The sequence below is a fragment of the Promicromonospora iranensis genome (genome assembly GCF_028994805.1).
In the GTDB taxonomy this organism is placed as follows: domain Bacteria; phylum Actinomycetota; class Actinomycetes; order Actinomycetales; family Cellulomonadaceae; genus Promicromonospora; species Promicromonospora iranensis.
In genome coordinates, this window is sequence record NZ_JAJQQP010000003.1 from 203,884 (window position 1) to 259,334 (window position 55,451).

The window sequence follows — 55,451 nt, forward strand, 5'->3', positions numbered from 1 at the left end:
GTCGCCCGGCTGCGCCTCGGCGGCGGAGACCTGGCGCCCGATGGTCGAGATCGCGCTCGAGCTGTGCGGGACCGAGACCCCGAGCTGGCCGTAGACGTACTGGATGAGCCCGGAGCAGTCGAAGCCGCTGGGGGAGGCTCCGCCCCACACGTAGGGCACGCCGACGTACTCGAGGGCGAGGTTGACGGCCTGCTGGCCCAGACCGGAGGCGTCCCCGACGGTCTCGACGACGGCTGCCGCCTCGGTCTCCGTGGCGGCCGCGGCTTCGGCAGCAGCCTCAGCAGCGGCGGCTGCCTCGGCCTCGGCCTGCGCCTCGGCCTCTGCCTTGGCGCGAGCCTCGGCCTCCGCCTTGGCCTTGGCCTCGGCCTCGGCGATGCCCGCCTCGGTCTCGGCGTACGGAGTCACGGACACCCGTCCGCGCTCGGCCCAGAAGTCGGCGTCCTGCGTGACCTTGACCTTGGTCACCAGGTTCTCGGAGATGCTGGCGCGGGACGTCGTGTCGACGGTGTTGCTGACCGGGGTCGCGTTGGCGAGCGCGGTCTGCGTGTGCGGCTCGACGGGCGCCGTGTGGGCCGTCTGGGTGAAGACCGACGCCAGCATGCCGGACGTGACGACCGCGATGGCGCCGGTCCGGGCAGCATTCTCGGCAGCGGTCTGGGTCAGGGCGGTGAAGGGGGTGAGCGCAGGGCCGTCGGCGCGGTGCCTGCCCCGGTTGCTGGAGCGGTTTGCCTGGTCGTCCGCCCAGTCGTGGGTGCGGTCGGTGAGTACGGTCACCAGTGTTCTCCTCGGACGCCTACGAAGTGAGCTGTCGGGTTCGGATGGGGAGAGCGATCACCCGGCCTCACGAGGAGGCTTCACCCCTAGGACACTCGCGTGCCCGCTTACTTGGTTCCCCCGTCCCTGTCACGTTCTAGCTGCTCAGATCCGGTGACAGGGTTCGGCGTCCGGACCTGGACCTCCCCGTTGCTGGAGAGGCGAGACTGACCGTACCCGGCTCTCGCGCGAATGTCACGATTAGGTCACATACCGACTTGTGATGGAACCTCCCTGGCAATCTGTGCCCCATGCCACTATGGCGTTCATGACCGTTTCCATGCGTTCCCGGTACGACGTCGTCGTCGTGGGCGGTGGTCACAACGGCCTCACCGCAGCGGCCTACGCGGCGCGCGGCGGCCGGTCCGTCCTCCTCCTCGAACGTGCTGATCACGTGGGCGGCGCCGCCGTCTCGGCCCGTCCGTTCGCCGGGACGGACGCACGGCTGTCGCGCTACTCCTACCTCGTCTCGCTCCTGCCGCGACAGGTGATCGAGGAGCTCGGCCTCCCCATCACCCTGAAGCGCCGCCGCTGGTCCTCGTACACACCGGTGGGCGACGGTGGCCTCCTCGTCGACAGCCAGGACGACGCCGCCACGCGCGCCTCCTTCCACCGCCTCACCGGCTCCGACGCCGACTTCGAGGCATGGGCCCGCTTCTACGCCATGACCGCGGAGGTGGCCCGCCGGCTCGCGCCGACACTCACCGAGCCCCTGCTCCCGCGGTCGGCGGTCCGGGACCTCGTGGTCGACGGCGTGGGAGAGGAAGCCTGGCGGGCGCTCTTCGAGGAGCCCTTGGGCGAGGTGCTGCGCCGCACCTTCGCCGACGACGTCGTCCGCGGCATCGCGGCCACCGACGGCCTGATCGGCACGTTCGCCGACCTCGACGAGCCGTCCCTGCGGCAGAACCGCTGCTTCCTCTACCACGTCATCGGCAACGGGACCGGCGACTGGGACGTGCCCGTGGGCGGCATGGGCGCCGTCTCGGGCGCCCTGCGCGACGCCGCCCTCGCCGCCGGCGCGACGATCGTCACCTCGGCGACCGTCACCGCCGTCGATCCCGGCGGACCCGGCGCCTCCGGTGCGGAGGTCACCTGGACCGACGGCGACGGGCGCACCCGGGGCGTCACCGCCGGGCACGTGCTCGCCGGGTGCGCCCCGGCCGAGCTGGACCGGCTGCTGGGCGGCCACGCCCCGGCGTCGGCCGACCACCCGGAGGGCGCCCAGCTCAAGGTGAACATGCTGCTGACGCGCTTGCCCCGGCTGCGCGACGACGTCGATCCCGTCGCCGCGTTCAGCGGAACCCTGCACGTCCACGAGTCGCTGTCCCAGCTCCAAGCCGCGCACGCGCAGGCGGCCGCCGGGCACATACCGGACCTGCCGCCGAGCGAGATCTACTGCCACACGCTGACCGACCGGACGATCCTCGGGCCGGCGCTCGCCGGGACCGACGCGCAGACCATCACGCTGTTCGGGCTCCACATGCCCGCCCGGCTCTTCCGCGCCGACCCGGACGGCGCCCGCGACCAGGCGCTCCGGGCCACGCTCGCGTCGCTGGACTCCGTGCTGGCCGAGCCGATCGAGGACCTGCTCGCACTCGACGCCGACGGCGCCCCGTGCCTCGAGGTGCGGACACCGGTCGACCTGGAGGGCGACGTCGGGCTGCCGGGCGGGCACATCTTCCACCGCGACCTCGCCTGGCCGTTCGCCGAGTCCGGCGACGGCTCGGGCGGTGGTTCCGGCGACGGCGCAGGCGGCGCAGCTGCAGCGGGCAGCGAGGCCGTCCGCTGGGGCGTGGCGACCGACCACCCCCGAGTGCTGCTGGCCGGCGCCGGCGCACGCCGAGGCGGCGGCGTCAGCGGGATCCCGGGTCGCGCGGCGGCGATGGCCGCCCTGTCCGGTTGACCACAGCGGCTCCGGCCAGGACGGGTCGTCGCCCGGCGGCAACCGCCGTGGTCAGCTGCTCTGTTCCTGGGCGGCGGACCACGTGTACTCCGGGTCGTGCGCTCGCAGGTGCTCGTGGGCGCCACGGGCGGTGACGGTGGCCGGGGCGTCGGGCGCGGCGAGGGCGTCGTGCCCCAGGAGCAGGACCTCGTCGGCGGCCGCCAGCGGGGTGAGGCGGTGCGTCGCCAGCAGCACCGCCCGGCCGGTCTCGCGCGCGTGGTCGGCAAGGGCACGCACCAGCGCGTCGGCCGTGCGGCCGTCCAGGTGCTCGGCCGGCTCGTCCACGAGCAGGACCCGGGCGGGCGACAGGAGCGCACGAGCGACCAGGAGCCGACGGCGCTCGCCGCCCGAGACCGCCGCCGCGTCCGTGCCGACCACGGTGTCCAGCCCGTCGGGGAGCGCCGCGAGCCAGTCGCCCAGCCCCACGGCGTCGAGCGCGTCGCGAGCCTCGGCCGCCGTGACGTCCCCGCGCGCCACCCGCAGGTTCTCGACCACGGACGTGTCGAACACATGCCCGTCCTCGGCGACGAACAGCCGCGCCTCCGGCGCACCCTGAGCGGTCGGCAGAAGGTCAGCTGATCGGTCGCTCGGAATGCCGACCTCCTGACGTTCTGCCGACCATCCACTGACCTGTCCCGCCCGGGGTGGGATGAGGGCGGCCGCTGTCATCAGGAGTGTCGTCTTGCCGACGCCCGACGGGCCCGCCAGCGCGACGACCGAGCCCGGGCGCAGCGTGAGGGACACCCCCTCGACGACGGTCCGCGGCGGGCCCGCGCCCTCGGACCAGCCGGCGGCGATGTCGTCCAGTACCAGCAGCGCCTCGCCGTCCGCCTCGCCCTCCGCAGCGCCGTCCGCCTCTCTCTCCACCGAGGCGGCGGATGCCGGAGCCACGCGGGCGGGCGGTGCGCCCGGCACGGGGTCTGCGTCAGGGAGCAGCTCCACCAGCCGGTCCGCAGCCGCCCTCGACCGGTGCAGCTGGACCGCGGCGGCGGGGAGCCCGGCCGTCGCCTCGAACACGGCGAGCGGCGTCAGCACGATCACGGACAGCGCCTCCACGGACAGCGAGCCCGACAGCGTCGCCGGGATCCCCAGCGCTACCGACGCGAGCACCGCGAGCCCCTGGGCCAGCGCCCCCAGTGCGGCGGCCAGCCCGGAGGTGCGAGCGCCGTCGTCGGCGACGGCGGACAGGTGCGCATCGGCGGCGTCCAGGTCGGCCAGCCGCGCGCCGAACCGACCGGAGACGCGCAGCGGCGCCGATTCCTCCAGGATCTCCAGGGACAACGCCGTCACCTCCCCGCGAGCGGCGGCGCCCCGCGCCTCGGTCCGGGCAGCGGCCCGCGCCGCGAGCCACGGCGTCACCACCCCCGCGAGCACCAGGCACAGCGCCAGCGCCGCTCCCGCCGCCGGCAGCAGCACGCCCACCAGGATCACCGAGCCGAGCGAGGTCACGACCGCGACGCCCGCCGGCACGATCGAACGGACCACGACGTCGCCGACGTCGTCCACGTCCTGCCCGATCCGGGCCAGCAGCTCCCCACGCCGCACCGTGACCGGACGGTCGTCGGCGGCGAGCCGGTCGTACAGGTTGGCACGGAGGGCCGCCATGCCACGGAGGGCGACGTCGTGCGAGGCGAGGCGCTCGCAGTAGCGGAGCACGCCGCGCCCGATCCCGAAGGCCCGTACCGCGACCACCGCCACGGAGAGGGTGAGCACCGGGGGCATCTGCGCGGCCCGGGCGACGAGCCAGGCGGCGACCGCCGCGAGCCCGATCGCGCACCCCAGGGCCAGGACGCCGAGCCCGATCGCCGCCGCCACCTTGGCCGGCCGGACCTCCAGCAGGGGCAGCACACGGCGCAGCGGGTCGGGGCGGCCGTCCCTGGTCAGGTGCTGTGTCGGGGTGGTCATGATGCCTCCGGGTCTGCCGCGGAGCGGACGTCGATCACCTGGTCCGCGAGCCCGAGCAGCGACGCCCGGTGTGCGACGACGAGCACGGTCCGCCCGGCGTCGCGCCACGCACGTACGGTGTCGAGCACCGCCTGCTCGCCGCGTGCGTCGAGATGGGCCGTGGGCTCGTCGAGGATCACCAGCGGCCTGGTGGCGGCGTCGTCGAGGAGGGCGGACGTGAGCGCCACGCGCTGGCGCTGCCCCACGGACAGCCCCACGCCGCCGAGCCCGACGCGTGTGTCCCAGCCGTCGGGCAGCGCGCCGACGACGGCGTCGAGCCCGGTCAGGCGCGCCGCCTCGGCGAGCTCCGGGTCGCGCACGCGCGACGCGCCATCCAGCACGACGTCGCGCAGCCGCCCTGGTGCGAGCGACGGGCGCTGCGGAACCCAGGTGAGGCCCGCCCACCAGGCCTCCAGCTCGTCGGCCGACAGATCGGCGAGGTCACGGAGCACACCGCCGGGTGCGAGCAGCCCGACCCGTCCCGCATCCGGCGCCAGCAGCCCGAGAACCACCAGCACGGCCGTCGACTTGCCCGACCCGCTCGGTCCCCGGAGCGCGACGACCCGCCCGGCGCCGGCCGCGCCGGACCCGAGCGGGATCCGCGCCGACAGCCCGGCGGGAGCGACGACCCCTCGTCCGGGAGCCCGCACGGAGATCCCGTCCAGCACGAGCTCCCCGCCGGCCGTACCCAGCCCAGCCGTACCCAGCCCAGCCGTACCCAGCCCAGCCGTACCCAGCCCAGCCGTACCCAGCCCAGCCGCACCCTCCGACCGGGCGGCACCGGCCGGCCCGATGAGCGCGAGAGCCCGGGACGCAGCCGCGACCCCGTCGACGGACGCGTGGAACTCCGCCCCGACCCGCCGCAGCGGCAGGTACACCTCGGGGGCCAGCACGAGCACGGCGATCGCCGGCTGCAGCTCCATGGCGCCCTCGACGAGCCGCAGCCCCACGCCGACGGCGACGATCGCCACCGACAGCGTCGTGAGCAGCTCGAGCACCATCGAGGAGAGGAACGCGATCCGCAGCGTCCCCATGGTTGCCTTGCGGGAGGCGTCACCGAGCGCCCGCACACGTTCCCCGGGGCCGAACGACCGCCCGAAGGCACGGAGGGTCGGCAGGCCGGCGACGAGGTCGAGCACCTGGGTGCCGAGCCGCTCCACGGTGGCGAGCCGCCGCTCCGACGCCCCGGCCGTCAGCCGCCCGACCAGCACCATGAACACGGGTACGAGCGGCAGCGTGACGACCAGGATCACCGCCGTGACCCAGTCCAGGCCGAGCACCACGACCACCAGGGCGGGCGTGACCAGCGCCGTCAGCACCAGCTGCGGTACGTACCTCACGAGGTACGGCTCGAGCGCGTCGAGACCGCGCGTCGCGAGGGTCGCCACCTCGGCCTCCGGGCTGGCACCGTGTCCGGTGCCCGACGCCGGAGCACCGAGCCCGCCGTCCGCCGTCGTGCGGACGTCCGCCGTCGTGCCGCCGTCCGCGGCGGTGAGGCCGACCGGGGCGGGTGCGCTGGCCCGGGGCCCGCGCAGTGCCCACGACTCGACCACCGCGTGGCGGAGCTCGGCGATCGTCCGCGCGGCGGCGCGCAGGGCGTAACGCTCCTGCGCCCACGCGACACCGGCCCGCCCGGCGACCACGAGCGCCAGCCCGGCGAGGTACCACGTCGCGGCCGACCGGGGGAGGTCATCCCCGAGCACCACCGGCGCGAGCAGCGCCGCGATGAGCAGCGCCTGCGCGACGATCAGCCCGGCCGCGACCACGCCCAGCCCGACCGTCAGCGCCACGTACCAGCGCGCCGCGCTGACCTGCTGCAGCAGGCGGGGGTCGAGGGGTCTCATGCCCTGATGCCCCCGTGCCCGCTCAGATGCCCGCTCAGAACGCCGACTCCTTGATCTTCTTCCAGGTGAGCCCGCCGGGTGCGGGGATGTGGTCCACCGTCAGCCGGCGCCGGAAGACCCAGTACGTCCAGGCCTGGTACAGGATCACCAGCGGCGTGAGCACCACGGCGACCCAGGTCACGACAGTGAGGGTGTACGGGGTCGACGCCGCATCCGTGATGCTGAGCGAGGTGCCCCCGTCCAGGCCCGGCATGACGTCCGGGAACATGGACCCGAAGATCAGCACCACCGCGGCGACGATCGTCACCGCGGAGAGCGTGAAGGCGTAGCCCTCGCGTCCGGCGCGGTTCGTCAGCAGCACGCCGACCAGGGCGAGCGCGGCGACCGCCACCACCGCCCAGGTCCAGGCGGGGGAGTACGCGACCTGCGCCCAGACGGCCCACCCGCCGGCCACCACGAGGGCCTCGACCGACAGCACCCCGGCGAACCGACGGGCTCGGGCGCGGATCTCGCCGTCGGTCTTGAGCGCGACGAACACCGCGCCGTGCAGCAGGAACAGCACGAGCGTCGTCAGGCCGCCGAGCAGCGCGAACGGGTTCAGCAGGGCCCAGAAGCCCCCCACGTACTGAAAGTCTTCGTCGAGCCGGACGCCGCGGACCAGGTTCGCGAACGTCACACCCCACAGGATGGCGGGTACCCAGGAACCGACCTGGATGGCGATGTCGCAGCGCCGGGCCCAGACGGCGTCGGCGATCTTGCCGCGGTACTCGAAGGCGACACCACGCACGATGAGCGCGACCAGGATGGCGAGCAGGGGCAGGTAGAAGCCGGAGAACAGGGTGGCGTACCACTCGGGGAACACCGCGAAGGTGGCGGCGCCCGCCGTGATGAGCCACACCTCGTTGCCATCCCAGACCGGTCCGATGCTGTTGACCAGCACCCGCCGCTCCTTCTCCCGGTGCGCGGCGTCACCGCGGGGGAGCAGGGACATCAGCATCCCGACGCCGAAGTCGAAGCCCTCGAGCACGAGGTACGCGGTCCACAGAGCCGCGATGAGGAAGAACCACACGAGTGCGAGGTCCACGGTCACGTCCTTTGGTCAGTCTCGGAGGCGGGCGATCGGATGCGGTTGGTCAGTAGGCGAACGAGAGGGGCCGGTCGGTGTCGTCCTCGGCGGCCTCGGGCGACTCGTCACGCACCGCCGACGGCACACCCTCGACCGCGTACCGGTGGATGAGCCGGAACCAGACCACGGCGAGCACGCCATAGAGCAGGGTGAACACGATCATCGAGGTGAGGACCATGCCCGGGCTGACGACGGTCGAGACGCCGCGCATCGTCAGCAGCCGGATCTGGTCGATGCCCGTGGGGTTCGGGGCGACCACCCAGGGCTGGCGGCCCACCTCGGTGAAGATCCACCCGAACGACGAGGCGATGAACGGAGTGGGGATCGCGGCGATCCCGATCCGGGCGAGCCACGGGTTGTCGCTGATCCGCCCGCGCCGGGTGAACCAGAGGGCGGCCACGGCCAGCAGCGCGGACCCGGCCGCGAACCCGATCATCAGCCGGAAGCTCCAGTAGGTGACGGCGAGGTTCGGCGTGTACGAGATGGGGTTGCCCGCCTCGTCGGTCTCGCCGTAGCGCTCGGCGTACTCCTCCTGGACGTCGTGGACGCCGGGCAGGTAGCTGTCCTCGCCGGAGAACGTGCCGGTGCCCAGGTAGCTGGCGAGGCCGGGCACCTCCAGGATGTGCCGCACGCCCTCGCACGAGTTCGAGAGGTCGCCGATCGTGAGGATCGAGAAGTTGGCCCCTTCCTCGCCCTCGCACAGCGCCTCGGCCGACGCCATCTTGCCCGGCTGCTGCTCGAACATCAGCTTGCCCTGGGCGTCCCCCGTCAGTGCGACACCGGCGCCCGAGATCAGCATGACCACGGTGCCGAGGATCACGGCGGGCCGGTAGACGTTCCGGGCCAGCTCGACGGCGTCCTCCTGCTGGGTCCGCGCCAGGCGCACCATCCACCAGGCGGCGATGCCGGCCACGAACGTGCCCGCCGTGAGGAACGCCGCGGCCACCGCGTGCGGGTAGGCGGCCCACAGCGTGTTGTTCGTGAGGATCGCCCAGATCGACTCCATCTCGGCGCGCCCGGTCTCCGGGTTGTACCGGGCGCCCACCGGGTGCTGCATCCACGAGTTGGCCGCGAGGATGAACAGGGCCGACAGGTTCACGGCGATCGCCACGGCCCAGATGCAGGCCAGGTGCACACGCTTGTTCAGCCGGTCCCAGCCGAAGATCCACAGGCCGAGGAACGTCGACTCGACGAAGAACGCCGCGAGGGCCTCCATGGCGAGCGGGGCGCCGAACACGTCGCCGACGAACCGGGAGTACTCGCTCCAGTTCATCCCGAACTGGAACTCCTGCACGATGCCGGTGACGACGCCGAGCGCGAAGTTGATCAGGAAGAGCTTGCCGAAGAACTTCGTCAGCTTGAGCCAGCGCTCGTTCCCCGTGCGGACCCAGGCGGTCTGCATGATGGCCACGAGCGGGGCGAGGCCGATCGTGAGCGGCACGAAGATGAAGTGATAGACGGTGGTGATGCCGAACTGCCAGCGTGCCAGGTCGAGTGCTTCCACTCCGGGCTCCTGTGGTGTCTCCGAACGGCTCTGCCCGGGTGGACGCTAGGCCTGATCCAGCAGGTCGACGCGGTGCCGCGGGGTGAATCCGTCGCTTGTGAATGTCTTCACAAGGCAGAGTACACGCACTTGGACCCCCGCAGGGCGGGGTCGTTCTCCTGTGCGATACTTGACGAACCCGCGTAGGCCCACATCCCTGCGCGGCCTGCAGAGTCCAACACTGCCCGCGATCCGCACGCGGTGCCGCAGTCACGACAGAACGTGGCCGCAGGCGTCCGCGAAGATCGCAGGAACAGGGCCGCAGCCGAGACTTCCGCCCGGATGTGTCGCTTCGCCGCGATGCATTGCCGGACGACCGACCGCCTGGCGGTCCGCGTGGTGTGGGGCGGGCGCCGGCTACAGGAGTACCTCACGTGACGCCTTCCAGCACCACCGGTTCGACCAACGGGTCACAGGATGATCACGACGCATCTGAGGCGAACGCCCAGGTCACCACTGGTGGGGAGGCTCCGGCGGGCACGACGCCGGCCAAGCGTCCGCGTCGTCGTGTCACCCGGTCCGTCGTCTCGACGGCGAACGTCGAGCCCATCGTCGTCGGGTCGTCCGAGCCCGCCGAGACCCCTGCCGGGTCGCAGCCGGTAACCACCGGCGGCACCGCCGTCGTGGCGACCTCTGCGACCGTCGAGCCGGCCGCCAAGCGCCCGCGCCGCCGTGCCACACGGGGCGTCTCGTCCCCCACGGCGCCCGCACCGGCCGCCGCCGAGCCGACGGCGGCCGAGCCGGTCGCCGCGGAGCCCGTTGCCGTGAACGAGCCGGTCCCGACTGAGACGGATGTCACTGTCGAGGCCGTGCCGGCCGCCGAGCCCGAGACCGTCGAGGTGGCCGAGCCCGAGGCTCCCGTCGAGGAGCCGGCCGCGGCGCCCGCCGAGGAGGCGGCACCGGTCGACATCGTGCTGCCGGAGCCCGCGTCGACGCCCGTCGACGCCCCGGCACGCCAGGTCGCGAGCCTCGACGACATCGTCCTGCCCGGCGGTCCGGCCGCGGAGCTCGAGAAGACCGCTCCGAAGCGTCGTACCCGCAAGAAGGCGGAGCCGGTGGCGGAGACCCCGGCCGAGCCGGCCGCCGAGGCCGCCCCGAAGCGTGCGCGGTCGCGTCGCAAGCCCGTCGTCGCCGAGCCTGCGGCCGAGACCGTGGCCGAGGCCGCGCCGGTCGAGGAGACCCCCGAGGCGCCCGTCGCCGCAGCTCCGGCCGAGGAGAACCAGGCGGTCGAGGCGCCGACGGAGGCTCTGGCGTCCGCGGCCCCGGCCGACGAGGTCCCCGCCGAGCCGGCCCCGAGGACCCGCGGTCGCCGCAGCAGTCGTGCGGCTGCGGAGCCGACCGAGACCGCCGCCGCCGAGGCTCCCGCCGCTGAGCAGCCGGCCGCCGAGGCGCCCGCGCAGCCTGCGGTGTCACCCGCAGTGACGGCGTCGGGGACGCGCGCTCCGCGCCTCGCCACGACCGCGCTGCTCTTCCAGGCACCCGACGAGTCGGCCGGCCGCCGTTCGCGGCGTGCCCAGGCTCCCGCCGGGCCGCCCCGTGCGCAGGACCTGACGCCGCAGTTCGCCCGTCCGGTCGCGCGCCCCGTCGAGCCGGCTGCCGAGGCGCCCGTGCGGGCGGCGGAGCCTGCTGTGGAGCGCCCCGCCGAGGAGCGGACAGAGCAGGCGACCGAGGCCAGGACGGAGCCCCAGGCGAAGACCGAGGCGAAGACCGAGGCGAAGACCGAGGCCCCGGCCGAGCCCAGGGCGCGCCGGTCCGGTTCCCGCCGGGCGGTGCGTCGTACCGGTCCCAGCACCGAGCCGGCCACCCGGGCCGAGGCCCAGGACGCCGCGCCGGCCGAGGCCGTGGCGGAGCCCGTCGTCGACGTACCTGCGCAGGCCCCTGCCCGTGAGGCGAGCGCTCCCGCGACGCCGGAGTTCGTCGCGGCCCAGCTGAGCGAGGACGACGCCGCCGCCGTGGACGAGGTCGGCGCGATCGAGGAGGAGCTGGCCGCCGAGGGCGTCGAGATCGAGGAGCTCGCCCCGGCGGACTTCGAGGAGTACGACGACGAAGAGGTGCGCCCGTCGCGCCGCCGTCGGCGTCGGGGCGGACGGGGCCGCCGCGGCGGTCGCGCGAACCGCACGGACGACGGGGACGACTCGGCGGACGAGGACCAGGACGACGACTCCGAGGAGGACGCGCAGGCGGCCGCCGAGGACGAGGACGAGCAGGACTCGGCTCAGGACACCGGCGACACCGAGGGCGAGGGTGAGGGCGGCAGCCGCCGCCGTCGTCGCCGCCGCCGGGGTACGCGGGGCGAGCGCGCCGAGGCGGCCGCCGTCCGCACGGGCCGGTCCGACGAGGTCACCGCGCTCAAGGGGTCCACGCGTCTCGAGGCGAAGCGTCAGCGTCGCCGGGAGGGGCGGGACCACGGCCGTCGTCGCCAGATCATCACCGAGGCCGAGTTCCTGGCCCGCCGGGAGTCGGTGCAGCGGTCGATGATCGTGCGCGAGAAGGACGGCCGCACGCAGATCGCGGTGCTGGAGGACGGTGTGCTCGTGGAGCACTACGTCTCGCAGCAGTCGCAGGCGTCGATGGCCGGCAACGTCTACCTGGGCCGCGTCCAGAACGTGCTGCCCTCCATGGAGGCGGCGTTCGTCGACGTCGGCAAGGGCCGCAACGCCGTGCTGTACGCGGGTGAGGTCAACTGGGACGCGGCGGGTCTCGAGGGCCAGCCGCGCCGGATCGAGCAGGCGCTGAAGTCGGGCGACTCGGTCCTGGTGCAGGTCACCAAGGACCCGATCGGCCACAAGGGCGCCCGGCTCACCAGCCAGGTCACGCTCGCGGGCCGGTACCTGGTGTTCGTGCCGGGTGGCGGCATGACCGGCATCAGCCGCAAGCTGCCGGACACCGAGCGGTCTCGCCTCAAGAAGATCCTCCGCGAGGTGGTCCCCGAGGGTGCCGGCGTCATCGTGCGCACGGCCGCCGAGGGGGCGAGCGAGGACGAGCTGCGCGCCGACGTCGAGCGGCTGCAGGGCCAGTGGGACGCCATCCAGGCCAAGTCCAAGAAGGCCAACGCCCCTGCCCTGCTGCAGGGCGAGCCGGACATGGCGATCCGCGTGGTCCGCGACATCTTCAACGACGACTTCTCGTCGCTGATCGTCCAGGGCGAGGGCGCGTGGGACGAGATCGCGCACTACGTCGAAGAGCTTGCTCCTGACCTGCGCGAGCGCGTGTCCAAGTGGGTCGAGAACACCGACGTGTTCTCCGTGCACCGCGTGGACGAGCAGCTCGCCAAGGGCATGGACCGCAAGGTCTGGCTGCCCTCGGGCGGCTCGCTGGTCATCGACCGCACCGAGGCCATGACCGTCGTGGACGTCAACACCGGCAAGTTCACCGGTGCGGGCGGCACGCTCGAGGAGACCGTCACCCGGAACAACCTCGAGGCGGCCGAGGAGATCGTGCGGCAGCTTCGCCTGCGGGACATCGGCGGCATCATCGTCATCGACTTCATCGACATGGTGCTCGAGTCCAACCGTGACCTCGTGCTGCGCCGTCTGGTCGAGTGCCTCGGCAGGGACCGCACCAAGCACCAGGTGGCCGAGGTCACCTCGCTCGGCCTGGTCCAGATGACGCGTAAGCGTGTGGGCCAGGGCCTGGTCGAGGCCTTCTCGGAGACCTGCGAGCACTGCAAGGGCCGCGGGTTCATCGTGCACGAGGAGCCGATCGAGAAGTCGGGCAACGGCACGAGCTCCGGCGGCGCTCCGGCGGCGTCGGACGAGGGTCCGCGTTCGGCGCGTGCGCGCCGCAAGCGTGGCAAGGAGGGCAAGGACAAGGTGGCTCCCGCGCTGGAGCCCACCGCGCCGATCGCCAGCCTGCCCGAGGAGCGGTCCGAGGCCCGCGAGGCCGTCAAGGCCACGCTCGCCACGATCGCTGCCGCCGCGCAGCACGCGCACGAGACGAAGGACTCGTCGGAGGACGGCCCCGCCAGCCTCGACCAGATCCAGCTGCCGACCGCGAGCTCGGCCGGCGTCACGTCGTCGACGTCCGCGGTCTCCGGCTCGGCAGACTCGCCGAGCTCACCCGACTCAGCGGACTCGCCGGCGGACACCGCGCGGTCGACGAGCGACGCGCCGGAGGGGGGCTCCGGCACTGGGCAGCCGGAACCGCCCAAAGGAGCTGGCGACGAGGTCGCCTGAGCAGAAGAAGGGATTCTGGGCGAGGCTGTTCGGCCTCTGACCTGATCTGCACGAGGGTCGCCACCGCGAGGTGGCGGCCCTCGTTTTTTGTGCCCGCACCGCTCGCGGGACGCCCCATCCCGGTTCTCCCTTGCGGCCGAGGCCTGTTCTGTGGTTCATTAGTCAAGTAATGAACCGATGGAGCAACGAACCATGACGACTCGGAGACCACGATGACAACGACCGCTGTACGGCCGACGGTGACCCGGCTGGGGTACGTCGACAACCTGCGGGTGCTGCTGACCGTGCTGGTCCTGGCGCACCACAGCGCCCTGACCTACGGCGCGCTCCCGCTCTGGTACTGGACCGAGCCGAGCACGAGCCCGTCGGGCGTCGCACTGATGCTGTTCGTGATCGTGAACCAGCTCTATTTCATGGGCTTCTTCTTCCTGCTCTCCGGCCTGTTCGTCCCGGGGTCGGTGGACCGCAAGGGGGCCGGTACCTTCGCGAGGGACCGCCTGCTCCGGCTCGGCGTCCCGCTGGCGGCGTACTGGCTGGTGGCCCGGCCGGTCCTGTCCCTGCAGGAGTGGCCGGCGCGCAGCGCCGAGGGGGAGTCGTTCCTGCAGTTCTGGTTCACCGCGGGTGACGTCGGACCGCTCTGGTTCGTCGAGGTGCTCCTGGTGATGTCGCTCGCGTACGCCGCCTACCGCGCGCTGCGCGCCCGTTCGGCCGCGCGGTCCGGTCTGCCCGACGCCGGGTCGACGGTGGTCGAGGCCCAGCCTCAGCCGGTCCGCTTCCGGGGGATCACGGGTCTGGTGGTGCTGCTGACCGTGGCGACGTTCTTCTGGCGGCTCGTGGTGCCGTCCGGGACCTACTGGGAGTTCTCCGGCATGCCCTCCCCGGCATACCTGCCGCAGTACGTGATCCTCTTCGTGGTCGGTCTGCTGGCATCGCGCCGCGGCTGGCTCACCACGCTCACCGTGCGGCAGGGGCGCGTGGCGCTGGTCGTGGCGCTCGTCAGCCTGGGGCTGGCCCTCGGCACCGCCGCCCTCGCGACGGCGCCCGGCGCCGGGCTGCTCGCCCAGCTGGGTTCCTCCCTCGCCGAGAACGTCTTCGCGGTGAGCATGGTCGTGGCGCTGCTGGTCCTGTTCCGGGAGCGGTTCTCGGCCACGCCCGCGTGGGCCCGGTGGGCGGCACGGAACTCCTTCGCGGTGTACGTCATCCACCCGCTGGTGCTGGTCGGTGTGGCGGTGCTGTTCGCTCCGCTCGTCGCCCCGGCCGGCGTGAAGTTCCTGATCCTGCTCGCTCTCGCGGTCCCGCTGTGCTGGGGCTTCGCCCACCTGCTGCGGCGCATCCCGGGGGTCGCCCGGGTCCTGTAGCGGCGGCCGGAGTCAGCCGGCCGCCGACAACCGGGTGTAGAAGTCGGCGATCGTCCGGGAGAAGAGCTCCGGGTACTGCTGGTTCCACGGGTGGCCGGCGCGGGGGACGATGCGCAGCTCGGCGTTCGGCACGACAGCGGCGATCTCCCGTGCGGCCGGGATGTTGGCGACGTCGCGGCTGCCGCACAGCACGAGGGTCGGCGCCTGGATGCTCGCGAGCTTCCCGCGGAAGTCCGTGTCCGCGACCACCCGGAGGGCGCCGAGCCACTGCGCCTTGGTCATGGCCATGCCCTCGGCGGTGCGCTCCGGCAGCATCCGGATGATCGTGCGCTGGATCAGCATCAGCGCAGGGTGCGGTCGGACCTGGCTGCCCGAGAGCACGAGGGAGGCGATCCGCTCGGGAAAGTCGAGTGCGAGCTGGGTGGCGGTCATCGCGCCGAGGGACAGCCCGCAGACGTGTGCCCGCTCGACCCCCCGCTCGTCGAGCAGGTCACGCAGCGCCAGGGCCGCACCCGCGAGCGTGAACCCGCCCGGCGTCGCTGCCTGGTCGAGCCCCGGGATGTCCGGGGCGAGGCCGGTGAACCCGGAGGGCAGTGCGCGCAGCTGGGCATCCCACGGGTCGACCCCGGCACCGAGCCCAGGAAGGAAGAGCACGGTCTCGACGTCGCCAGCCATGTCGCCAACGTAGCGGAATGCTTGACTGACCTCCATGAAAGACGGCCTGGGCGCTGGGCGCCTCGAAGTGATCGCCGGTCCGATGTTCGCGGGCAAGTCCGAGGAGCTGCTGCGCCGGGTGCGCCGCGCCCGCATCGCCCGGCGCGGCGTGCTGGTGGTGAGCCATGCGCTGGACGCCCGCAGCGGTCCCGGCAGGGTGAGCTCGCACTCGGGGCTGGGCGTGCCCTCGCACACGGTGTCGGACGCCGCGGACATCCTCGCGCTGGTCGCGGCCCGCACCGGACCGGGCGCGGGACCCGGCTCCGGACCCGGCACCGGGCCCGGCGGGGGAGCTCGAGACGCCGACCGGGAGGACGCGGCGGAGATCGAGCTCGTCGCGATCGACGAGGCGCAGTTCTTCGGCGCCGGCCTGGTCCCTGTGGCGGCGGACCTCGCACGCCGCGGGCTCGTCGTGGTGGTGGCCGGGCTGTCGGTCACGTTCGACGGGCAGCCCTTCTCGCCCCTGCCGGAGCTGATGGCGCTCGCCGAGTCGGTCGAGAAGCTCACCGCCGTGTGCTCCGTGTGCGGCGCGGACGCCGCGTTCCACGTGCGGGTGGCGGGGGCGCCACCCGTGTCCGGCGCCGGCCCGACGGACCCTGGCGACGCGCTCGTACCGGTCGCCGCGCACGTCGGCGGCGAGGAGTCGTACGAGGCTCGCTGTCGCCGGCACGCCGACCTGGGCGGGTGAACGGCAGTACGCCCGGTGGTCGGCAGAAAGTCAGGTGGTCGGCAGCCTGAGCTGCCGACCACCTGACGTCCTACCGACCGCTCGCGCCGTGCGGCGCGGCAAGGTCTGCTGCTGCCCCGGAGGTCAGACCTTGCGGAGCGAGTGGTATTCCGGGCAGTCGAACGGGTCGCGTGCGGCGAGACCCACCCGGTTGAGGTACTCGACGACGATCAGGTACGACTGGCCCAGGCTCGTCTCCGTGTAGGTGACCCCGACGTTCGCGCAGTGCTCGCGGACGATCTCAGCCGCCTTGATGAGGTGCGGTCGCGGCATGCTCGGGAACAGGTGGTGCTCGGTCTGGAAGTTGAGCCCGCCCATGAGGATGTTCATGAACCGTCCACCGCGGATGTTGCGCGAGGTCAGCACCTGCTTCGAGAGGAAGTCGAGCTTGCTGTCGGCGGGGATGATCGCCATGCCCTTGTGGTTCGGGGCGAACGACGCCCCCATGTAGACGCCGAACACCGCCATCTGGACGCCGAGGAACGCGAAGGCCATGCCCACGGGCAGCACCAGGAACAGGACCGCGATGTACACGCTGAGGCGCACCGCGATGGTGACCAGCTCGAGTACGCGGGACCGGAGCGTCTCCGGCGATCCCTTGAAGAGGGACTGGACGGAGGTGATGTGCAGGTTCAGACCCTCGAGCGTGAGGAGGGGGAAGAACAGCCAGCCCTGGTAGCGGTTGATCCACCGCTTGAGCCCGCGGTGCTGGCGCACGCCTTCCTCCGTGAAGGCGATCGTGTCGTTCGCGATGTCCGGGTCCTTGTCGACCCGGTTCGGGTTCGCGTGGTGCCGCGTGTGCTTGTTCATCCACCAGGAGTAGCTGATGCCGACCACCGCGTTGGCGAGCAGACGGCCCACGCGGTCGTTCCGGCGTCCGGACTCGAAGATCTGGCGGTGCGACGCCTCGTGCGCCAGGAAGGCGAACTGGGTCAGCACCAGGCCGAGTGCTCCGGCCATCAGGAGCTGGAACCAGGAGTCGCCCAGCAGGACGAATCCGGTGATGATCCCGCCGAGCGCAACGGTGAGCGCGACGAGGGTCCAGGCGTAGTAGTGGTGCGCCCGGTTGAGCAGTCCGGCGTCGCGCACGGTGCGTGCCAGCGACGTGTACGTGCTGGTCACCGGCTGCGCATTGGGGTCGCGGGGTTTCGTCGGGCGGAAGCCGTCGCGGACGATGGGGGCAGCTTGGGCCATGTGGTCCTCACATGCTCGGTGTCGACTTCTCAGCCGTGGAGTCGGACGGTTTCGTCCATCGTGCAGATACCCTGAGCCTACGGGACCGTAGGTTACGGTCGCGAGGGGCAGATGTGGACGCCTCGCGAAGGCTTTTAGACAGTGCATTGACCAATGCTTGTGAGTTCCCAGCCAGATCGGTCCGGAAAGTACCGTGTGCCCCGGTTTGGGGTCATGTCTCCGGATCCTCGATGAGCGGCACGAACCGGTATCCACCGTGGTCGGTCGCGCGGGTGCGGCCGTCCGGCAGCCGCTCGATGAGCAGCAGCGTCGTCCGGACGGGGATGACCATGCGGCCGCCGTAGCCGACCTGCTCGACCAGTGCACGAGGCAGCGCGGGGGATGCCGCCGACACGAGGATCCGGTCCCAGCCGTGCTCCCGAGGGCGGCCGAGGGTGCCGGGGATGGCCTGCTCGATGCTCGCCCAGCTCATCCCGGTGCGCGCGACGTTGGCGCCGCCCCAGGCAGCGAGCCTGCTGTCACGCTCGACACCGAGCACCGAGCCCTGGGGGCCGACCAGATAGGCGAGCAGCGCCGTGGTCCAGCCGGAACCCGCGCCGACGTCGAGCACGCGTGCGCCGAGGGGCACCCGCAGCAGGCGGAGCATGGCGGCGACCGTGGCGGGCTGGGACGACGTCTGTCCCCGCCCGATCGGCAGCGGCCGGTCCTGGTGTGCGAGCGGCCGCTGTGCCCGCGGCAGGAACTCGCGGCGAGGGACCGCGCGCATGGCGCGTTCGATGTCGTCGTGCTCGGCTGCTGGTTCAGAGACCATCGGGATCACCCGGTCCCAGGGTAGGCACAGGCGGATCGACGTCGCCACGTGCCCACCCCGGGGCGGGCTCAGCGTGAGCCGACGGGCTCGGGCTCCCCGGCGTCCGCCGTCGGTTCCACGGACCCGTTGGTGGGCAGCTCGGTCTCCTCCGGCCGGTACCACTCGGTGAGTGCCGGGTCCTCGGAGTCGAGCCAGGCGCCTGCGCCGTTGTCGGCGCCCTCGGTGCGCACGACGCCGACCACGAAGTCGTCGCCGTGCTTCTCGATGCCGGTGCGGACACCCTGGACGATCGCCTCCCGGGCGTAGCGGCGCCGCAGCGTCTGCGGGTCGCGGGCGAGGTCCTTGCCCCACGCGATCATCACGAGGATCACCACCAGCGCGAACGGCAGCGCCGTGATGATGACGAGGCTCTGCAGCCCGTTCAGCGCGACGGAACCGCCGCCCACGAGCAGGACGGCGGCGATGGTCGCCAGTGCGATGCCCCAGACCACGGTGACCCAGGGGCTCGGGCTCGGGTTGCCGCGCTGGGACAGGCTCGCCATGACGACGGAACCGGAGTCGGCGCTCGTCACGAAGAAGATGATGATCGAGAGCATCGCGATGATCGACGTGAACGTGCCGGCCGGGAGCTGGTGCAGCAGCGCGAACAGCATGTCCTGCGGCGACTCGGCGGAGCTCAGCGCACCGTTGGCCTGCTCCATCCACATCGACGTGCCACCCAGGATCGTGAACCACACGAGGCACACGACGCTCGGTGTCACGATGACGGTGGTGACGAACTCGCGGAGCGTGCGGCCACGGCTGATGCGCGCGATGAACAGGCCCACGAACGGCGTCCAGGACACCCACCACGCCCAGTAGTAGGTGGTCCAGCCGTCCATGAACGCCTGCGCGTCGGGCGAGGTGGCGGCGGTCTGGGCCATGAGCCGGAACGAGTCGCCGACGAACTGCATGAGCGTGCCCTGGAACAGGTTCAGCAGGAACGCCGTCGGGCCGACGACGAACACGAAGACTCCGAGGAGTCCCGCGACCACCATGTTGATGTTCGAGAGGGCGCGGATGCCGCGCTTCACGCCCGAGACGGCCGAGACGATGAACGCGACCGAGAGCACGGCGATGATGCCGATGATCGCGCCGTTGCCGAGCGGGCCGGTACCGCCGACGATCTCGACGCCGCGGCCGATCTGCAGTGCGCCGATGCCGAGCGACACGGCGACGCCGAACAGGGTGACGATGATCGCGAACGAGTCGACGACGGCGCCGAGCGGGCCCTTGGTGCGCTCGCCGAAGATCGGCTCGAGGAGCGAGGAGATCAGCGGGGTGCGCCCCTTGCGGTAGGCGGCGTAGGCGACCGCCCCGCCCACCAGCGCGTAGTAGGCCCACGCCATGGGACCCCAGTGGAACAGGGTCTGCACGAGTGCCGAGTGCATCGCCGGGTTGGTGCCCGGATCAAGGTTCTCGTACGCCGGCGGCAGGTCGAGGAAGTGCGTCATGGGCTCGTACGGGCCGTAGAAGAGCAGGCCGATGCCGATGCCGGCGGAGAACAGCATCGCGAGCCACGAGCCGGTGGAGAACTCCGGCTTCTCGTCGTCCTGGCCCAGTCGGATGTTGCGGTAGCGGCCGAACCCGAGCCACATCATGAAGGCGAACACCGTGCAGGTGAGCAGACCGAACAGCCAGCCGAACGAGCCGGAGACCCAGGCCAGGCCGGCGCTGGACGCCGTCGCGAGGCTCCCGGGCGCTGCGGCTCCCCAGATGATCACGACTGCCACCATGACGGCGGCGAACGCGAACACACCCCAGCTGGTGCCGAAGTTGCTGGAGGTGCGCTCGACGCCCAGGCCCGGCAGCAGGGCGGGATGTTCGGTGGGTTTGCCGTTGTTCTTGCGGCTCGCCATCGGAGGTTCCTCTCGGTGCGGCGAAGAATGCTCGGTCAAAAAACAGTCGTGAACGTTAGCAGACAGCGCATTCCGGCTTTGTTTCGCGCATATCAACTCGTGACTTCGAGAAGGGCCGGGTGGGCGAGAGCCGGCGTGCTGCCGGCCGTGCGGCGTGGTTCCGGGTACGGTGGTGCGCCAGGCCGCCCCGCGCTTCGGTGCTCAAAGGTGGGCAAGGCCACGCACCCTCCGGTTTGAACCCGTCGAGGGCGTCGCGTAACCTGGTACTTCGGTGTGCTGTCTGCGCACCCGTCCTGCGTGCCCATGGCGCATCGCACTCGACCGCCGCGGCGGAGCGAGTCACAGCAAAGCCGATGGACTCCGTCGTGCGCGCACGCCAAGACTAGAGAGATGAGTTGAACGTGGTGTACGCGATCGTCAAGGCTGGTGGCCGTCAGGAGAAGGTGTCCGTCGGGAGCATCGTCGTCATGGACCGTGTCCAGGCGAAGCCCGGTGAGACCCTCGAGCTCCCGGCCCTCCTGCTCGTGGACGGGGAGAAGGTGACCACCGACGCGAAGAAGCTGGCGAAGGTCAAGGTCACCGCTGAGGTCGTGCGGGACGAGAAGGGTCCCAAGATCACGATCCTCAAGTACAAGAACAAGACCGGTTACCGCAAGCGTCAGGGTCACCGTCAGTCGCTGACCCGGCTCAAGGTCACCACCATCAAGTGACTTCCGCTGCGGGCCTGACGGCCCGCGCGTGATCCCGATACTTCTTCTTCTCCTTCGTCCCGAAAGACAGGTCCTGAGATGGCACACAAGAAGGGCGCGAGCTCCTCGCGCAACGGTCGCGACTCCAACGCTCAGCGCCTCGGCGTGAAGCGCTTCGGTGGCCAGGTCGTCAAGGCCGGCGAGATCATCGTCCGCCAGCGCGGCACCCACTTCCACCCCGGCGTCAACGTCGGCCGCGGCAAGGACGACACGCTGTTCGCCCTGACCCCCGGCGCCGTGCAGTTCGGTGCGCGTCGTGGCCGCAAGGTCATCGACATCGTCGCCGCCGAGGTCTGAGCCTCGGTTTCCGCGTAAGGGGGCGCACCGGTGACGGTGCGTCCCCTTCGCCTTTTTCTTGAGCGGCTCGTACAGAGCAGCTCCGCCTGAGCAGTTTTTGAGAGGATCGAGACATGGCCAGCTTCGTAGACCGGGTGGTGCTCCACGCCGCCGGGGGAAACGGCGGGAACGGCTGCGCCTCGATCCGCCGCGAGAAGTTCAAGCCCCTCGCGGGGCCCGACGGCGGCAACGGTGGTGACGGCGGCACGGTGAAGCTGGTCGTCGACTCCAGCACCACCACGCTGCTCGAGTACCACCACTCGCCGCACCGGCGGGCGACGTCCGGCACCCAGGGAATGGGCGGCGACAAGGACGGCAGCAAGGGCGGCGACCTGATCCTGAAGGTGCCGGACGGCACCGTCGTCAAGGACCTGGACGGCAACGTCCTGGCGGACCTCGTGGGTGAGGGCGCCGAGTACGTCGTCGCCGCGGGCGGCAAGGGCGGCCTGGGCAACCGGGCGCTGTCCTCGCAGACGCGCAAGGCCCCCGGCTTCGCGCTGCTCGGCGAGGAGGGCGATACCGCCGACATCGAGCTCGAGGTCAAGACGATCGCCGACGTCGCGCTCGTGGGCTTCCCGAGCGCCGGCAAGTCGTCCCTGATCGCCGCGATCTCAGCCGCCCGGCCCAAGATCGCCGACTACCCGTTCACCACCCTGGTGCCGAACCTGGGCGTGGTGCAGGCCGGCCAGTCGCGGTTCACCGTCGCGGACGTCCCCGGCCTGATCCCGGGCGCGAGCGAGGGCAAGGGCCTCGGCCTGGAGTTCCTGCGGCACATCGAGCGCACGGCGATGATCGTGCACGTGCTCGACTGCGCCACCCTGGAGCCCGGTCGCGACCCGATCAGCGACCTCGACGTGATCGAGGAAGAACTCGCCAACTACGCCGGGGACATCGGCATCGAGGGTGGCCGGATGCCGCTCAACGAGCGTCCCCGCCTGGTGGTGCTCAACAAGATCGACGTGCCCGAGGCCCGCGAGCTCGCGGAGTTCGTGAAGGCGGACCTCGAGGAGCGCGGGCTGCGCGTGTTCGAGATCTCGACCGCCAGCCACGAGGGCCTGCGCGAGCTGAAGTTCGCCCTGGCCGAGACCGTGGAGAAGGCGCGCGCCGCGGCTCCTCCGCCCACGCCAGCCCCGGTCGTGCTGCGTCCCCGCGCCGTCGACGAGGCCAGATTCACCGTGCGCCGCCTCGGTGGCGAGGAGACCGGCTACTGGTTCGAGGTACGCGGGACCAAGCCGGAGCGCTGGGTGAAGCAGACCGACTTCAACAACGACGAGGCGGTCGGCTTCCTCGCGGACCGGCTCGCCAAGATCGGCGTCGAGGACGGGCTGTTCAAGGCGGGCGCCGTCGCCGGCGACGAGGTGCGCATCGGCGACCCGAAGAACGCCGTCGTCTTCGACTGGGAGCCCACGCTGCAGACCGGCCCCGAGCTGCTCGGCGGCCGGGGCACCGACCTGCGGCTCGACCAGAGCGACCGGCCGACGCGTGGCGACAAGCGCCGGGAGTTCAACGAGCGCATGGACGCCAAGACCGAGGCCCGGCGCGAGCTCTGGACCGAGCGCGAGGCCGGCCACTGGACCGACCCGGACGTGGAGTAACCAGCGGGGTGGGCGTGACCGGAGCGTGAAATGGCCGCGCGTCTCGGGCAGTACTCCGGCGAGGATGGGGGCGTGAGCTCCATCGAACCTTCGGCCAGCCCCCAGGACGCCCCGCGCGCTCGGTCCGTGATCGCCGGTGCCCGGCGGGTGGTGGTGAAGATCGGCTCGTCGTCCCTGACGGGTCCGGACGGTCACCTCGACGTCGGAGCGCTGCGCGGGGTCGTCGAGGTCCTCGCGGCGCGACATGCCGCGGGCACCCAGATCGTGCTGGTCACCTCGGGCGCCATCTCGGCGGGCATCGGCCCGCTCGGGCTCGGTACACGACCGCGCGACCTTGCCACCATGCAGGCCGCGGCGTCGGTGGGGCAGGGGCAGCTTGCCGGCCGGTACCAGGAGGAGTTCGCGGCGTTCGGGATCCAGATCGGACAGATCCTGCTCACCGCCGAGGACACCGTCCGTCGCGCCCGCTACCGCAACGCGCAGCGGGCGCTGGACCGGCTCCTCGCGCTGGGTGTCGTCCCGGTCATCAACGAGAACGACGCCGTGACCACCGACGAGCTGAAGTTCGGCGACAACGACCGCCTCGCGGCGCTCGTGTCGCACCTCGTGCTGGCCGACGCGCTGCTGCTCCTGACCGACGTCGACGGGCTGCACGACGCCCCGCCGTCGCGCCCCGGCGCCCGCCGCATCCCGCTGGTCGAGGACCTCGCGGAGATCGCCGGTGTCGAGGTGACCGCTCGCGGTAGCGCCGTCGGCACCGGAGGGATGGTCACCAAGCTGGAGTCGGTGCGGATCGCCACCGGCGCGGGCGTCCCCACCGTCCTGACGCTCGCCGGCAACGCGGCCGCCGCGCTGGCCGGCGACGACGTCGGCACGTTCTTCGCCGCCGCCGGACGCCGCACCTCGGCGCGCCGGCTGTGGATCGCCCACGCCGCCCGCACGGAGGGCCGCCTCCACCTGGACGACGGCGCCGCGCGTGCCGTTCTCGGCGGCCGCGCCTCGCTGCTGCCTGCCGGGATCACGAAGGCCGAGGGCCAGTTCGACGCGGGCGACCCCGTGGAGCTCGTCGCGCCCGACGGCACGGTGGTCGCGCGCGGGCTCGTCGCGTTCGACGCCGGCGACCTCCCCGCGCTCCTGGGGCGCTCCACGTACGCGCTCCGCGAGGAGCTGGGGGAGGGATACGACCGCGTCGTCGTGCACCGGGACGACCTGGTGCTCGACCGGCCGACGAGTTGAACTGTCCGAGGGGCCGATCCGGTCGGCGGCCCGATCCGTGGTCGGCCTGATCGGGCTGACCGGCTGACGGCCTGATCCAGCTGGCTCGAGTTCGGTCCGTTGCACGGATCTGTTGTCGACTTCGGTCGCTTGCCTTGAGATCGGTCAATCAAACGACCGATCTCAAGGCAAGGGACCGATCTCGCCGAATTCGGTCCCTTGCACCGCGTGCCGCCGGACGCCCTCGTCGGGTCGCTCGTCCGCACCGCGGATTCGCCCTCGGTGATCGGCCGCGTCCGACGTACTCTCGACGCATGACGACAGTGAGCCAGGACGAGGCGGCCCGTACCGGAGGCGAGACCCCCGGAGCAGCCACACCGCCGCCTTCGGGCACCGCGGACGTCGCCGTGGTGGTGCGTGACGTCGCGCGTCGTGCCAAGGTCGCGTCGCGCACCCTCGCCACGGCGAACCGCATGACGAAGGACGCCGCACTCGGCGCGATCGCGGACGCCCTGGTCACGGCCGCGGAGCGGATCGTGACCGCGAACGCCGAGGACCTGGAACGGGGGCGCGCGAACGGGATGTCCGACGGGCTCCTGGACCGGCTCGCGCTCACCCCGGAGCGCATCGGTCAGATCGCCGACGCGCTGCGCGACGTCGCCGTCCTGCCCGACCCGGTCGGTGAGGTGGTGCGCGGGCAGACCCTCCCGAACGGCCTGCGCCTGCGCCAGGTCCGCGTACCGATGGGCGTGGTCGGCATGATCTACGAGGCCCGCCCGAACGTCACCGTCGACGCCGCCGGCCTCGCCCTGAAGTCCGGCAACGCGGTGATCCTGCGCGGGGGGAGCGCAGCGGCGGCGTCGAACGCGGTGATCGTCGCGGTGATCCGGGACGCTCTCGCGGCGCAGGGTCTCCCCGCGGACCTGGTCCAGACCATCGACCCGTACGGCAGGGCCGGTGGGGTGGCGCTGATGCGGGCCCGCGGGCTGGTGGACGTGCTGATCCCGCGGGGTGGCGCCGACCTCATCCAGACCGTCGTACGTGAGTCGCTGGTGCCGGTGATCGAGACGGGCGTCGGCAACGTGCACGTCTACGTGGACGCGACGGCCGACGTCGCCATGGCCGTGTCGATCGTGATGAACGCGAAGACCCAGCGGGTCGGCGTGTGCAACGCGGCAGAGACGCTGCTCGTGCACGAGGACGCAGCCGCGGCCTTCCTCCCGGCGGCGCTCACCGCGCTGTCCGACGCCGGCGTGGTGCTGCACGGCGACCCTGCCGCCATGACCTTCGCCCCGGACGGGGCCGACATGGTTCCCGCCACGGACGAGGACTGGGCGACGGAGTACCTGGCCCTGGAGCTGGGGGTACGCGTGGTGCCGTCGCTGGACGCGGCGATCGAGCACATCCGCACCTGGTCGTCCGGGCACACGGAAGCCATCGTGACGCGCGACATCGCGGCGGCGGACCGGTTCGTCGCGGAGGTCGACTCCGCGGCCGTGATGGTGAACGCCTCGACCCGGTTCACCGACGGGGGCGAGCTCGGCCTGGGTGCGGAGATCGGCATCTCCACGCAAAAGCTGCATGCGCGTGGTCCCATGGGACTGGCGGAGCTGACCACGACCAAGTGGGTGGTCACGGGCGACGGCCACGTCAAGCCGTGACGGCTCGCTGCCGTCCTGGAGACCTCCGCAGGATCTCCTTGCGACCTGGTGCCGCGATGTACTGGGCGCAATGCGTCCGTGAGAGACTAAAGGCCACCTGAGCACGTCCGACTGGGAGGAACCCCCGTGCTGCACAACGCCGTCCTTGCCGCTGAGGCTGCCTCGGAGCACGCCAACGAGCCGGTCGCACCGATCGTTCTCGGCCTGATCGCCTTCGGCTCGCTCGTGGCCGCGCTGCTGGTCACGTTCGCGTTCCGCAACGTCGGCAACCGGCACTGATCCGCCAGACGGGAGCCTGACGACCAGATGAGCGCACCCACGGTATGAGTGCCCCCACTGGGACCAGGCCGCGCATCGGGGTGATGGGCGGCACGTTCGATCCCATCCACCACGGCCACCTCGTGGCCGCCAGCGAGGCGGTCGCCCACCTGGGACTGGACGAAGTCGTCTTCGTCCCCACGGGTCGGCCAGGATTCAAGCAGGAGCAACGGGTCACCCCGGCGGAGCACCGTTATCTGATGACGGTGATCGCTACGGCGTCGAACCCACGCTTCACGGTGAGCCGCGTCGACATCGACCGAGCGGGCCTCACCTACACGGTGGACACCCTCCGCGACCTGCGCGAGCAGCGACCGGAGGCGGACCTCTATTTCATCTCGGGTGCGGACGCCATCCAGCAGATTCTTCGGTGGAAGGATGCCGAGAAGCTGTGGGACATGGCACACTTCGTCGCTGTCACACGGCCAGGGCACATGCTCTCCGTGGACGGGCTTCCTCGGGACGGTGTGACGACGCTCGAGGTTCCCGCGCTAGCTATCTCCTCGACCGACTGTCGTCGTCGGGCCGAGGAGGGGTTGCCGGTCTGGTATCTGGTGCCTGACGGCGTGGTCCAGTACATCGCCAAGCACGGACTGTATCGAGGTCTTCACGATGAGTGACAACAAGGGTCGTCCCATGACGCGCCGCGAGATCCGCGAGCGTGAGGCTGCCGCAGCGGCTGCCGCTGCCGGTGGTAACGGCAGCGGTTCCTACCCGCCCCAGGGCGGGCCGCAGCAGCCTCCGCACCGCGGCGCGCCCGCGCCAGAGGGTGGCTGGTCGCCGCAGAACCCGCCGGTCGCCCGGCCCCCGCAGGCGACGGGCGGCTCGCGCGGTGTGGACGCGACCGGTCGCCTGACGCCCGTGCAGCAGCCTGGCGCCAACCCGCCGTCGTACGGCGCCGGCGGGCCCGGGCAGGGCCGCCCGGGCGCCGCACCCTCCGGTCCGGCCGGCCACGGCGCACCGCCGTCCGGTCCTGGCCGTGGCGCTCCCGGTCGCGGCCAGCAGCCCTCCGGTCCCGCGGGCCCGGGCCAGCAAGGCCCTGGTCAGCAGAGCGGTCCGGGCCCGCAGGCCGGGCCGCCGAGCCCGTTCGGATCCCGCCCGTCCGCCGCGCCCGTCCCGCCCGCCCCGCAGCCGGGCCGGTCCGGAAGGTTCGGTGGACAGAACGCTCCGCAGGCCCCCGGCCCTGCTCTGCCCGGCGGTCCCGGCAGGTCCGGCGACTCCGGGCAGACGGCGCAGTGGAGCGCACCGCCGTCCGCCCCGACGCAGCCGCCGTCGAGCCCGCCGTCGCCGTTCGGGACCCGTCCCGGCGCGCCCAGCGGTCTCGCCCAGCAGCGACCCGGCGGTCCGGGGCAGCCCGGCGGTGGCGCGCCCAGCGGTCCGATGGCCGGCGCGGCGCCCGCGCCCGCGCTCCCGTGGGAGTCCCCGGCCCAGGCGGCACCGCAGTCGCTTCCGCCGGGCGGCGCGCCGACGGCTCCCGGTTCCCCGTTCCCCGGCCGTCCCGGCGCCGGTGGCCCCGGGGGCCCGGGTACCGGCCCGACAGGTGGCCCGGCGCAGCAGCACCCCGGCGCTCCCGGTGGCCAGTTCGGTCCCGGCCCCGTCGCACCCTCCCGTTCCTCCCGGCGCGGGGCGGAGGAGGAGTGGGACGAGGAAGAGGACGAAGGTCCGCAGTACACCTGGCTGCACTACATCATCCTGGTGGTCGTGGCGTTCGTGCTCGGCCTCCTGATCTGGAAGCTCGTGCTCGAGGGCGACAGCGCCTCGTTCGATACCGACCAGGCAGCCGCCCTGCTCGGCACACTGCCGGGCACGTTGCCCGGCTTCACAGGAGGTGGTGCGGCATGACGGCTACAGAGCGTGCTACAGGCCTCGCGATCCTCGCGGCGCGTGCCGCGAGCAGTGTCAAGGCGCAGGAGATCATCGCGCTCGACGTGAGCGAGCAGCTGGTGCTGACCGACGTGTTCCTCATTGCGTCCGGCGCCAGCGAGCGGCAGGTCTCGGCGATCGTCGACGCCGTCGAGGAGCAGCTCTTCAAGGAGGGCGTCAAGCCGATCCGCCGGGAGGGCAAGTCCGAGGCCCGTTGGGTCCTGATCGACTTCGGCGACATCGTCGTACACGTCCAGCACGCCGAGGACCGGACGTACTACGCGCTCGAGCGGCTGTGGAAGGACTGCCCGGCGATCCCTCTCCCCGAGGACGCGCAGGGCGGCGGCGACACCGGCGAGTACAGCGACCCGGACGACGGCGCGATCCACCTGGCCGGGGACCCGCGCCGGTGACGGCAGGGACGATCGTGCTGCTGCGCCACGCGCGCACGGCATACAACGCGGGACTGCGGCTGCAGGGCCAGATCGACATCCCCCTCGACGAGGTCGGGCGGTGGCAGGCGGAGCAGGGCGCCACGGCGCTGGCGGCGTCGCACAAGGCGTCCTCCGTGGTCGCCAGCGACCTGGAGCGGGCCCGGGACACGGCCGCCGCGTACGCGCGGCAGGTGGGCCTGGAGGTAGTGACCGACCCGGCGCTGCGCGAGCGCTCGTTCGGTATCTGGGAGGGCATGACCGACGCCGAGATCGCCGAGCGCTGGCCGGACGAGCACGCGGTCTGGCGGAGCGGCGGCGAGCCCCCGGTTGCCGGCGTGGAGTCCAAGGACGCCGTCGCCCGCCGCATGGAGGAGTCGGTGCTGCGGCACGCCGAGGCGCTGGGCGCGGGGGACACGCTCGTCGTGGTGTCCCATGGCTCGGCGATCACCCAGGCGATCACCCGGATGCTGGGCCTCGACCCCGCGACGTGGCGTGGGCTGCACGGGATGCACAACGTGCACTGGTCGCACCTGCGCGCGTCCCCGCCGGGCGTGGTGCCGGGATGGCGGCTCGTCGCGCACAACGTGGGCGCCGGATACCCGCTCGACACCTGGCAGTCCGGGCCCGAGGCTCGGCAGTGACGGGCACCCGTCCGGTGGGGCGCCGGGCGGGGTGACCGAACGCACCTGGGTTTTGATTTGGTCCCTGGCGTCGGTCTGCATAGACTAACGACGCTCGCCCGGCCGGATGGCTGGGGGAGACCATTTCGGGGCTGTGGCGCAGCTGGTAGCGCACCTGCATGGCATGCAGGGGGTCGGGGGTTCGAGTCCCCCCAGCTCCACCGAAGGGAAGCCGCCCGATCATGTGATCGGGCGGCTTCTTCGTCTTCTCCGGGACTTGCTTTCCCTCAGGACTTCCTGGTCGTCGACGCACCGCAGAAGACGTCGGTCTCCGGCAGGTCGCCGCCGAGGAGGAAGCGCGTGGTGGTGTTCAGCGCGCAGGGGTTGTCGTCGTAGACGTAGACGCCGTGCCCGCCGCTGTCGACGCTGACCAGCCGGGCCCGGTCGCCGAACGCCGCGCGGGTCAGCTGCCCGCCGAGGTGCGGGGTCGCCGGGTCACGCAGGTTCTGCAGCACCAGGACGTTCTCCGGCCCTTCCGCGTCGAACTCCACCGGCGGGTCGACCGGGTCGTTGTGCCAGTAGGTGCACGGCGTGATGTTCGCGGCAGCCGCTCCGAAGAGCGGGTAGCGCTGCCGGTCGGCGGCGACGGCGCGCCGGTAGGTCGCGACGTCCTCGGGCCAGTCGGTGTCGTTGCACGTCACGGCCAAGAACGCGGACCAGGCGTTGTCGTACGGGGAGGGAGTCGCCCCGTCCGCTTGTTGGGTGGCGCTCGTCGCGGGGCCGCCGGTCACGAGCGGTTCCAGCTCCTCGGCGTGCCGGAGGGCGGATGCCGCGTCGCCGTCGGCCAGCGCCTGCCAGAGCTGCGCCGTCACCCCGAAGCTGCTGTCGGCGTAGAGCCCCGCGAACGTGTAGAACCGGAAGGTGGCACCGTCGATGCCGCCGACCGGCCGGCGATCGAGCCGCTCCGCCTGGGCGAGGAAGTTCTCCCGCACCTGGCCGGGCGTCCGCCCGATCCCGTAGCTGTCGTGCCGCTCGGCCGCCCACCTCGCGAAGTCGGGGAAGCGGTCCTCCATGCCGAGTGCGAAGCGGCGCAGGCCGGCGCGGTCGAGCGAGGTCGCACCGAGGTTGCTGTCCACCACCACCCGGCCGCTCCGCTCCGGGAACAGCGAGGCGTAGGCGGCGCCCAGCGCGGTGCCGTACGACGCGCCGTAGAAGCTGAGGCGCTCCTCGCCGAGCGACTCCCGGATCAGGTCCATGTCGCGCGCCGTGTTGGCGGTCGTCATGTGCTGCATGCGGCCCTCGGGATCGTTGGCCGCACACTGGCCGGCGATCTTCCGCGCGACCTTGGCCTGCTCGGTGACGGCCGCCGCGTCCTCGGCGTACGGCGGGACGTTGCCCGGATAGTTCTGCTCGACGGTGAAGCCGCAGCTCACCGGTGACGAGTGGCCGACGCCCCGGGGGTCCATGCCGATCAGGTCGTACGCGTCCAGGACCGTCGACGGCAGCCCGCGCCCGCTCAGGTCGGCCGGCTGGTCCAGCCCTGAGCCACCGGGACCGCCCGGGTTGAGGAGCAGGGCGCCCTGGCGCTCGGCGGGCTTGGTGCTGGCCAACCGCGAGATCATGATCTCGATCTGCGTGCCGTCCGGCTGGTCGTGGTCCAGCGGCACCGGCACGGTCGCGCACTCCAGCTGCGCGCGCGCCGCTTCCGGCATGTCCTCCGGGCAGGTTCCCCACCCGGGTCCGTTCTCCGGCCCCTCGGCGCCGGCGGCCGGTGCGGCCAGCAGCGCCCCGGCGAGCCCCACCGTCACCGCCGCCGCCAGAGCGGCCCTGATCGTTGGTCGTGGATCCATCGCGCACCCTCGTCTCGTCGTTCTTCCTCGACACGTGCGAGACCCACTCCAGACCGTGCCCTGGGGACAGGGTCAACGGCACCCCGGTGTGATGCCGGTCACTCGGTCGGTGGCTCGGCGTCGGCTCCCGGCGTGGGCCGCGGGTACGTGGCTCCCCAGGTGTCGAGCCACCCGACCACCTGGTCCAGGGACCTGCCGAGCTCGGTGAGGGAGTACTCGACGCGGGGCGGCACCTCGGCGTAGACGGTGCGGACGACGATGCCGTCGGCCTCGAGGTCGCGGAGCACCCGGGTCAGGGTCCGGGCGGTGACCAGCCCGAGTCGCCGCTGCAGCTCGCCGAACCGGTGCGTGTGCTCGAGCAGGTACTTGACGGTGCTCAGCTTCCACGCTCCGCCGAGGACCGCCATCGACACCTCGACGGGGCAGACCTCGATGGCTCGCTGGACGGGGAGGCGCATCTCGGGTGCGGTGGTCATCAACCCACAGTATCCAAACTGTCAGTATGTGTCATCGATGTGCGTACTTGTGCAGAACGTACTGCAGTTCCTAGCGTGAAACACGCACTGCTCGTCGTCAAAGGAGAAGCACATGCACGCGCTGGTCGTCACGGCTCATCCCAGCCCTCGCTCGCTGACCGCGGAGCTGGCCCGGGTGACGCGCACCGCGCTGGAGGGCTCGGGCTGGTCGGTCGAGGGGTCCGACCTCTACGCCCAGGGCTGGGACCCGGTGGTGCGCCTCGAGGACTACGGCGACGCCGAGGACGGCGCGGAGACCGTCACGCTGCGGTCGAGACGCGCCTACGACGTCGGCACGCTCGCACCGGAGATCGTCACCGAGCAGGACAAGGTGCGCCGGGCCGACCTGATGGTGCTGCTCTTCCCGATGTGGTGGCACGGCATGCCGGCCATGCTCAAGGGCTGGTTCGACAGGGTGTTCGTCAACGGGTTCGCGTTCGGTCTCCAGGACGACGCCGGCCTGCCCCGCAAGTACGGCGACGGCGGCCTCGTCGGCCGGCGCATGCTCACCGTCGTCACCGCGGGGGACCGCGGCTCGTCGTTCGGCCCGCGCGGCCAGAACGGCGACCTCGAGCAGCTGTTCTTCCCGCTCCTGCACGGGACCGCCTGGTACACGGGCATGGCGCCCTTGCGCCCGCACCTGGTCTCCGGCGTCGACCGGCCGGGCTGGGACGGGTTCGGCCAGGAGGCGGACCGCCTGCGCGAGCGGATCGCCGGCCTGCGGGCCGAGCGCCCGATCCCGTACCGTGCGCTGGCCGACGGCGACTACGGGCGAGACCGTCGGCTGCGGCCCGACGTGCTGCCGGGGGAGTCCGGGCTCGGTGTCCACGAGTGTGTCGACGGTCACCGGCTCGCCGGTGCCGGCAGCGTTGACCTCAACCGAAGGTGAGGTTCTAGCGTCGGATGTATCGACATCATGCGATGAGAGGACGATCGATGCCCGTCTACACCCTGCCCGACCTGCCCTACGACTACGCGGCGCTCGAGCCGCACATCAGCGGGCGGATCATGGAGCTGCACCACGACAAGCACCACGCCGCGTACGTGGCGGGCGCCAACGCGGCGCTCGACGCGCTGGCCGCGGCCCGGGAGAGCGGTGACCTCGCCGCGGTGAACCTGCACGAGAAGAACCTCGCGTTCAACCTGGGCGGGCACACCAACCACACGGTGTTCTGGCACAACCTCTCGCCCGAGGGCGGCGGCGAGCCGGACGGAGAGCTCGCGGCCGCGATCGCCGACCAGTTCGGCAGCTTCGCGGCGTTCAAGGCGCACTTCGCGGCCGTGGCCACCGGCATCCAGGGCTCCGGCTGGGCGGTGCTGGGCTGGGACAGCATCGGCGGGCGCCTGCTGGTGTTCCAGCTGTTCGACCAGCAGGCGAACGTGCCGCTGGGTGTGACCCCGCTCCTGATGCTCGACATGTGGGAGCACGCGTTCTACCTGGACTACCTCAACGTCAAGGCCGAGTACGTCAAGGCGTTCTGGAACCTGGCGAACTGGTCCGACGTCGCCGGCAGGCTCGACCGGGCGCGTGCCGCCACCGGGAGCCTCATCACGGCGGCGTGACCGCGGAGGGGTCGCCCTGGTGGGCGGCGTCGGGCCAGCGATCGCCCGCTTTGGTCCCAGCGGCCGAATCGGTCTAGACTGACGGCGCTCGCCCATCTGGGCGAACACCCTTTCGGGGCTGTGGCGCAGCTGGTAGCGCACCTGCATGGCATGCAGGGGGTCGGGAGTTCGAGTCTCCCCAGCTCCACCCAGGACGTGAGAATGCCCCGCCGTGAGGCGGGGCATTCTCGTTTCTCAGGGCAGCTTGCTCAGGGCAGTATCGGGCCGATCGAGACCATCAGGCAGAGCGCCAGGACGGCCACGAGCGAGAAGCGGAACATCCGCCGCGCCCAGCGGTCGTCGTCGTCCGTCCGGAGTCCGATGATGCCGAGCCAGGTCCAGTAGGCGCCGACGGCGCCCATCACCACCGTGTAGACGATCCCGACGTAGCCGAAGACCGGCAGCAGCAGGGTCGCCGCGACGAAGGCCACGGTGTAGGCCAGGATCTGGATCTTCGTGTTCCGCATGCTCCGGACGACCGAGATGACCGGGACCCCGGCCCGGGCGTACTCCTCGTGCCGGTAGACCGCTATCGAGTAGAACTCGGGCATCTGCCAGAGGAACACGGCGAGGAAGACGAGCACCGCGCCGGCGTCGACGACACCGGAGACCGCGACGTACCCGGCAAGGATCGGTGCGGCGCCGGAGACGCTGCCGACCAGCGTGCCGTGGATCGACAGGCGCTTCGACAGCATCCCGTAGAGCACCACGTAGACGACGAACCCGCCCAGCCCGACCACCACGACCAGCCAGTTCGTCCAGGCGACCAGCATCGCCATGCCGGCGACGCCGAGGACGACGGAGAAGACGACGGCGGGTCGCGCCCCGATGCTGCCGGTGACCGTGGCCCGCTTTCTGGTGCGGTCCATGGCGCTGTCGATGTCGCGGTCGAGCACGTTGTTGAGCACGCACGCCGACGCGATCACCAGCGTCGTGCCGAGGATCAGGGCGGCGAACAGCCAGGGGTCCACCTGCCCCCTGCTCGCGAGCAGGAAGCCGGCGGCCGCCGTCAGCACGTTGCCGTAGAGCACGCCCGGCTTCGTGAGGGAGTAGTAGCGGGTCAGCGTGTCCCGCACCGACGTCCCGTCGGCACGAGCTGCGAGCGCTCCGTCGGTCCCGTCGACGCGGCTGGGGGCGGGCGAGTGCTTGATGGCGGTCATGCGAGAAGCGTCCTGACCACCGCGAGGGCATAGCCGGCGTCCGAGGGCATCGGTGTTCTCGGATCCACCGGTCCAGCCTACGTGAGCGGGCGCCGCCGAATGGGTTCATCCCCGGCAACGGGCTCCGCAGGGTCGGCAAGCCCCACGAGATCTACCTCAGTGACACCCGCGGGGTCGCGCCCGAGAAGCAGCGCACGATCCTCCGGCAGCTGGTGAGCGGCTCGGTGTGATCCCTGGCTGGTGGCGGACGGCGGATCAGGTGTCGATGCCGACGTCGCGCGCCTGTCGGGCCGCGTTCTCGGCGGTGATCACGTCGGCGTGACCGGCCTCGACGAGGCCGCGCAGACCCTGGGCGAGGTGGTGGTTCCAGGCCGCCGAGCAGACGTCGTAGCACTCGAGCTCCGGTACGAGGCCCACGTGCGTCACGCGGACGGCGGTGTCGCCCTCGGGCCCGTCGGCGAGCTCGAAGACGATGTCGGAGCCGACCCACTCGGACTGGTCCTGGACGAAGCCGAAGTGGTTCTCGAGCACGTGCCAGACCATCTTCGTGCCCGGGACCACCTCGGTCAGCCGGATCCGCGTGCGGTGCAGACCGGGGTTGTCGAAGCCGAACTCGTCGCCGGACTCCGTGGTACCGCCCTCGATCATCTCGGTCCACCAGGCCTGCGGCCGCGTGATCGCCGCGAACACCTCGTCGGGTGAGGCGTGGACGGTGAAGCTGGTCGTGTAGTTCTGCGCGGACATCGGCGTCTCCCGTGCTCGTGTGACTTACTAGTGTGATGCAAGCAACATGAGGAGACCACGCTTGCATCATGCAAGTCAAGCAAGGTGGGCGGGAACGAGGCCGGCCGCCCGGAAAAGATCCGGGCGGTGCCGGTGTGGCGCTGGTGGGTAGTGCGGTGGTGGGCGGCGCTCGCGGGTCAGGCGACGCGCGGTTCCCGCAGCGGCTCGACGGCGATGTCGTCGGGCGGCGCCGCCTTGCCGCAGGAGTCGCAGACCAGCGTGTGCTCCAGCGTGCCGCCGCAGCCGTCGTGCGCGTAGCGGATCGGCGGGCCGTCCGGCGTCTCCACCCAGCGGTCACCCCACTGGGTGAGCGCGACGATCGCGGGGGCGAGCTCGCGCCCCATCGTGGTCAGGTGGTACTCGCGCCCGTCCTGGGTCATCAGACCGGCCTCCACGAAGCGCTCGAGCCGGGACGTCAGGATGTTCGGCGCGACGCCGAGGGATCTCTGCAGCTCGGTGAATCGCGTGAGGTGACCGAAGATCGCGTCGCGCAGGATCAACAGGCTCCAGCGCTCTCCCACGATCTCGAGCGCGCGTGCGGCGGAGCAGTCCTGGCCTGCGTAGGTGCGGCCGAGCATGGTGCCTCCCATCGTGAGCGGGCGTTCCAGGCTACGCCTCGGCGCTTGCATGACGCGAGCACCAGGGCACCCAGAAGTCCACCCTGGGGCGTACCGGGGTCCGCCCTCGGGCTGATGTCCGGGGCGTCTGTCGCTCGCTAGGTTCGAGCCATGACCTCCGCCGCCCAGGACGCACCCGTCCGTCCCGCGATCCTTGCTCAGGTGGCACGCTTCGGCTCCGTCGTCGCCCTCAGCTTCCTGCTGGGCGGCCTGACGTCGTACGCGCAGGGGTTCCTGCCGGATGCCTTCGCCTCCTTCGCCAACTCCGCCAGCGGCTGGACGGTGCTCACGGCGCTGCTCGTGTACTGGTCCCGGGCGCGCACCGTCCCCGCCGCGGTGCTGGGCGCGGTCAGCTTCGTGCTCCTCGTGCTCGGGTACATGGTGGCGTCCCAGGTGCGGGGCCTCGTGTACGACCCGATGCTCTTCTCGGTCGTCGGCGTGGTGGTCGGCCCGTTCGTCGGCGTGGCGGCCTCCTGGCTGCGTGCCTCGGGCGTCCGCGCGGCCCTCGGCACCGCGCTGCTCGCGGGCATCGGCATCGGCGAGGCCGCCTACGGGCTGACGATCATCGGGGACACCACGAGCCCCGTCTACTGGACGGTCATCGGCGTCGCCGGGGTGGCTCTCGTCGGCGTCATGGTCATCCGCAGGCTCCGGGGCGCGCTCCCTGTCGCCCTGGCGGCCGGCGGTGCGGTGGCGCTCGCGGCGGCATTCCATACTGCCTACTCCAGCCTCGGCTAGGTCGGTACGGCTACGCCTCGACCATCCGGTCGAGGAGCCGGTCGAGGAGTGCACCGACGCGTGCCTCGGCGCCGTCGTCGACCAGGAGGGTCTGCGCCAGCCCGCTCGTGCCGGCCACCATCAGCTCGGCGTCGAGCTCGGCCGTCCGCTGGTCCGCCGCGTCCCCGCGGGCCCGGCGCAGCTGCTCGGCGATCGTCCGGACGAGGAAGCGGGGGGCGCCCATCGTGTCCTCCGCGGTGACGTCGGGGCTGGTCAGCGCGGCGGCGTGGAACGAGTTCAGGACGATCGTGTCCCGCCTCCGGGCGGCGTCCGTCGGCAGCAGCTCGGTGAGGATCGCGTGGACGACCTCGCGCGGGGTGGGGTCGGCGCCGAGGGCGCTCAGCCGTTCGGTGAACCGGGCGCCGGCGTCGGCGACCACTGCGCGGTGGGTGGCGAGCAGGAACTTCTGCTTGGTGCCGAAGTAGTACTGGACCAGCCGCACCGAGATGCCCGCCTCCGCGGCGACCGACTGGAAGGTGGCCGCCCCCAGGCCGTCGCGGGCGATGACCCGGCGTGCGGCGCTCGTGATCTGCGCCCGCCGTTGATCGTGGTCGGCCAGCTTCGGCATGCGGTCCCGCTCTCTTGAGTACGCACGGCCGGTCCGGCCGTCTTCATGGTATGCGCACACCATCATAAGTGATATGTTCATACCACCAAGATGAGGAGGGCTCCATGGCCAGGATCGGAAGGTTCAAGAGCGACGAGGCGCGAGACGCTTACCTGTGCACCTCTGAGGCGATGGCGGGGCTCTGGCCGGTCCCGGCGACGCTCGCGGACGTCCCCACGCCGTTCGGGTCCACGCATGTCCGGCGGTCCGGCTCCGGGGACGCGGTGCCGCTCGTCCTGCTGGCCGGCCTCCTCGGCAGCAGCCTGCACTGGCACCAGATCGTGGCGTGGCTCGCGCAGGATCGTGCCGTCTACGCGCTGGACACCCTCGGGGCGGCCGGGCGCAGCGTCCAGACCGCGCCGCTGGCGCGGGACGCCGACTACGGGGCCTGGTTCGCGGCCGTGCTGGACGGGCTCGGGCTGGACCGTGCGCACGTGCTGGGGGAGTCGTCCGGTGCCTGGCATGCGACCCTCGCGGGCCTGCACGCGGCGGACCGGGTGGCGAGCGTGTCCCTCATCGAGCCGAACGGGGTGTTCGTGAAGATACCCTGGCGCGCCCTGCTGAAGATGGTCCGGTTCGGCGGCGACACGACCGACGAGGGCTGGCTCAGGATGGGCGAGTGGCTCACGCCCGGTGTCACCATGACCGACGTCGAGCGGGCGACCGCGAAGGCCGCGCAGGGCTACCGGATCGCGGGCGGCTGGGCGCGCCCGCTCAAGGATGCCGAGCTGGAGTCGTTCGCGCCGCCGCTCCTCGCGGTCCTTGGCGGGGAGTCGGTGGTCTCACGGCCGCTCGCCGCGCAGCGCCGCCTCGCCGAGCGTCTGCCGACCGCCGAGGTCGAGATCTATCCCGGGACCGGGCACGGCGTGCGCGGGCAGCTGCCCGACCTCGTCACGGCCCGGGTGGTGGAGTTCCAGGCGCGGCACGACGCCGGCTGACGTCCGGGCGGGTGTCGCTCATGGACGCTGTTTGAGAATCGTTCTCATCTCTGGTTCACTCTCCCTCAGTACCGAGAATGATTGTCATTCTAGAAGGAAGGAGCGGGTGGCCCCGACCGGACCGCCCGACCAGACGATGAGAAACCACACCACTCGCACAGCCGCAGGCCTGGGTGCCGCGCTGTCCCTGCTCCTGCTGAGCGCCTGCGCCGCCGAGGACGGCGCCTCGGGCTCCGCCTCGGGGTCCCCGTCGGCCGATGCCGGGTCGGAGGCGCCGGACGCCACCGAGATGCAGGCAAGCACGCCACGCGTGGCGGTGACCTACGACGGCGGTGTGCTCGTGCTGGACGCGATGAGCCTCGAGCCCGTCGGCGACATCGAGCTGGAGGGCTTCAACCGCCTCAACCCGGCCGGCGACGAGCGCCACCTGCTCGTCTCGACCGCCGGGGAGTTCCGCGCCCTCGACCTGGGCACCTGGGCCGACGCGCACGGCGACCACGCGCACTACTGGACCGCGGAGCCGACGCTCACGGACGTCGCCTACGACGCCGCCGAGCCCGGCCACGTCGTGGTCCACGAGGGGCGCACCGCGCTGTTCGACGACGGCACCGGCCTGATCCGCGTGCTCGACTCGGAGCACGTGGCCGACGCCGACGCCGCGGCGCGGGAGTACACGACGCCGGAGGCCCACCACGGGGTGGCCGTCGAGCTGACCGACGACACGCTGGTCGTCTCCGAGGGCACCGAGGACGCGCGGACGGGAATCCGGGTGCTGGACGGCGACGACGAGGAGATCGCCGCGTCCGACGAGTGCCCCGGTGTGCACGGTGAGGCGGTCGCCGCCGACGAGGCGGTGCTGATCGGCTGCGAGGACGGTGCGCTGCTCTACGCCGACGGCAAGATCACCAAGGTGGAGGCGCCCGACAGCTACGGCCGCATCGGCAACCAGGCCGGCACCGAGGAGTCGCCGGTCGTGCTGGGCGACTACAAGACGGACAAGGACGCCGAGCTGGAGCGCCCCACGCGGGTCTCCCTGATCGACACGCGCGACGGAGAGCTCGAGCTGGTCGAGCTGCCGTCCTCGTACACCTTCCGGTCGCTCGCGCGGGGTGACGACGGCGAGGCCCTCGTGCTCGGCACCGACGGCCAGATCCACGTGATCGACCCCGAGTCGGCGAAGGTGACGAAGTCCATCCCGGTGATCGACGAGTGGGAGGAGCCTCTGGAGTGGCAGGAGCCGCGACCCGCGATCCTCTCGCTCGACGGCTCCGTGTACGTCACCGACCCGGCGACCGACTCGATCCACGCGGTCGACGTCGAGACGGGCGAGGTGTGGAAGTCGGCCGAGCTCGACGTCACGCCGAACGAGCTGAACGGTGTCACGGGCGACGAGGCGCACAGCCACTGACCCGGGCGCCGCTCGGAGAACAGGAGACCCCGCTGGTCGGGCGTGCCGAGGTGGGTCTCGACACGCCCGGCCAGCGGGGTCTCCTGTTCTCCGGGGCTCAGGCCCTCGCGAAGAACGCCCGCAGGTCCTGGACCACCAGCTCCGGCACCTCCAGGGCTGCGAAGTGGCCGCCCTTCGGGTACTCGGCCCAGTGCTCGATGCGGGCGTTGTCGCGCTCGGCCAGCGACCGGATGGTCTGGAAGTCGTCGGCGAAGACGGCGACGCCGATCCGGCCCGTGCTCACCACGGGCTCCGCGCCCGAGCGCTGCTCGGTGTAGTGGTAGCGCACCGCCGTGGCCGAGGTGTTGGTGAGCCAGTAGAGGCTGACCTGGGCGAGGACCTGGTCGAGGGAGACCAGGCTGGTCCCGTTGCCGAAGTTCTCGAACAGCTCGCTGTAGGCGAGCTGCGCCACCGGCGAGTCGCTGAGCCCGGCCGCGATGGTCTGGGGGCGCGAGGCGTTCATTCCGTTGTACCCGCCGACGCTCTGGAACCACTGCATGTGCGCCAGGGCGGCGAACTCCTTCGGGCCGAACCCGTCCATCTCACCCTCCGCGCCCGAAGGGAACGAGAAGAGCTGCAGCAGGTGTGCGCCGAGGAAGCCCTCGGGGTCGAGCACCGCCAGCTCACGGCCGATCAGTGTGCCGGCGTCGCTGCCGTGGGTGCCGTAGGACGCGTAACCGAGCCGGCGCATCAGCGTGTCCCAGGTGCGGGCGACGCGGGCCATGGTCCAGCTCCCGCCGTCGGCCGGCTCGCTCAGCGGGGTGCTGAACCCGAATCCGGGGATGGACGGCACGACGACGTGGAAGGCGTCCTCGGCGCGCCCGCCGTGCGCCACCGGGTCGGTGAGCGGGCCGATCATGTCGAGGAAGTCGAGGAACGAGCCCGGGTAGGTGTGGGTCAGCACCAGCGCCTGCGCGTCGGGCTCTGCCGAGCGGACGTGGAGGAAGTGCACGGTCTGCCCGTCGATCTCCGTGAGGAACTGGGGGAACGTGTTGGCCCGCTCCTCGACCGCGCGCCAGTCGAAGCCCGTGCGCCAGTGGTCGACCGACGCGCGCAGGTAGGACTCGGGCGTGCCGTACTCCCAGGAGTCGCCGGGTGCGGCCGGGGCGAACCGGGTGCGGGCCAGGCGGTCGGCGAGGTCGTCGAGGTCGGCCTGCGGGATCGCGATGCGGAACGGCCGGATCATGTCGGTGGCGGTGGCTGCGGTGTTCTTCGTGGTCTCCATGTCTCCGACTCTATGGAGGGTTCAGGAACGTTTCTTTCCTCTATTCTCGGAAGTGTTCGAGAAGTTTCCGGAGCAGCACGAGGAGCCATCATGACGACGACGGCGGGGCGCCTGCTCGCCCTCCTGGGCCTGCTGCAGTCCCGGGCCGAGTGGTCGGGGGCCGAGCTCGCGGAACGGCTCGACGTCACCGACCGGACCGTGCGCAACGACGTCGCCCGTCTCCGCGACCTGGGCTACCCGGTCGACGGCGTCCGCGGGCCGGGGGGACGCTATCGCCTGGGCGTGGGCGGCAAGCTGCCCCCGCTGGTGCTCGACGACGAGGAAGCGGTCGCCATCGCGGTCGGGCTACGGGCGGCGACCGCCGTCTCGGGCATCGAGGAGAGCAGCGCCCGCGCCCTCGGCAAGCTGGAGCACGTGCTGCCCGACCGGCTGCGCCGTCAGGTGGCCGCGCTGCGCGACGCCACGAGCGCCGGCCCCGTGAACACGGACAGCAACGTGGACGACCCCGCCGTCGACCCTGCGCTGCTCACCGAGCTGGCGGCCGCGATCCGCGACCACCAGGGGTTGCGCTGCTGGTACCGGTCCGAGCCGCTGGAGGTGGAGCCGGCCCGGCTCGTCGCCTGGCAGCGTCGGTGGTACCTCGTCGGGCGGGACGTCGGCTCGGGGGAGTGGCGGCCGTTCCGCGCGGACTGGCTGGAGCCGCGCACCCCGGGCGGACGGCGGTTCGTGCCGACCGACCCGCCGTTCGACCTGACCGACTTCGTGGTGCGCGAGGTGGCGCGGACGGGCTGGGCGGTGCACGCCCGGATCCTGGTGCACGCTCCGGCCTCCGAGGTGCTCGCCCGCATCAACCCCGCCGTGGGCACCGTCGAGCCGGTCGACGACCGGACGAGCGTGCTCGTCACCGGCGGGGACAGCCTGGAGACCGTGGCCGTGTGGATCGGGATGCTCGGGCTCGACTTCACCGTGCGGGAGCCGCAGGGCCTGGTGGACCACCTGACGGCACTGTCCCGGCGCTACGCGCAGGCGGTCGGCGCGTAGCACGGCTGAGCTCGATGACCGTCGTGAGCCGATCACGGGTCTCGGTGAGCTCGTGCAGGCGCTCGTCGATCCGGTCGCGCTCGGCGGCGAGGAGCTCGATCATGTCGGTCGAGGCCATGCCCGAGTCCATGCACGGCATGATCGTGCTGACCGCCTTGCTGTTGAGCCCGGCGCTGTACAGCAGCTGGATCAGCCGGACCCGGTCGGCGGCGTCCTCCGCGTAGTAGCGCTGGCCGGCGGGCGAGCGCTCCGAGGTGAGCAGGCCCTGCTCCTCGTAGTAGCGCAGCGCCCGCACGCTGACGCCCGCCTGGGCGGCGAGCTCGCCGATCCGCATCGTCGTGTTCTCCATGACCCCTGCCTCGCGTGCGCCCTGTCTCTCTGACGTCAACGTCAGAGTCTACGGCGGGTCGGTGCCGGCAGACGAGAAGGCTGCGCTGCGCTCATCTGTGACCACGAGGTCGCTCATCTGTTAATCTGGCCGGACGTTCAACGGAGTCTGAAGGGCGGCGGAGGAGCACGATGACGGCACTCGACGAAGAGACCGTGGGCAGCCTGGTGGCGTCCGCGCCGAGCGGCGCGCAGCTGACGGTCCCCACCTACGACCGGTCCCGGCTGAGGACGGGCATCGTTCATCTCGGGGTGGGCGGCTTCCACCGGGCGCACCAGGCGATGTACCTGGACCGGCTCATGGCCGAGGGCAAGGCGCTCGACTGGGCGGTCTGTGGTGTCGGCGTGCTCCCGGGCGACTCCCGGATGCGCGACGCGCTGACCGCGCAGGACGGTCTCTACACGATGGTGCTCAAGCACCCGGACGGGCGCCTGGAGGCGCGCGTGATCGGGTCGATCAAGGAGTACCTGCTGGCTCCCGACGACCCGGAGGCGGTGCTGGAGAAGATGGCCTCGCCCGAGGTCCGCATCGTCTCGCTGACGGTCACCGAGGGCGGGTACAACATCCACCACGTCACGGGCGAGTTCGACCTGGACGACCCGGCGGTCAGCGCGGACCTGGCCGACGGCGCCGTCCCGACGACGACGTTCGGGCTGGTCACCGAGGCCCTGCGCCGTCGGCGGGACCGGGGCGTTCCGCCGTTCACCGTGATGAGCTGCGACAACATCCAGGGCAACGGCGAGGTCGCGCGGCGCGCGTTCACCACCTTCGCCCGCGCCAAGGACGCGGAGCTGGCGGGCTGGATCGAGGGCAACGTCGCGTTCCCGAGCTCCATGGTCGACCGGATCACGCCCGTCACCACGGACGCCGACCGTGCGATGGTCGCGGAGCGGTTCGGCATCGACGACGCCTGGCCCGTGGTGGCCGAGCCGTTCGAGCAGTGGGCGCTGGAGGACAGCTTTCCGACCGGTCGGCCCCCGTTCGAGGACGCCGGCGTGCAGGTCGTGGCCGACGTCGAGCCGTACGAGCTGATGAAGCTGCGCCTGCTCAACGCGAGCCACCAGGCCCTGTGCTACGTCGGCTACCTGTCGGGGCACCGGTACGCGCACGAGGTCGCGGGCCAGGATGTGTTCGCCCGCTTCCTCCGTGGCTACATGGATGCCGAGGGCACGCCCACACTCGAGCCGGTGCCCGGGATCGACCTGGACCTGTACAAGCGCACGCTGATCGAGCGCTTCGCGAACCCGCACGTGGCCGACACCCTGGCCCGGCTGTGCGCCGAGTCGTCGGACCGCATCCCGAAGTGGCTGCTGCCCGTGGTCCGGTACCACCTCGCGCACGGCGGTCCGATCGAGCACGCGGCGCTCGTCGTCGCGTCCTGGGCCCGTTACGACGAGGGAGTCGACGAGGCCGGCGAGCCCATCACCATCGTCGACCGCCTCGCCGACCGGCTGCACCAGGCGGCTCTCGCGCAGAAGTCCGACCCGCTGGCGTTCCTGCGTGACCGCGAGGTGTTCGGCGACCTCGTCGACGACGAGCGGTTCACGGCCGCCTACACGGCGGCGCTGGGCTCGCTGCACGAGAAGGGCGCCCGCGCCACGGTGGAGAACCTGGTGGCCCGCTCCTGACCTCCTGGCCGGCCCCTTGGCGGGGTCAGTGGGGGAGGAGGTCCTCCAGGGCCGTCGCGGCGGCGTCGTCGACCACCAGCGTGTCGACGACGCCGCCGGTCACCGCGGCCACCAGGCCCGGTGCGACGGCGGCACCGTAGCCGATGGCGATGACCTGGGGCGTGGCGACGAGCTGTTCGAGCGTCACGCCCACCACCCGCTCGTCGAGGCTCGTCCGGACGGGGCGGCCCGCGGCGTCGAAGAGGCGGCCCGAGCACTCGGCGATGGCGCCCGCCTCCGTGGCTGCGTGCTGTTCCTCGGGGCTGATCTGCGGATACACCGTGGAGGTGCGCTCGGACCAGTGGCCGATCGCGACGACTGCGACGTCCAGGTGGTCGGCCCGCGCCAGCGCGTCGGCGATCTCCGGCTGCCGGCGCATCCCGGCGGCGGTGGCGGCGTCGGCCACGAGGAGCGGGGACCAGACGGGCCAGGTCCGCACGCCCGGCATCTGCTCGAACGTGTTGATGAGCGCCAGCGAGTTGCCGCTGCCCTCGACGGGCAGCGCCCCGACCAGCTGGACGACGTCGCACTGGGGAAGCCGCCCGATGTGCCGCACCGCCGCCTCGACGGTGCGCGACCACGACACGCCGACGGTCGCACCCTCGGTGATGTGCTCGTGTGCGGCGTGGGCGAGCTCGACGGCGACGTTCTCGCGGGTGGTCGCGGTGTCCTCGCCGCTGGCGGCGATGAGGATCTCGCGCAGGCCGAGGCGGGCCGCGAGGCGGGCGCCACGCTCGCCGTCGGCCCGCGGGGGCGTGATCTCGATGCGGACCACGCCCTGGTCACGGGCCTGCGCGAGCAGGCGCGCCACCTGGAAGCGGGAGATGCCGCGGTGCCGGGCGATCTCCACCTTGGACTTGCCGTCGAGGTAGTAGTCGGTGCTCACCTCGACCAGGAGGTTCGAGATGAGGTTCGAATCGGGATGGGTCACCTGCGTCCTCACTCCCGCAGGCGGCAGCGGGAAACAGTTGAGCGACTATTGAGCGGGGGCCTTGCTCACCTGAGCATACCCAACTAGTCTGCGGATGCAGATGAGCAAGTCATATTCTCAAATGAGCGCGGCGCGGATGCCGTGCCGAGGAGAGGACGAGGATGTTCCGACCTCCGAGGGGTACTTCGGTGAGAGCGACGGTGACGGCCGCGACGGCCGCCGTCGCGCTGGCCCTGACCGGCTGTGCCGGTGCGGGCGCCGTGGGCGGTGGCGACGGCGAGACCATCGTGGTCGCGATCGTGTCCAACCCGCAGATGCAGGACGCGATCTCGCTGCAGGACGAGTTCCGCGCGGCCCACCCCGGTGTGGACGTGCGGTTCGTGTCGCTGCCCGAGAACGAGGCCCGCGCCAAGATCACGGCGTCGGTCGCCACCGGCGGTGGTGAGTTCGACGTCGTCATGATCTCCAACTACGAGACGCCCATGTGGGCCGAGAACGGCTGGATCGAGAACCTGCAGCCGTACATCGAGCGGACCGAGGGGTACGACGCCGAGGACTTCGTCCCCAGCGTCCGTGAGGCCCTCTCGCACGAGGGCGACATGTACTCCGTGCCGTTCTACGGGGAGTCGTCGTTCCTGGCCTACCGCACCGACCTGTTCGAGCAGGCAGGGCTCGAGATGCCCGCCAACCCGACGTGGGACGACGTGCGCGAGCTGGCCGCCGAGCTGCACGCCCCGGAGGAGGACTTCTCCGGCATCTGCCTGCGCGGCCTGGCCGGCTGGGGTGAGGTGATGGCCCCGATGAGCACCGCGATCAACACGTTCGGTGGCGGCTGGTTCGACGAGGACTGGAACGCGACCCTCGACTCCCCGGAGAGCCGGGAGGCCATCGAGACCTACATCGACACCCTCCGGACCTTCGGTCAGCCGGGCGCCGCGACGTCGGGCTTCGGCGACTGCCTCACGCGCTTCGCGCAGGGCCAGTCGGCCATGTGGTACGACGCGACGTCGATGGTCTCCTCGGTCGAGGACCCGGCGTCGTCGACGGTGGCGGGCAAGGTGGGCTACGCCCCCGCACCCGTCGCCGAGACCGACACGGCGGGCTGGCTCTACAGCTGGTCGCTCGCGATCCCGTCGACGAGCGAGCACAAGGACGCCGCCTGGGACTTCGTGTCCTGGATGACGGACAAGGAGTACATGAAGCTGGTCGGCGAAGAGATCGGCTGGGAGCGCGTGCCTCCGGGCAGCCGGCTGTCGACCTACGAGCTCCCGGAGTACGCGGAGGTCTCCGAGGCCTACGCGGACGCGACCCTCGAGTCGATGAACGGTGCCACCCAGGAGTCGGCGATGACCCACGAGGTGCCGTACCCCGGCATCCAGTTCGTCGGGATCCCCGAGTTCCAGGATCTCGGTACGCGCGTCGGTCAGCAGATGTCCGCGGCGGTCGCGGGGCAGATCACCGTGGACGAGGCCATCGCGCAGTCTCAGCGCTACGCCGAGACCGTAGCGGAGACCTACCAGGCAGAGGAGGGGCGATGAGTACCCCGACCATCGACCGGCTCGAGGGCTCGCGCCGCACGGCGCGCACCGAGGCGTCCTCGCGGCAGATCAGCCGTGCGGAGGGCTGGCGCCGGCGCGGTCCGCTGCTGCCGGCGCTGATCTTCACCATCATCGTCACGCAGCTGCCGTTCCTCCTGACGATCTGGTACTCACTGCACTCGCGGAACCTGCTGCGTCCCGAGTCCGACCTGTTCGTCGGTTTTTCGAACTACCTCGACATCGCGCGCGACTCGACGTTCCGGCAGACCGCCTGGAACTCGGTGGTCATCACCCTCGGCTGCGTGCTGGTGGCGATGGTCCTCGGCATCGTGCTCGCGCTGCTGCTGGACCGGCCGTTCTTCGGTCGCAGCGTGGCACGCACCATGCTCATCACGCCGTTCCTGGTGATGCCGGTGGCGACGTCGGTGCTGTGGGCCGTCGCGCTGCTGAACCCGACGTACGGCCTCTTCAACTGGACGCTCGGCCTGTTCGGCCTCGAGGCGGTCGACTGGACGTCGACCTACCCGGTGGTCTCGATCCTGATGGCGCTGGTGTGGCAGTGGACGCCGTTCATGATGCTGCTCGTGCTCGCCGGCCTGCAGGCGCAGCCCAAGGACGTGCTGGAGGCGGCCTCCGTCGACGGCGCGGGCACCTGGCTCACCTTCCGGCTGATCACGCTGCCGCACCTGCGCCGGTACATCGAGCTGGGTGTGCTGCTCGGGATCATCTACGTGGTCAACACGTTCGACCAGATCTACCTGATGACGGCGGGCGGCCCCGGTACGGCCAGCGCCAACCTGCCGTTCTACATCTATCAGCGCGCCTTCCTCGGGTTCGACGTCGGGCAGGCCGCCGCCATGGGCGTCGTCGTCGTGATCGCCACGATCATCGTGGCCTCGGCCGCGCTGCGCCTGATCTTCCGTAGCTTCGAGGTGAAGGAGTGACCATGTCTGTCGCTACCCCCGTGGTCACCCCGCGCGCGACGAACCGTCGCTTCTCGAGCGGCTTCCTGACCACCGTGACCTGGCTGCTCGCCATCGGGTTCTTCTTCCCGGTCGCCTGGATGGCCATGACGGCCTTCAAGCAGGAGAACCAGGCTGCTTCCGACCCGCCGACGTGGTTCTTCACGCCGACGCTCGACCAGTTCCGAGCCGTGATCGAGGGCGGCTCCATGGTCTACGTGGGCAACTCGGTCATCGCGACCGGCGTCTCCACCGTGCTGGTGCTGCTGCTCGGCGTCCCGGCGGCGTACGCGCTGTCGATCCGGCCCGTGAAGAAGGTCAGCGACGTGCTGTTCTTCTTCATCTCGACCAAGATGCTGCCGGTCGTGGCCGTCATCGTGCCGATCTACGTGGTGGCCGGCCAGCTCAAGGTGCTCGACAACATCTGGACCCTCGTGGTCCTGTACACCGCGATGAACCTGCCGATCGCGGTCTGGATGATGCGGTCGTTCTTCATCGAGGTGCCCGGTGAGGTGCTCGAGGCCGCGTCCATCGACGGCGCGGGGCTGATGCGCACCATGCGGTCGGTGCTGCTGCCGATGGTGGCGCCCGGCATCGCGGCGACGGCGCTCATCTGCGTGATCTTCGCGTGGAACGAGTTCTTCTTCGCGCTCAACCTGACGGCGTCCCAGGCGGCGACCGTGCCGATCCTCATCGTGTCGACCATGACCAGCGAGGGTCTGTTCCTCGCGCGGCTCTGCGCGGCGGCCCTGCTGGCGTCGCTGCCCGTGATCCTCGCGGGCTGGATCGCGCAGAAGCAGCTGGTGCGCGGCCTGTCGATGGGCGCGATCAAGTAACGCCCGCGGCGCCGCGAAGGTCCGCTTTGGGAAAGCGGTCGGGCTGGAGAACGATCGCTCTCCACGCCCAGCCGCTTCCGGAAGCGGACCTTCTGGCGCGACGGGGGTCGGCCGGGTGAACCCGGCACTACCTCCTCCCGTGCGCCCCTACACTCCGGACTGTGACCACTGCCGAGAGCACGTCCGAGCCGCGGGTCCCACCGCGCTGGTTCGTCCGCACGATGTGGAGCCTGCACCGGGGCCTCTACCGGATCACGGCGGGCCGGGTGGGCCTCCGCCGTCCGCGGGGGCGTACCTGGGGGATGCTGCGCCTGACGACCACCGGACGCCGCACGGGGGGCGAGCGCGGCGTGATCCTCGCCTACGTCGAGGACGGCCCGAACCTCGTCTGCCTGGCGATGAACGGCTGGGCCGAGGGAGAGCCGTCCTGGTGGCTCAACCTGCGTGCGCACCCGGAGGCCACCGTTGATCTCGTGGACGGGTCCCGGTTCGTGCAGGCCTACGCGGCGCAGGGCGTCGAGCGCGAGCGGGTGTGGGCCCTCTGGCGAGAGGTCGAGACGAACCTTGACGGCTACGCCGCGCTCCGGTCGACCGAGACGGCTGTCGTCGTGCTGGAGCCGCGGCGACCGTCCTAGCGTCCGTCCCCTAGCGTCCGTCAGAGAGTCGCCGCCGCGAGTGCCTCCTCCTGCCCGTCGAGGGTGATCTCGATCCGGTCCACCTCGGTCAGCGGTACCGCCGACGACGCGTCGAGGCCGGTCGTCGTGCCACCCGACCAGGTCCAGGTGCCCGCGACGGTGCGCGCTCCGTCCCGCCCGACCAGCACCAGCTCGTACGTGATCGGCTCCGTCGGCGTGTACCTCCCGTCGGGCTGCTGCCCCGGTGCCGGCGGGTAGTGGCAGCTCCAGCGGAGGCTCGTGCCCCAGGTCGTCGGGGTGACGACCAGCTCGGCGCGCATGTCGGCGTCGCCCACGGGGCTCAGCTCCACGGTCCGGGCACCGGCCACGGTGGCCGACGGCGGGGTGGTGCCCCCGCCGTCCGGCAGCCCGAACAGGCCGTTGTCGGCGAGCGCGGATCCGCCGATCGCGCCTGCGACCACCAGGGCCGACGCGGCGACGGCCAGCAGGGACCGGCGTCGGGCGCGGGACCTGCGGGCCGCGCCGGCGAGGCGTGCGAGGGACACCACCGGTGCCGGCTCGGGGCCGACGTCGGACGGGGCGGCCCCGCCGCCGTCGGGCAGGCCGGTTCCGGGGCCCTCCGCGACGAGCGCCTCCGCGTGTCCCGCCGTCAGCGTGCTCAGGAGCCCCGGCATGCCGGCGAGCTCGGCGACGGCAGCGCGGCACGCGGCGCACTCGGCCAGGTGCCGTTCGTAGGCGCGCCGGTCGCTCGGGCCCAGGGCGCCGAGCACGTACGCCGCGTCCCACTCGGCGTACTGGTCGCCGCCGTGTCCTCCCTCGGCCGGGATCATGAGGTGACTCCTTTCTCCTGCAGGGCCAGGCGCAGCGCGCGCAGCCCGTAGTGCAGACGCGACTTCACCGTTCCGGGCGCGACGCCCAGCTCGGTGGCGAGCTCGGCCACCGAGCGGCCGCCGTAGTAGGCGCCCACGACGACGGCCCGGTGCGCCGGCGAGAGCGACACCAGCGCGTCGGCGACGAGCCACGAGTCGAGCACGGCCTGCGTGCCGTCCCGCTCCTCGCGGTCGGGGACGTGACCGGTGGCCCGCTCGCGGGTGCGCCGGGCGCTGCGGAGGTGGTCGACCGTGAGGTTGCGCGCGACGGTGAACAGCCACGCGCGCACGGACTCCTCGGACCGTTCGAGCACCTCGGGGTGCCGCCACGCACGCAGCAGGGTCTCCTGCACGACGTCGCGCGCCTCCTCCTCGTCACCGGTGCGGCGCACGACGTACCGGTAGAGCGCACCGGCGTGCGTGTCGTGCACCGCGGCGAGGAGCTGGTCCTCGGCGCCCGCCGGCGGGTCACTCGTGGTCACGTCCCGTCGCCTCCGGGTCCTGGTCGTTACCGTCCGGGCTCGTTACTGTCCCGGCTGGAGCTGCAGCGAGAACTCGATGCTGCCCTCATCCTCCACCGTCACGAACCCGAGCGACGGGGCTTCGACGTCGAAGTCCGAGAACGTGATCGGGATGCTGCCGATGACCTGCACGGGGTCGCCGCTGGTCGCGTCGCCCGCGACCTCTGCCTCGAACGTGGCGGGCCGCGTGACGCCGTGGACCGTGACGTCGCCCGCGAGCTCGACGGAGGTGGAGCCCTCCTCGATCGGCGCCGGCTCGGTGAGCTCGAACGTCGCGGTGGGGAACTTGCCGACCTCCAGCGCGGTGTCCCGGAAGTAGCCGTCGCGGTTGGCCTCGTCGGTCTCCACGCTCGTCATGTCGACCTCGATGTTCGCCTCGGTGACGGAGCCGTCGGCGACCGTCACCGCGCCGGTGACGTCCTCGGTGCGCCCGGTGACCGTCACGTCCTCACCCTGCAGCACCTCGTCGACGCGGTACCCGGCGAACGACCCGTCGCCGACCGTCCACGTGCCGGCGACCGACTCGGCGTCGGGCAGCGGGACGGCCGACGACTGCAGGGCGGGCGCATCCGCCGCCGCCTCGTTCGCCCAGTCTGCGTAGAGTCCGGGCCCGAAGACCGCGGCCGCCCCTCCGACCACGACGATCGCCGCACCGACACCGACCGCCACCTTTGTCCCTCTGCGCACGTCCCGCCCCTCTCGTTCGCAGGCCGACCCGTTGCCGGCCTCTGCTTCTCACTACGGGTGAGAGGGGGGATCGGTTCAACCGGGTTCGAAACTGGTCGCGGACTGCTGAGCTCGGTCGGTCATCCGGCGGGCGATGCTCGGTTCGTTCGGCCATCGGACCGATCTCACCGACTTCGGTCCGTTGATCTGAGATCGGTCGGTTGATTGACCGATCTCAGATCAACCGACCGATCTCACGTGGGCCGACCGGCGAGCGACGTCCCTACTCCAGGAGCTCCGGATCGCCGCCGGTCAGGGCGTGCTCGCGGCGCAGCAGGGCGGCCCGGTGCCGGTGGGCACGGACCACGAGCACGGCGGCGACGGCGACGAGCGCCGTCGCAACGACGATCACGGCCCACGCCCCAGACCCGCGCTGGACGGTCATCACCACGAGCAGGGAGCTGGTCAGCGCTGAGGCCGCGAGGCCGATCCACGCGGCCACCACCCGGTCAGTGGCGAACAGGGGGACGCGCGACCTGAGCAGCCAGATCCCGTACACCGCCCAGATGAGGCAGAACACCATCATCAGCCCGAAGGCCACCCTGGTGAGCACGGGCAGCGGGCCCGGCTCGGTCCACCACAGCGCCGCGAGGAACACGGCGCCCGCCAGACCGACGACCAGGATCGCGACGGCGCGCAGGCGGGCTCGTGCCGACAGTGTTCCGTGCAGTCCGGCGACGATCTCCGGTGCGGAGGCTCGGGGTTCCTCGTTCGTCATGTCCGCTCACCCTCTTCCTCGACGTGCGCGCGCAGCATGAGGCGGGCACGATTCAGCCGTGACTTGACGGTTCCGGCCGGGACACCGCAGACCTGCGCGCAGTCCTCGACGGAAAGGTCCTCGAGATAGTGCAGGACCAGGACCTCGCGCTCCAGCACCGGGATGCCCGCGAGCCGGGCAACCATCTCGGCCCGGTCCATCAGGCCGTCGACCGGATCCCGGATGCCGTCGTGGGGCCGGTCGACGTCGCTCTCGAAGTCACCCACCAGGTCGTGCCGGTCAGCGTACTGGCGGCGCATCCGGTTCAGCGTCGCTCGCCGCACGATGGTGAACAGCCACGGGGCGAACCTGTCGGGTTCACGCAGTCTCGGCAGCGCGCGCACGACGGCGATCCACGCCTCCTGCGCCACGTCGTCGGCGCGTTCGGCGTCAAGCATGCGGCGTACGTAGAGCCACACCGGTCTCTGCCACCGCGTCACCAGATCCTCCAGCGCCGCCCGGTTGCCCAGCTGAGCCCTGACCACAAGCAACTCGTCGCTCATCTCGCCTCCTCTCCTCTGTGCAGTCGCGCGGACGGGCAGCGAGGTTCACGTCCGGACACGCGACGACGTCGCAGGGACGTTCGAGGCCGACTTCCTGAACGCGGGAGTGTTCGAGGCGTGACGATCGGCCGTTATCACCCATAACCCCACGGGCAGGTCGGTGCCACACTGGGGGATGCTTCGAACCCGCTCGGTCGTCAGGGGAGTGGTGGCGCTCGCGGCGGTCGCCGTGGTGGGCTTGTCGCTGCCTCCGTTGTCGCTGGCCCTCAGCGAGTCGGCCATTCCTCCCGTGTCGTCCTTGCCGGCGCTACCTGACGGCGCCCGGGTCACCTCCGAAGGCCAGGGTTGCGCCTCCGGTGGGTGCTGGCTCGAGCTGACCGTCACCGCTCCGCCGGGGGTGTCGGGCGAGGACATGGCGACGGAGATGATGCCCGACCGCGAGGCGTATGTCTTCCAAGGCCTGTTCGACCTGCGGCGTGTGTGCTCCTGGGCCTTGGATGCCGAGGCGGGATCGGTGCGGTTCATCGTGCAGTACGACAGGTGGCTGGATTCGTAACCGGCCGGTGGTGGTCGAGGTAGTTCGGGGCTGTCGTGAGACTGGTCAGGTCGGGCATGCGGTCGAGGTACACCAGGCCGTCGAGGTGGTCGATCTCGTGCTGGACGACGCGGGCGGTGTAGCCCGTGAACTCCCGGGTGGTCGTCTCCCCGGCCTCCGTCGTGTACCGGACGGTGATGCGCTCCGCCCGCGGCGTCTGGCCCAGGTAGCCGGGCACGCTGAAGCAGCCCTCCCAGTCGAGTGTCGTCTCGTCGGAGCGGTCGACGACGACCGGGTCGAGCAGCTGGATCAGCCCGGTCTCGGGACGGTCGGGGAAGACGTCGGTCCTGCGCACCTCCACGATCGCCGCCCGGACCGAGACACCGATCTGCGGCGCGGCCAGGCCGGCGCCGTTGAGCTCGCGGAGGCGGGTGACCAGCGTCGCGAGCAGGTCTCCGGCGTCGGCCGCGCCGATGGCCGTGGTGGGCGCCTTGAGCCGTGGGTCGCCGAGCGTGACGACGCTGTCGTCGGCGGCTCCGTCGATCCAGGCGCAGTTGCTGCGGGGGAGGGTCATGCGGGGTCCGTTCCTTCGGTCGAGAGTTGGTGCGGTCGAATCGTCCTCGGGAAGCGGGCGGACAGCCAGCCGACGCCGTCGAGCGGCGTTGGCCCCGTGCCAGACTGCCGACATGCCTGGCCCCGCGCTGCTGCTCCCGTCGCCCGTCGAGGTGCTCGACGACGCGCGCCTGGACGCGGCCGGTGTGCGGGTCCTGCTCAAGCGGGACGACCTGATCCACCCGGAACTGCCGGGCAACAAGTGGCGCAAGCTCAAGTACAACCTGGGTGCCGCGCGGACGGCAGGCGCCTCGACGTTGCTGACGTTCGGCGGCGCGTACTCCAACCACATCCGGGCCGTCGCTGCCGCGGGCGCTCTGTTCGGGTTCGAGACCGTCGGCGTCATCAGGGGCGAGGCCCACGATCCGCTGAACCCGTCGCTGCAGTTCGCCGTCGACCGCGGGATGCGCCTGACGTACCTCGACCGCCAGACCTACCGGCGCAAGACCGAGCCCGCCGTGGTCGACCGGCTCCGCGAGCAGCTCGGGGACTTCTACCTGCTCCCCGAGGGCGGCAGCAACGTCCGGGCCGTGCGTGGCTGCACCGAGCTGGTCGACGAGATCACCGAGGACTTCGACGTCGTCTGCTGCGCCGTCGGCACCGGTGGCACGCTGGCCGGCCTCGCGGCCGGGCTCGCGCCGCACCAGCGGGCGCTCGGATTCTCCTCGCTCAAGGGCGGGGACTTCCTGTCCGACGACGTCGCCGCGTTCCAGCGTGCCGCGCTCGGTGAATCGACCGGCAACTGGGAGATCGAGACCGGCTACCACTTCGGGGGGTAGGCGAAGTCGACGCCTGAGCTGGTCCGGTTCGTCGACGATTTCGAGGGGCGCCACGCTGTGCGGCTGGACCGGGTCTACGTGGCCAAAATGATGTACGGCGTCTACGACCTGGTGGCGCAGGGCCGGTTCGCCCCGGTGACCACAGTCCTCGCCGTGGTCACCGGCCCGCCGGGGCCTCAGGCCTAGAGGCTGGCCGCCGACCGGACGAGCGCCGCGACCGCCTGGGACCGGCTGCTGGCCGGCCAGGCGAGGACCGTGGTGATCTCCGGCGCGTCGACCACGGGCACCGCGACGTGCTCGGGCCACTGCCAGGCCCGGCTGGAGGCGGGGATGACCAGCAGGGTCTTGCCGAGCGCCACGAGCTGAGCCAGCTGCGACTGGGTGTGCACCTCCGGCCCAGGACCGTCCGGGTAGGTCCCGTCGAGCCGGGGCCAGCGGGCGATCGGCAGGCCGGGCACGTCGGCGACGTCGGCCAGGGTGAGCTGCCCGCGGGACGCGAGCGGGTGTCCCGCGGGAACGATGGCCACCTGGCCCTCGGTGCAGAGGTCCTCGGTGTCGAACCCGGCGAGGTCGTCGACCGGGCGGTGCATGAGCGCGACGTCGGCGCTTCCGTTCCTGAGCAGTCCCGCCTGCTCGCCGACCTCGCACAGGAGGACCTCGACCGGGGCGGTTCCGGGATCGCTTGCAGCCTTGGCCAGGAGACGTTGCAGCAGCTCGTGGGAGGCGCCCGCCTTCGTCGCGAGCACCAGCTGGCGCTCCGGGCTCCCGGCGCGCCGGGTCCGGCGCGCGGCCGCCGCTACGGCGTCGAGGGCCTCCTTGGCTTCCCGGAGCAGCACCCTGCCGGCGTCGGTCAGTGCCACACGTCGGCGGTCCCGGTCGAGGAGCCGGACGCCGATCCGCTGTTCGAGCTGCCGGATCGCACGGGAGAGCGGCGGTTGCGCGATTCCCAGCCGCTCGGCGGCCCGGCCGAAGTGCAGCTCCTCGGCGACGGCGACGAAGTACCGGAGCTCACGGGTCTCGAGATCGCGCACGTACGCAGGCTACTCCTTGATACCTGGTAAGTATCACAGCGTACTGAGGTGGTCTTGGACGCGGGGCACACAGGACGCCGAGCATGGCTGGTGTGAACACCACGAAGACTGCGCTGGTCACCGGCGCGAACAAGGGAATCGGCTTCGCCATCGCACAGGGCCTCGGGGCGATCGGATTCAGGGTCGCAGTGGGAGCCCGTGACGACGTGCGGCGCGAGGAGGCGGTCGAGCACCTGCGGGCGGCAGGTGTCGACGCGTTCGGCGTCGCCCTCGACGTCACCTCCGACGACAGCGTCACCGCGGCGGCGGAGGCGATCGAGCGGACGGCGGGGCGGCTCGACGTGCTCGTCAACAACGCGGGCATCGGCGGCCGGACCGACGGTGGCGCGCAGGACCCGACGACGCTCGACCTCGAGGTCGTCCGCACCGTCCTCGAGACGAACGTGCTCGGGGTGGTCCGGGTGACGAACGCGCTGCTCCCGCTGCTGCGCCGCGCGAGCTCGCCGCGCATCGTCAACATGTCGAGCACCATGGGCTCGCTGACCCTGCAGACCGGTCCGGTGATGGCCGCGTACGCGCCGTCGAAGTCGATGCTCAACAGCCTGACCGCGCAGTACGCCCGCGGGCTCGCCGACACGAACGTCATCGTGAACGCGGCCTGCCCCGGTTACGTGGCGACCGACTTCACCGGCTTTGCCGGGTCGCGGACGCCGGAGCAG

54 protein-coding genes, 2 tRNA genes and 1 riboswitch (2 of these 57 only partly in view) are annotated in these 55,451 nt (G+C 71.7%); of the genes, 31 read left to right on the forward strand and 25 right to left on the reverse strand.

The window, feature by feature from the left end:
- Window positions 1-774, reverse strand: partial view of a C40 family peptidase gene (locus LUM46_RS05895; protein WP_274992848.1) — the 5' portion only. Its footprint begins 135 nt before the window's first position; the window shows 774 of its 909 coding nt (coding positions 1-774); it begins with the start codon at window positions 772-774; its stop codon lies beyond the left edge, outside the window.
- Window positions 775-926: riboswitch (cyclic di-AMP (ydaO/yuaA leader) on the reverse strand.
- A gap of 146 nt (window positions 927-1,072) precedes the next feature.
- Between LUM46_RS05895 and LUM46_RS05900 the strand changes: the two genes are divergently transcribed.
- Window positions 1,073-2,716, forward strand: coding sequence for a phytoene desaturase family protein (locus tag LUM46_RS05900; protein ID WP_374726970.1), 1,644 nt, complete (start codon window positions 1,073-1,075; stop codon window positions 2,714-2,716).
- 51 nt (window positions 2,717-2,767) lie between these two features.
- Here the strand turns inward: LUM46_RS05900 and cydC are convergent, their stop codons facing one another.
- From cydC to LUM46_RS05920, 4 genes are read right to left on the reverse strand one after another with little or no spacing between them, the layout of a single operon-like run.
- Window positions 2,768-4,660, reverse strand: coding sequence for a thiol reductant ABC exporter subunit CydC (gene cydC / locus LUM46_RS05905; RefSeq protein ID WP_274992850.1), 1,893 nt, complete (start codon window positions 4,658-4,660; stop codon window positions 2,768-2,770).
- Complete coding sequence (cydD, locus tag LUM46_RS05910; RefSeq protein WP_274992851.1) at window positions 4,657-6,543, reverse strand: thiol reductant ABC exporter subunit CydD; 1,887 nt, start codon at window positions 6,541-6,543, stop codon at window positions 4,657-4,659. The genes cydC and cydD overlap by 4 nt, the downstream gene beginning before the upstream one ends.
- 34 nt (window positions 6,544-6,577) lie before the next feature.
- A complete protein-coding gene (gene cydB / locus LUM46_RS05915) occupies window positions 6,578-7,627 on the reverse strand; it encodes a cytochrome d ubiquinol oxidase subunit II (protein ID WP_274992852.1) in 1,050 nt (349 codons plus the stop codon).
- A 49-nt stretch (window positions 7,628-7,676) separates the two neighbouring features.
- On the reverse strand, window positions 7,677-9,173 hold the full coding sequence (locus tag LUM46_RS05920; protein ID WP_274992853.1) for a cytochrome ubiquinol oxidase subunit I: 1,497 nt from the start codon (window positions 9,171-9,173) through the stop codon (window positions 7,677-7,679).
- A gap of 413 nt (window positions 9,174-9,586) precedes the next feature.
- Between LUM46_RS05920 and LUM46_RS05925 the strand changes: the two genes are divergently transcribed.
- Entirely contained in the window at window positions 9,587-13,387 is a 3,801-nt protein-coding gene (locus tag LUM46_RS05925) for an Rne/Rng family ribonuclease (RefSeq protein WP_310243093.1), read from the forward strand.
- A 212-nt stretch (window positions 13,388-13,599) separates the two neighbouring features.
- Window positions 13,600-14,745, forward strand: a complete 1,146-nt coding sequence (locus LUM46_RS05930) for an acyltransferase family protein (protein WP_274992854.1) — start codon at window positions 13,600-13,602, stop codon at window positions 14,743-14,745.
- A 12-nt stretch (window positions 14,746-14,757) separates the two neighbouring features.
- Here the strand turns inward: LUM46_RS05930 and LUM46_RS05935 are convergent, their stop codons facing one another.
- Window positions 14,758-15,420, reverse strand: coding sequence for an alpha/beta fold hydrolase (locus LUM46_RS05935; protein WP_274992855.1), 663 nt, complete (start codon window positions 15,418-15,420; stop codon window positions 14,758-14,760).
- A 34-nt stretch (window positions 15,421-15,454) separates the two neighbouring features.
- On the opposite strand from LUM46_RS05935, the gene LUM46_RS05940 reads away from it, so the two are divergent.
- The gene (locus LUM46_RS05940; protein ID WP_274992856.1) at window positions 15,455-16,147 is read left to right on the forward strand and encodes a thymidine kinase; all 693 of its coding nucleotides are present in this window, start codon (window positions 15,455-15,457) and stop codon (window positions 16,145-16,147) included.
- Between the two features lie 123 nt (window positions 16,148-16,270).
- Here the strand turns inward: LUM46_RS05940 and LUM46_RS05945 are convergent, their stop codons facing one another.
- The 3 genes from LUM46_RS05945 to LUM46_RS05955 form a co-directional block, all read right to left on the reverse strand.
- Window positions 16,271-17,380: a fatty acid desaturase family protein gene (locus LUM46_RS05945; protein ID WP_274992857.1), complete on the reverse strand. Its 1,110-nt coding sequence runs from the start codon at window positions 17,378-17,380 to the stop codon at window positions 16,271-16,273.
- 211 nt (window positions 17,381-17,591) lie between these two features.
- Entirely contained in the window at window positions 17,592-18,191 is a 600-nt protein-coding gene (locus LUM46_RS05950; RefSeq protein ID WP_274992858.1) for a protein-L-isoaspartate O-methyltransferase family protein, read from the reverse strand.
- Between the two features lie 68 nt (window positions 18,192-18,259).
- Window positions 18,260-20,089 (reverse strand): BCCT family transporter, encoded by a 1,830-nt coding sequence (locus LUM46_RS05955; RefSeq protein WP_274992859.1) that lies wholly within the window; start codon window positions 20,087-20,089, stop codon window positions 18,260-18,262.
- 401 nt (window positions 20,090-20,490) lie between these two features.
- Between LUM46_RS05955 and rplU the strand changes: the two genes are divergently transcribed.
- The 11 genes from rplU (at window position 20,491) to LUM46_RS06010 (ending at window position 29,101) form a co-directional block, all read left to right on the forward strand.
- Window positions 20,491-20,799 carry a 50S ribosomal protein L21 gene (gene rplU / locus LUM46_RS05960; RefSeq protein WP_274992860.1) on the forward strand — a complete coding sequence of 103 codons (309 nt, stop codon included), beginning with the start codon at window positions 20,491-20,493 and terminating at the stop codon, window positions 20,797-20,799.
- A gap of 78 nt (window positions 20,800-20,877) precedes the next feature.
- Window positions 20,878-21,135, forward strand: a complete 258-nt coding sequence (gene rpmA, locus LUM46_RS05965; protein WP_274992861.1) for a 50S ribosomal protein L27 — start codon at window positions 20,878-20,880, stop codon at window positions 21,133-21,135.
- A 113-nt stretch (window positions 21,136-21,248) separates the two neighbouring features.
- On the forward strand, window positions 21,249-22,769 hold the full coding sequence (obgE, locus tag LUM46_RS05970) for a GTPase ObgE (RefSeq protein ID WP_274992862.1): 1,521 nt from the start codon (window positions 21,249-21,251) through the stop codon (window positions 22,767-22,769).
- Between the two features lie 72 nt (window positions 22,770-22,841).
- On the forward strand, window positions 22,842-24,005 hold the full coding sequence (gene proB / locus LUM46_RS05975) for a glutamate 5-kinase (RefSeq protein WP_374726971.1): 1,164 nt from the start codon (window positions 22,842-22,844) through the stop codon (window positions 24,003-24,005).
- A gap of 293 nt (window positions 24,006-24,298) precedes the next feature.
- The gene (locus LUM46_RS05980) at window positions 24,299-25,645 is read left to right on the forward strand and encodes a glutamate-5-semialdehyde dehydrogenase (RefSeq protein WP_274992863.1); all 1,347 of its coding nucleotides are present in this window, start codon (window positions 24,299-24,301) and stop codon (window positions 25,643-25,645) included.
- A 126-nt stretch (window positions 25,646-25,771) separates the two neighbouring features.
- Complete coding sequence (locus LUM46_RS05985) at window positions 25,772-25,924, forward strand: hypothetical protein (RefSeq protein ID WP_274992864.1); 153 nt, start codon at window positions 25,772-25,774, stop codon at window positions 25,922-25,924.
- A gap of 44 nt (window positions 25,925-25,968) precedes the next feature.
- Window positions 25,969-26,583, forward strand: coding sequence for a nicotinate-nucleotide adenylyltransferase (nadD, locus tag LUM46_RS05990; protein WP_274992865.1), 615 nt, complete (start codon window positions 25,969-25,971; stop codon window positions 26,581-26,583).
- Window positions 26,576-27,805 (forward strand): hypothetical protein, encoded by a 1,230-nt coding sequence (locus LUM46_RS05995; protein WP_274992866.1) that lies wholly within the window; start codon window positions 26,576-26,578, stop codon window positions 27,803-27,805. The genes nadD and LUM46_RS05995 overlap by 8 nt, the downstream gene beginning before the upstream one ends.
- A complete protein-coding gene (rsfS, locus tag LUM46_RS06000) occupies window positions 27,802-28,239 on the forward strand; it encodes a ribosome silencing factor (protein ID WP_274992867.1) in 438 nt (145 codons plus the stop codon). Before LUM46_RS05995 ends, rsfS begins: the two co-directional genes overlap by 4 nt.
- Window positions 28,236-28,901 (forward strand): histidine phosphatase family protein, encoded by a 666-nt coding sequence (locus LUM46_RS06005; RefSeq protein WP_274992868.1) that lies wholly within the window; start codon window positions 28,236-28,238, stop codon window positions 28,899-28,901. The genes rsfS and LUM46_RS06005 overlap by 4 nt, the downstream gene beginning before the upstream one ends.
- 127 nt (window positions 28,902-29,028) lie before the next feature.
- Window positions 29,029-29,101: transfer RNA gene (locus LUM46_RS06010), tRNA-Ala, on the forward strand.
- A 66-nt stretch (window positions 29,102-29,167) separates the two neighbouring features.
- Here LUM46_RS06010 and LUM46_RS06015 read toward each other — a convergent pair.
- Window positions 29,168-30,730, reverse strand: coding sequence for an alpha/beta hydrolase (locus tag LUM46_RS06015; protein WP_274992869.1), 1,563 nt, complete (start codon window positions 30,728-30,730; stop codon window positions 29,168-29,170).
- A 98-nt stretch (window positions 30,731-30,828) separates the two neighbouring features.
- Entirely contained in the window at window positions 30,829-31,206 is a 378-nt protein-coding gene (locus tag LUM46_RS06020) for a winged helix-turn-helix transcriptional regulator (protein WP_310243095.1), read from the reverse strand.
- A gap of 112 nt (window positions 31,207-31,318) precedes the next feature.
- Here LUM46_RS06020 and LUM46_RS06025 point away from each other — a divergent pair, with 112 nt between their 5' ends.
- The 3 genes from LUM46_RS06025 to LUM46_RS06035 all read left to right on the forward strand — a co-directional run bounded on the left by LUM46_RS06025 (window position 31,319) and on the right by LUM46_RS06035 (window position 32,995).
- The gene (locus LUM46_RS06025; RefSeq protein WP_274992870.1) at window positions 31,319-32,134 is read left to right on the forward strand and encodes an NAD(P)H-dependent oxidoreductase; all 816 of its coding nucleotides are present in this window, start codon (window positions 31,319-31,321) and stop codon (window positions 32,132-32,134) included.
- Between the two features lie 47 nt (window positions 32,135-32,181).
- Window positions 32,182-32,808: a superoxide dismutase gene (locus LUM46_RS06030; protein ID WP_274992871.1), complete on the forward strand. Its 627-nt coding sequence runs from the start codon at window positions 32,182-32,184 to the stop codon at window positions 32,806-32,808.
- Between the two features lie 114 nt (window positions 32,809-32,922).
- Window positions 32,923-32,995, forward strand: a tRNA-Ala gene (locus tag LUM46_RS06035).
- 61 nt (window positions 32,996-33,056) lie between these two features.
- On the opposite strand, the gene cyoE is transcribed toward LUM46_RS06035, so the two are convergent.
- The 3 genes from cyoE to LUM46_RS06050 all read right to left on the reverse strand — a co-directional run bounded on the left by cyoE (window position 33,057) and on the right by LUM46_RS06050 (window position 35,368).
- Complete coding sequence (gene cyoE, locus LUM46_RS06040) at window positions 33,057-34,007, reverse strand: heme o synthase (protein ID WP_274992872.1); 951 nt, start codon at window positions 34,005-34,007, stop codon at window positions 33,057-33,059.
- 255 nt (window positions 34,008-34,262) lie between these two features.
- Window positions 34,263-34,751 (reverse strand): SRPBCC family protein, encoded by a 489-nt coding sequence (locus LUM46_RS06045; RefSeq protein WP_274992873.1) that lies wholly within the window; start codon window positions 34,749-34,751, stop codon window positions 34,263-34,265.
- Window positions 34,752-34,927: 176 nt separating this feature from the next.
- Window positions 34,928-35,368, reverse strand: coding sequence for a winged helix-turn-helix transcriptional regulator (locus tag LUM46_RS06050; protein ID WP_274992874.1), 441 nt, complete (start codon window positions 35,366-35,368; stop codon window positions 34,928-34,930).
- A gap of 150 nt (window positions 35,369-35,518) precedes the next feature.
- Between LUM46_RS06050 and LUM46_RS06055 the strand changes: the two genes are divergently transcribed.
- Entirely contained in the window at window positions 35,519-36,145 is a 627-nt protein-coding gene (locus LUM46_RS06055) for a DUF6518 family protein (protein WP_274992875.1), read from the forward strand.
- A 10-nt stretch (window positions 36,146-36,155) separates the two neighbouring features.
- Here the strand turns inward: LUM46_RS06055 and LUM46_RS06060 are convergent, their stop codons facing one another.
- A complete protein-coding gene (locus tag LUM46_RS06060; protein ID WP_274992876.1) occupies window positions 36,156-36,752 on the reverse strand; it encodes a TetR/AcrR family transcriptional regulator in 597 nt (198 codons plus the stop codon).
- 104 nt (window positions 36,753-36,856) lie between these two features.
- Between LUM46_RS06060 and LUM46_RS06065 the strand changes: the two genes are divergently transcribed.
- Together LUM46_RS06065 and aztD are read left to right on the forward strand one after the other, a co-directional pair.
- Window positions 36,857-37,729 (forward strand): alpha/beta fold hydrolase, encoded by an 873-nt coding sequence (locus LUM46_RS06065; RefSeq protein WP_274992877.1) that lies wholly within the window; start codon window positions 36,857-36,859, stop codon window positions 37,727-37,729.
- A 106-nt stretch (window positions 37,730-37,835) separates the two neighbouring features.
- Window positions 37,836-39,137 carry a zinc metallochaperone AztD gene (aztD, locus tag LUM46_RS06070; protein ID WP_310243097.1) on the forward strand — a complete coding sequence of 434 codons (1,302 nt, stop codon included), beginning with the start codon at window positions 37,836-37,838 and terminating at the stop codon, window positions 39,135-39,137.
- 97 nt (window positions 39,138-39,234) lie between these two features.
- Here the strand turns inward: aztD and LUM46_RS06075 are convergent, their stop codons facing one another.
- Entirely contained in the window at window positions 39,235-40,401 is a 1,167-nt protein-coding gene (locus LUM46_RS06075; protein ID WP_274992878.1) for an epoxide hydrolase family protein, read from the reverse strand.
- Window positions 40,402-40,491: 90 nt separating this feature from the next.
- On the opposite strand from LUM46_RS06075, the gene LUM46_RS06080 reads away from it, so the two are divergent.
- The gene (locus LUM46_RS06080) at window positions 40,492-41,442 is read left to right on the forward strand and encodes a helix-turn-helix transcriptional regulator (protein WP_274992879.1); all 951 of its coding nucleotides are present in this window, start codon (window positions 40,492-40,494) and stop codon (window positions 41,440-41,442) included.
- Here LUM46_RS06080 and LUM46_RS06085 read toward each other — a convergent pair.
- Window positions 41,363-41,830, reverse strand: a complete 468-nt coding sequence (locus tag LUM46_RS06085; RefSeq protein WP_274992880.1) for a MerR family transcriptional regulator — start codon at window positions 41,828-41,830, stop codon at window positions 41,363-41,365. The genes LUM46_RS06080 and LUM46_RS06085 overlap by 80 nt on opposite strands.
- Window positions 41,831-41,961: 131 nt before the next feature.
- On the opposite strand from LUM46_RS06085, the gene LUM46_RS06090 reads away from it, so the two are divergent.
- Window positions 41,962-43,458, forward strand: a complete 1,497-nt coding sequence (locus LUM46_RS06090; RefSeq protein ID WP_274992881.1) for a mannitol dehydrogenase family protein — start codon at window positions 41,962-41,964, stop codon at window positions 43,456-43,458.
- Between the two features lie 25 nt (window positions 43,459-43,483).
- Here the strand turns inward: LUM46_RS06090 and LUM46_RS06095 are convergent, their stop codons facing one another.
- Complete coding sequence (locus LUM46_RS06095; RefSeq protein ID WP_274992882.1) at window positions 43,484-44,428, reverse strand: sugar-binding transcriptional regulator; 945 nt, start codon at window positions 44,426-44,428, stop codon at window positions 43,484-43,486.
- Between the two features lie 188 nt (window positions 44,429-44,616).
- Between LUM46_RS06095 and LUM46_RS06100 the strand changes: the two genes are divergently transcribed.
- The 4 genes from LUM46_RS06100 to LUM46_RS06115 all read left to right on the forward strand — a co-directional run bounded on the left by LUM46_RS06100 (window position 44,617) and on the right by LUM46_RS06115 (window position 48,399).
- Window positions 44,617-45,966, forward strand: a complete 1,350-nt coding sequence (locus LUM46_RS06100) for an ABC transporter substrate-binding protein (RefSeq protein ID WP_274992883.1) — start codon at window positions 44,617-44,619, stop codon at window positions 45,964-45,966.
- Window positions 45,963-46,910, forward strand: a complete 948-nt coding sequence (locus LUM46_RS06105) for a carbohydrate ABC transporter permease (RefSeq protein WP_274992884.1) — start codon at window positions 45,963-45,965, stop codon at window positions 46,908-46,910. The genes LUM46_RS06100 and LUM46_RS06105 overlap by 4 nt, the downstream gene beginning before the upstream one ends.
- 2 nt (window positions 46,911-46,912) lie before the next feature.
- Window positions 46,913-47,764 (forward strand): carbohydrate ABC transporter permease, encoded by an 852-nt coding sequence (locus LUM46_RS06110; protein WP_274992885.1) that lies wholly within the window; start codon window positions 46,913-46,915, stop codon window positions 47,762-47,764.
- Window positions 47,765-47,925: 161 nt separating this feature from the next.
- The gene (locus LUM46_RS06115; protein ID WP_274992886.1) at window positions 47,926-48,399 is read left to right on the forward strand and encodes a nitroreductase/quinone reductase family protein; all 474 of its coding nucleotides are present in this window, start codon (window positions 47,926-47,928) and stop codon (window positions 48,397-48,399) included.
- Between the two features lie 20 nt (window positions 48,400-48,419).
- On the opposite strand, the gene LUM46_RS06120 is transcribed toward LUM46_RS06115, so the two are convergent.
- The 5 genes from LUM46_RS06120 to LUM46_RS06140 form a co-directional block, all read right to left on the reverse strand.
- A complete protein-coding gene (locus LUM46_RS06120) occupies window positions 48,420-49,229 on the reverse strand; it encodes an anti-sigma factor family protein (RefSeq protein ID WP_274992887.1) in 810 nt (269 codons plus the stop codon).
- A complete protein-coding gene (locus tag LUM46_RS06125) occupies window positions 49,226-49,750 on the reverse strand; it encodes a sigma-70 family RNA polymerase sigma factor (protein WP_274992888.1) in 525 nt (174 codons plus the stop codon). The genes LUM46_RS06120 and LUM46_RS06125 overlap by 4 nt, the downstream gene beginning before the upstream one ends.
- A gap of 42 nt (window positions 49,751-49,792) precedes the next feature.
- Window positions 49,793-50,476, reverse strand: a complete 684-nt coding sequence (locus LUM46_RS06130) for a YceI family protein (protein ID WP_274992889.1) — start codon at window positions 50,474-50,476, stop codon at window positions 49,793-49,795.
- A gap of 262 nt (window positions 50,477-50,738) precedes the next feature.
- Window positions 50,739-51,233, reverse strand: a complete 495-nt coding sequence (locus tag LUM46_RS06135) for a hypothetical protein (protein ID WP_274992890.1) — start codon at window positions 51,231-51,233, stop codon at window positions 50,739-50,741.
- The gene (locus LUM46_RS06140) at window positions 51,230-51,775 is read right to left on the reverse strand and encodes an RNA polymerase sigma factor (protein ID WP_274992891.1); all 546 of its coding nucleotides are present in this window, start codon (window positions 51,773-51,775) and stop codon (window positions 51,230-51,232) included. The genes LUM46_RS06135 and LUM46_RS06140 overlap by 4 nt, the downstream gene beginning before the upstream one ends.
- A 208-nt stretch (window positions 51,776-51,983) precedes the next feature.
- Between LUM46_RS06140 and LUM46_RS06145 the strand changes: the two genes are divergently transcribed.
- Entirely contained in the window at window positions 51,984-52,331 is a 348-nt protein-coding gene (locus LUM46_RS06145; RefSeq protein WP_274992892.1) for a hypothetical protein, read from the forward strand.
- Here LUM46_RS06145 and def read toward each other — a convergent pair.
- Window positions 52,297-52,884, reverse strand: coding sequence for a peptide deformylase (gene def / locus LUM46_RS06150; protein ID WP_274992893.1), 588 nt, complete (start codon window positions 52,882-52,884; stop codon window positions 52,297-52,299). The two genes, LUM46_RS06145 and def, sit on opposite strands and share 35 nt — an antisense overlap.
- A gap of 112 nt (window positions 52,885-52,996) precedes the next feature.
- Between def and LUM46_RS06155 the strand changes: the two genes are divergently transcribed.
- Both LUM46_RS06155 and LUM46_RS06160 read left to right on the forward strand, forming a co-directional pair.
- Complete coding sequence (locus LUM46_RS06155) at window positions 52,997-53,701, forward strand: 1-aminocyclopropane-1-carboxylate deaminase/D-cysteine desulfhydrase (RefSeq protein WP_274992894.1); 705 nt, start codon at window positions 52,997-52,999, stop codon at window positions 53,699-53,701.
- Between the two features lie 57 nt (window positions 53,702-53,758).
- Complete coding sequence (locus LUM46_RS06160) at window positions 53,759-53,887, forward strand: hypothetical protein (RefSeq protein WP_274992895.1); 129 nt, start codon at window positions 53,759-53,761, stop codon at window positions 53,885-53,887.
- On the opposite strand, the gene LUM46_RS06165 is transcribed toward LUM46_RS06160, so the two are convergent.
- The gene (locus LUM46_RS06165) at window positions 53,884-54,732 is read right to left on the reverse strand and encodes a LysR family transcriptional regulator (protein WP_274992896.1); all 849 of its coding nucleotides are present in this window, start codon (window positions 54,730-54,732) and stop codon (window positions 53,884-53,886) included. The two genes, LUM46_RS06160 and LUM46_RS06165, sit on opposite strands and share 4 nt — an antisense overlap.
- Before the next feature lie 92 nt (window positions 54,733-54,824).
- Between LUM46_RS06165 and LUM46_RS06170 the strand changes: the two genes are divergently transcribed.
- Window positions 54,825-55,451, forward strand: the 5' portion of a protein-coding gene (locus LUM46_RS06170; RefSeq protein ID WP_274992897.1) for an SDR family oxidoreductase. The gene runs 90 nt beyond the window's last position; only the first 627 of its 717 coding nucleotides appear in the window; it begins with the start codon at window positions 54,825-54,827; the stop codon falls past the right edge of the window.

Coding starts and splice junctions, on each gene's coding strand:
- LUM46_RS06020 (WP_310243095.1), bottom strand. CDS start 31,206: ATGACCACCGCACCCGAGATGCGCCTCCCCGTCCAGCGAGCCATCGAG.
- LUM46_RS05955 (WP_274992859.1), bottom strand. CDS start 20,089: ATGGCGAGCCGCAAGAACAACGGCAAACCCACCGAACATCCCGCCCTG.
- LUM46_RS06030 (WP_274992871.1), top strand. CDS start 32,182: ATGCCCGTCTACACCCTGCCCGACCTGCCCTACGACTACGCGGCGCTC.
- LUM46_RS06140 (WP_274992891.1), bottom strand. CDS start 51,775: ATGAGCGACGAGTTGCTTGTGGTCAGGGCTCAGCTGGGCAACCGGGCG.
- nadD (WP_274992865.1), top strand. CDS start 25,969: ATGAGTGCCCCCACTGGGACCAGGCCGCGCATCGGGGTGATGGGCGGC.
- LUM46_RS05995 (WP_274992866.1), top strand. CDS start 26,576: ATGAGTGACAACAAGGGTCGTCCCATGACGCGCCGCGAGATCCGCGAG.
- LUM46_RS05900 (WP_374726970.1), top strand. CDS start 1,073: ATGGCGTTCATGACCGTTTCCATGCGTTCCCGGTACGACGTCGTCGTC.
- cydD (WP_274992851.1), bottom strand. CDS start 6,543: ATGAGACCCCTCGACCCCCGCCTGCTGCAGCAGGTCAGCGCGGCGCGC.
- LUM46_RS05940 (WP_274992856.1), top strand. CDS start 15,455: ATGAAAGACGGCCTGGGCGCTGGGCGCCTCGAAGTGATCGCCGGTCCG.
- rpmA (WP_274992861.1), top strand. CDS start 20,878: ATGGCACACAAGAAGGGCGCGAGCTCCTCGCGCAACGGTCGCGACTCC.
- LUM46_RS05950 (WP_274992858.1), bottom strand. CDS start 18,191: ATGGTCTCTGAACCAGCAGCCGAGCACGACGACATCGAACGCGCCATG.
- LUM46_RS06075 (WP_274992878.1), bottom strand. CDS start 40,401: ATGGAGACCACGAAGAACACCGCAGCCACCGCCACCGACATGATCCGG.
- LUM46_RS06060 (WP_274992876.1), bottom strand. CDS start 36,752: ATGCCGAAGCTGGCCGACCACGATCAACGGCGGGCGCAGATCACGAGC.
- cyoE (WP_274992872.1), bottom strand. CDS start 34,007: ATGACCGCCATCAAGCACTCGCCCGCCCCCAGCCGCGTCGACGGGACC.
- LUM46_RS06080 (WP_274992879.1), top strand. CDS start 40,492: ATGACGACGACGGCGGGGCGCCTGCTCGCCCTCCTGGGCCTGCTGCAG.
- LUM46_RS06155 (WP_274992894.1), top strand. CDS start 52,997: ATGCCTGGCCCCGCGCTGCTGCTCCCGTCGCCCGTCGAGGTGCTCGAC.
- cydC (WP_274992850.1), bottom strand. CDS start 4,660: ATGACCACCCCGACACAGCACCTGACCAGGGACGGCCGCCCCGACCCG.
- LUM46_RS06110 (WP_274992885.1), top strand. CDS start 46,913: ATGTCTGTCGCTACCCCCGTGGTCACCCCGCGCGCGACGAACCGTCGC.
- def (WP_274992893.1), bottom strand. CDS start 52,884: ATGACCCTCCCCCGCAGCAACTGCGCCTGGATCGACGGAGCCGCCGAC.
- LUM46_RS06120 (WP_274992887.1), bottom strand. CDS start 49,229: ATGATCCCGGCCGAGGGAGGACACGGCGGCGACCAGTACGCCGAGTGG.
- LUM46_RS06090 (WP_274992881.1), top strand. CDS start 41,962: ATGACGGCACTCGACGAAGAGACCGTGGGCAGCCTGGTGGCGTCCGCG.
- LUM46_RS05930 (WP_274992854.1), top strand. CDS start 13,600: ATGACAACGACCGCTGTACGGCCGACGGTGACCCGGCTGGGGTACGTC.
- LUM46_RS06025 (WP_274992870.1), top strand. CDS start 31,319: ATGCACGCGCTGGTCGTCACGGCTCATCCCAGCCCTCGCTCGCTGACC.
- LUM46_RS05945 (WP_274992857.1), bottom strand. CDS start 17,380: ATGGCCCAAGCTGCCCCCATCGTCCGCGACGGCTTCCGCCCGACGAAA.
- rsfS (WP_274992867.1), top strand. CDS start 27,802: ATGACGGCTACAGAGCGTGCTACAGGCCTCGCGATCCTCGCGGCGCGT.
- obgE (WP_274992862.1), top strand. CDS start 21,249: ATGGCCAGCTTCGTAGACCGGGTGGTGCTCCACGCCGCCGGGGGAAAC.
- LUM46_RS05935 (WP_274992855.1), bottom strand. CDS start 15,420: ATGGCTGGCGACGTCGAGACCGTGCTCTTCCTTCCTGGGCTCGGTGCC.
- LUM46_RS06045 (WP_274992873.1), bottom strand. CDS start 34,751: ATGTCCGCGCAGAACTACACGACCAGCTTCACCGTCCACGCCTCACCC.
- LUM46_RS06055 (WP_274992875.1), top strand. CDS start 35,519: ATGACCTCCGCCGCCCAGGACGCACCCGTCCGTCCCGCGATCCTTGCT.
- LUM46_RS06105 (WP_274992884.1), top strand. CDS start 45,963: ATGAGTACCCCGACCATCGACCGGCTCGAGGGCTCGCGCCGCACGGCG.
- LUM46_RS06015 (WP_274992869.1), bottom strand. CDS start 30,730: ATGGATCCACGACCAACGATCAGGGCCGCTCTGGCGGCGGCGGTGACG.
- LUM46_RS06135 (WP_274992890.1), bottom strand. CDS start 51,233: ATGACGAACGAGGAACCCCGAGCCTCCGCACCGGAGATCGTCGCCGGA.
- LUM46_RS06065 (WP_274992877.1), top strand. CDS start 36,857: ATGGCCAGGATCGGAAGGTTCAAGAGCGACGAGGCGCGAGACGCTTAC.
- LUM46_RS05980 (WP_274992863.1), top strand. CDS start 24,299: ATGACGACAGTGAGCCAGGACGAGGCGGCCCGTACCGGAGGCGAGACC.
- LUM46_RS06050 (WP_274992874.1), bottom strand. CDS start 35,368: ATGCTCGGCCGCACCTACGCAGGCCAGGACTGCTCCGCCGCACGCGCG.